General features: G+C 43.5%; 64 protein-coding genes and 1 tRNA gene (2 of these 65 running past the window's edge). 48 read left to right on the top strand and 17 right to left on the bottom strand.

The genetic code is table 11. From position 1 onward, the window contains the following. The 5 genes from BLV62_RS07870 to BLV62_RS07850 form a co-directional block, all read left to right on the top strand. Positions 1-889, top strand: partial view of a suppressor of fused domain protein gene (locus tag BLV62_RS07870; RefSeq protein WP_089760364.1) — the 3' portion only. 224 nt of this gene lie to the left of the window's left edge; the window shows 889 of its 1,113 coding nt (coding positions 225-1,113); its start codon lies off the left edge, out of view; its stop codon occupies positions 887-889. 74 nt (positions 890-963) lie between these two features. Further along, on the top strand, positions 964-1,830 hold the full coding sequence (locus BLV62_RS07865) for a TraB/GumN family protein (protein WP_089760362.1): 867 nt from the start codon (positions 964-966) through the stop codon (positions 1,828-1,830). A 12-nt stretch (positions 1,831-1,842) separates the two neighbouring features. Then, positions 1,843-2,346: an RNA polymerase sigma factor gene (locus tag BLV62_RS07860; RefSeq protein ID WP_089760360.1), complete on the top strand. Its 504-nt coding sequence runs from the start codon at positions 1,843-1,845 to the stop codon at positions 2,344-2,346. Then, entirely contained in the window at positions 2,336-2,956 is a 621-nt protein-coding gene (locus tag BLV62_RS07855) for a hypothetical protein (protein ID WP_089760358.1), read from the top strand. Before BLV62_RS07860 ends, BLV62_RS07855 begins: the two co-directional genes overlap by 11 nt. 494 nt (positions 2,957-3,450) lie before the next feature. Further along, positions 3,451-4,011: a sigma-70 family RNA polymerase sigma factor gene (locus tag BLV62_RS07850; RefSeq protein ID WP_168927824.1), complete on the top strand. Its 561-nt coding sequence runs from the start codon at positions 3,451-3,453 to the stop codon at positions 4,009-4,011. A gap of 37 nt (positions 4,012-4,048) precedes the next feature. On the opposite strand, the gene BLV62_RS07845 is transcribed toward BLV62_RS07850, so the two are convergent. From BLV62_RS07845 to BLV62_RS07825, 5 genes are all read right to left on the bottom strand, one after another. After that, positions 4,049-4,534, bottom strand: a complete 486-nt coding sequence (locus BLV62_RS07845) for a hypothetical protein (protein WP_089760354.1) — start codon at positions 4,532-4,534, stop codon at positions 4,049-4,051. A gap of 257 nt (positions 4,535-4,791) precedes the next feature. Further along, positions 4,792-5,523 carry a DUF4209 domain-containing protein gene (locus BLV62_RS07840; protein ID WP_168927823.1) on the bottom strand — a complete coding sequence of 244 codons (732 nt, stop codon included), beginning with the start codon at positions 5,521-5,523 and terminating at the stop codon, positions 4,792-4,794. Then, complete coding sequence (locus BLV62_RS07835; RefSeq protein ID WP_089760350.1) at positions 5,498-6,265, bottom strand: hypothetical protein; 768 nt, start codon at positions 6,263-6,265, stop codon at positions 5,498-5,500. Before BLV62_RS07835 ends, BLV62_RS07840 begins: the two co-directional genes overlap by 26 nt. A gap of 186 nt (positions 6,266-6,451) precedes the next feature. Further along, positions 6,452-6,525 (bottom strand) — tRNA-Met (locus tag BLV62_RS07830). An 82-nt stretch (positions 6,526-6,607) separates the two neighbouring features. Then, complete coding sequence (locus BLV62_RS07825) at positions 6,608-9,109, bottom strand: mechanosensitive ion channel family protein (RefSeq protein ID WP_089760349.1); 2,502 nt, start codon at positions 9,107-9,109, stop codon at positions 6,608-6,610. A 165-nt stretch (positions 9,110-9,274) separates the two neighbouring features. On the opposite strand from BLV62_RS07825, the gene BLV62_RS07820 reads away from it, so the two are divergent. Next, positions 9,275-10,849, top strand: coding sequence for a glycerol-3-phosphate dehydrogenase/oxidase (locus BLV62_RS07820; RefSeq protein WP_089760347.1), 1,575 nt, complete (start codon positions 9,275-9,277; stop codon positions 10,847-10,849). Between the two features lie 37 nt (positions 10,850-10,886). On the opposite strand, the gene BLV62_RS07815 is transcribed toward BLV62_RS07820, so the two are convergent. The 4 genes from BLV62_RS07815 to BLV62_RS07800 are packed head-to-tail and all read right to left on the bottom strand — an operon-like array spanning position 10,887 to position 13,006. After that, complete coding sequence (locus BLV62_RS07815) at positions 10,887-11,462, bottom strand: nitroreductase family protein (protein ID WP_089760345.1); 576 nt, start codon at positions 11,460-11,462, stop codon at positions 10,887-10,889. Continuing rightward, positions 11,462-11,908 carry an acyl-CoA thioesterase gene (locus BLV62_RS07810; protein ID WP_089760343.1) on the bottom strand — a complete coding sequence of 149 codons (447 nt, stop codon included), beginning with the start codon at positions 11,906-11,908 and terminating at the stop codon, positions 11,462-11,464. Before BLV62_RS07810 ends, BLV62_RS07815 begins: the two co-directional genes overlap by 1 nt. Next, positions 11,908-12,498, bottom strand: coding sequence for an RdgB/HAM1 family non-canonical purine NTP pyrophosphatase (gene rdgB, locus BLV62_RS07805; protein WP_089760341.1), 591 nt, complete (start codon positions 12,496-12,498; stop codon positions 11,908-11,910). Before rdgB ends, BLV62_RS07810 begins: the two co-directional genes overlap by 1 nt. Positions 12,499-12,508: 10 nt before the next feature. Continuing rightward, positions 12,509-13,006 (bottom strand): hypothetical protein, encoded by a 498-nt coding sequence (locus BLV62_RS07800; RefSeq protein WP_139170005.1) that lies wholly within the window; start codon positions 13,004-13,006, stop codon positions 12,509-12,511. Between the two features lie 132 nt (positions 13,007-13,138). Between BLV62_RS07800 and BLV62_RS07795 the strand changes: the two genes are divergently transcribed. From BLV62_RS07795 to rpsG, 3 genes are all read left to right on the top strand, one after another. Further along, positions 13,139-14,239, top strand: a complete 1,101-nt coding sequence (locus BLV62_RS07795; RefSeq protein ID WP_089760337.1) for a branched-chain amino acid aminotransferase — start codon at positions 13,139-13,141, stop codon at positions 14,237-14,239. Between the two features lie 288 nt (positions 14,240-14,527). After that, complete coding sequence (rpsL, locus tag BLV62_RS07790) at positions 14,528-14,908, top strand: 30S ribosomal protein S12 (RefSeq protein ID WP_012789278.1); 381 nt, start codon at positions 14,528-14,530, stop codon at positions 14,906-14,908. Positions 14,909-14,938: 30 nt separating this feature from the next. Then, positions 14,939-15,406: a 30S ribosomal protein S7 gene (rpsG, locus tag BLV62_RS07785; protein ID WP_089760334.1), complete on the top strand. Its 468-nt coding sequence runs from the start codon at positions 14,939-14,941 to the stop codon at positions 15,404-15,406. 375 nt (positions 15,407-15,781) lie between these two features. Here rpsG and BLV62_RS07780 read toward each other — a convergent pair whose 3' ends face one another. From BLV62_RS07780 to BLV62_RS07765, 4 genes are read right to left on the bottom strand one after another with little or no spacing between them, the layout of a single operon-like run. Then, positions 15,782-18,955, bottom strand: coding sequence for a collagen-like domain-containing protein (locus BLV62_RS07780; RefSeq protein ID WP_220096686.1), 3,174 nt, complete (start codon positions 18,953-18,955; stop codon positions 15,782-15,784). An 18-nt stretch (positions 18,956-18,973) separates the two neighbouring features. After that, positions 18,974-19,351 (bottom strand): hypothetical protein, encoded by a 378-nt coding sequence (locus BLV62_RS07775; RefSeq protein WP_089760332.1) that lies wholly within the window; start codon positions 19,349-19,351, stop codon positions 18,974-18,976. Positions 19,352-19,368: 17 nt separating this feature from the next. After that, the gene (gene porV, locus BLV62_RS07770; RefSeq protein WP_139170003.1) at positions 19,369-20,535 is read right to left on the bottom strand and encodes a type IX secretion system outer membrane channel protein PorV; all 1,167 of its coding nucleotides are present in this window, start codon (positions 20,533-20,535) and stop codon (positions 19,369-19,371) included. Between the two features lie 30 nt (positions 20,536-20,565). Then, positions 20,566-21,072, bottom strand: coding sequence for a T9SS type A sorting domain-containing protein (locus BLV62_RS07765; RefSeq protein WP_089760328.1), 507 nt, complete (start codon positions 21,070-21,072; stop codon positions 20,566-20,568). 564 nt (positions 21,073-21,636) lie between these two features. Between BLV62_RS07765 and fusA the strand changes: the two genes are divergently transcribed. From fusA to carA, 36 genes are all read left to right on the top strand, one after another. Beyond that, positions 21,637-23,781, top strand: a complete 2,145-nt coding sequence (gene fusA / locus BLV62_RS07760) for an elongation factor G (RefSeq protein ID WP_211117732.1) — start codon at positions 21,637-21,639, stop codon at positions 23,779-23,781. A gap of 267 nt (positions 23,782-24,048) precedes the next feature. Continuing rightward, complete coding sequence (locus tag BLV62_RS07755; RefSeq protein ID WP_089760324.1) at positions 24,049-24,837, top strand: glycosyltransferase; 789 nt, start codon at positions 24,049-24,051, stop codon at positions 24,835-24,837. A gap of 42 nt (positions 24,838-24,879) precedes the next feature. Continuing rightward, a complete protein-coding gene (locus BLV62_RS07750) occupies positions 24,880-25,629 on the top strand; it encodes a polysaccharide deacetylase family protein (protein WP_168927822.1) in 750 nt (249 codons plus the stop codon). A gap of 334 nt (positions 25,630-25,963) precedes the next feature. Next, positions 25,964-26,560, top strand: a complete 597-nt coding sequence (locus BLV62_RS07745) for a transporter (RefSeq protein WP_225889574.1) — start codon at positions 25,964-25,966, stop codon at positions 26,558-26,560. 1,571 nt (positions 26,561-28,131) lie between these two features. Then, positions 28,132-28,437 (top strand): 30S ribosomal protein S10, encoded by a 306-nt coding sequence (gene rpsJ, locus BLV62_RS07735; protein WP_012789286.1) that lies wholly within the window; start codon positions 28,132-28,134, stop codon positions 28,435-28,437. A gap of 192 nt (positions 28,438-28,629) precedes the next feature. Then, entirely contained in the window at positions 28,630-29,247 is a 618-nt protein-coding gene (rplC, locus tag BLV62_RS07730; RefSeq protein WP_089760319.1) for a 50S ribosomal protein L3, read from the top strand. A gap of 1 nt (position 29,248) precedes the next feature. Continuing rightward, complete coding sequence (rplD, locus tag BLV62_RS07725; protein WP_089760317.1) at positions 29,249-29,887, top strand: 50S ribosomal protein L4; 639 nt, start codon at positions 29,249-29,251, stop codon at positions 29,885-29,887. Between the two features lie 62 nt (positions 29,888-29,949). Then, positions 29,950-30,249: a 50S ribosomal protein L23 gene (gene rplW, locus BLV62_RS07720; protein ID WP_089760316.1), complete on the top strand. Its 300-nt coding sequence runs from the start codon at positions 29,950-29,952 to the stop codon at positions 30,247-30,249. Positions 30,250-30,338: 89 nt separating this feature from the next. After that, positions 30,339-31,172 carry a 50S ribosomal protein L2 gene (gene rplB / locus BLV62_RS07715; RefSeq protein WP_089760314.1) on the top strand — a complete coding sequence of 278 codons (834 nt, stop codon included), beginning with the start codon at positions 30,339-30,341 and terminating at the stop codon, positions 31,170-31,172. 60 nt (positions 31,173-31,232) lie between these two features. Further along, positions 31,233-31,499, top strand: a complete 267-nt coding sequence (gene rpsS, locus BLV62_RS07710) for a 30S ribosomal protein S19 (RefSeq protein WP_089760312.1) — start codon at positions 31,233-31,235, stop codon at positions 31,497-31,499. 94 nt (positions 31,500-31,593) lie between these two features. Next, entirely contained in the window at positions 31,594-31,941 is a 348-nt protein-coding gene (gene rplV / locus BLV62_RS07705; protein WP_089760310.1) for a 50S ribosomal protein L22, read from the top strand. Between the two features lie 64 nt (positions 31,942-32,005). Then, a complete protein-coding gene (rpsC, locus tag BLV62_RS07700; protein ID WP_089760308.1) occupies positions 32,006-32,785 on the top strand; it encodes a 30S ribosomal protein S3 in 780 nt (259 codons plus the stop codon). Positions 32,786-32,840: 55 nt separating this feature from the next. After that, positions 32,841-33,260, top strand: coding sequence for a 50S ribosomal protein L16 (rplP, locus tag BLV62_RS07695; protein WP_078666981.1), 420 nt, complete (start codon positions 32,841-32,843; stop codon positions 33,258-33,260). Positions 33,261-33,321: 61 nt separating this feature from the next. Continuing rightward, positions 33,322-33,522, top strand: coding sequence for a 50S ribosomal protein L29 (gene rpmC / locus BLV62_RS07690; protein ID WP_089760306.1), 201 nt, complete (start codon positions 33,322-33,324; stop codon positions 33,520-33,522). Positions 33,523-33,605: 83 nt separating this feature from the next. Then, a complete protein-coding gene (rpsQ, locus tag BLV62_RS07685; protein ID WP_089760304.1) occupies positions 33,606-33,866 on the top strand; it encodes a 30S ribosomal protein S17 in 261 nt (86 codons plus the stop codon). Positions 33,867-33,938: 72 nt separating this feature from the next. Beyond that, complete coding sequence (gene rplN, locus BLV62_RS07680; protein WP_089760302.1) at positions 33,939-34,307, top strand: 50S ribosomal protein L14; 369 nt, start codon at positions 33,939-33,941, stop codon at positions 34,305-34,307. 167 nt (positions 34,308-34,474) lie between these two features. Then, the gene (gene rplX, locus BLV62_RS07675) at positions 34,475-34,813 is read left to right on the top strand and encodes a 50S ribosomal protein L24 (RefSeq protein ID WP_089760300.1); all 339 of its coding nucleotides are present in this window, start codon (positions 34,475-34,477) and stop codon (positions 34,811-34,813) included. Beyond that, a complete protein-coding gene (gene rplE, locus BLV62_RS07670) occupies positions 34,813-35,388 on the top strand; it encodes a 50S ribosomal protein L5 (RefSeq protein ID WP_089760298.1) in 576 nt (191 codons plus the stop codon). The genes rplX and rplE overlap by 1 nt, the downstream gene beginning before the upstream one ends. A 20-nt stretch (positions 35,389-35,408) precedes the next feature. Then, entirely contained in the window at positions 35,409-35,678 is a 270-nt protein-coding gene (gene rpsN, locus BLV62_RS07665; protein WP_089760296.1) for a 30S ribosomal protein S14, read from the top strand. Positions 35,679-35,804: 126 nt separating this feature from the next. Then, positions 35,805-36,203 (top strand): 30S ribosomal protein S8, encoded by a 399-nt coding sequence (gene rpsH, locus BLV62_RS07660; RefSeq protein ID WP_089760294.1) that lies wholly within the window; start codon positions 35,805-35,807, stop codon positions 36,201-36,203. 130 nt (positions 36,204-36,333) lie between these two features. Beyond that, entirely contained in the window at positions 36,334-36,888 is a 555-nt protein-coding gene (rplF, locus tag BLV62_RS07655) for a 50S ribosomal protein L6 (protein WP_089760291.1), read from the top strand. Positions 36,889-36,976: 88 nt separating this feature from the next. After that, a complete protein-coding gene (rplR, locus tag BLV62_RS07650; protein WP_089760290.1) occupies positions 36,977-37,330 on the top strand; it encodes a 50S ribosomal protein L18 in 354 nt (117 codons plus the stop codon). A 52-nt stretch (positions 37,331-37,382) separates the two neighbouring features. Next, the gene (gene rpsE, locus BLV62_RS07645) at positions 37,383-37,901 is read left to right on the top strand and encodes a 30S ribosomal protein S5 (RefSeq protein ID WP_089760288.1); all 519 of its coding nucleotides are present in this window, start codon (positions 37,383-37,385) and stop codon (positions 37,899-37,901) included. A 75-nt stretch (positions 37,902-37,976) separates the two neighbouring features. Next, the gene (gene rpmD / locus BLV62_RS07640) at positions 37,977-38,162 is read left to right on the top strand and encodes a 50S ribosomal protein L30 (RefSeq protein ID WP_089760286.1); all 186 of its coding nucleotides are present in this window, start codon (positions 37,977-37,979) and stop codon (positions 38,160-38,162) included. Positions 38,163-38,285: 123 nt separating this feature from the next. Beyond that, a complete protein-coding gene (gene rplO, locus BLV62_RS07635) occupies positions 38,286-38,732 on the top strand; it encodes a 50S ribosomal protein L15 (RefSeq protein ID WP_089760284.1) in 447 nt (148 codons plus the stop codon). A 78-nt stretch (positions 38,733-38,810) separates the two neighbouring features. Next, positions 38,811-40,154: a preprotein translocase subunit SecY gene (gene secY / locus BLV62_RS07630; RefSeq protein ID WP_089760283.1), complete on the top strand. Its 1,344-nt coding sequence runs from the start codon at positions 38,811-38,813 to the stop codon at positions 40,152-40,154. A gap of 114 nt (positions 40,155-40,268) precedes the next feature. Further along, on the top strand, positions 40,269-41,069 hold the full coding sequence (gene map, locus BLV62_RS07625; RefSeq protein WP_089760281.1) for a type I methionyl aminopeptidase: 801 nt from the start codon (positions 40,269-40,271) through the stop codon (positions 41,067-41,069). 149 nt (positions 41,070-41,218) lie between these two features. Next, positions 41,219-41,437: a translation initiation factor IF-1 gene (gene infA / locus BLV62_RS07620; RefSeq protein WP_012789309.1), complete on the top strand. Its 219-nt coding sequence runs from the start codon at positions 41,219-41,221 to the stop codon at positions 41,435-41,437. A gap of 72 nt (positions 41,438-41,509) precedes the next feature. Then, positions 41,510-41,626: a 50S ribosomal protein L36 gene (rpmJ, locus tag BLV62_RS07615; RefSeq protein WP_073083232.1), complete on the top strand. Its 117-nt coding sequence runs from the start codon at positions 41,510-41,512 to the stop codon at positions 41,624-41,626. A gap of 59 nt (positions 41,627-41,685) precedes the next feature. Further along, the gene (rpsM, locus tag BLV62_RS07610) at positions 41,686-42,066 is read left to right on the top strand and encodes a 30S ribosomal protein S13 (RefSeq protein WP_073083235.1); all 381 of its coding nucleotides are present in this window, start codon (positions 41,686-41,688) and stop codon (positions 42,064-42,066) included. Positions 42,067-42,171: 105 nt separating this feature from the next. Next, a complete protein-coding gene (gene rpsK, locus BLV62_RS07605; RefSeq protein ID WP_089760279.1) occupies positions 42,172-42,573 on the top strand; it encodes a 30S ribosomal protein S11 in 402 nt (133 codons plus the stop codon). A gap of 152 nt (positions 42,574-42,725) precedes the next feature. Continuing rightward, positions 42,726-43,331: a 30S ribosomal protein S4 gene (gene rpsD, locus BLV62_RS07600; protein WP_089760277.1), complete on the top strand. Its 606-nt coding sequence runs from the start codon at positions 42,726-42,728 to the stop codon at positions 43,329-43,331. Positions 43,332-43,399: 68 nt separating this feature from the next. Next, a complete protein-coding gene (locus tag BLV62_RS07595) occupies positions 43,400-44,395 on the top strand; it encodes a DNA-directed RNA polymerase subunit alpha (RefSeq protein ID WP_089760275.1) in 996 nt (331 codons plus the stop codon). A gap of 90 nt (positions 44,396-44,485) precedes the next feature. After that, a complete protein-coding gene (rplQ, locus tag BLV62_RS07590) occupies positions 44,486-44,992 on the top strand; it encodes a 50S ribosomal protein L17 (protein WP_089760273.1) in 507 nt (168 codons plus the stop codon). A gap of 115 nt (positions 44,993-45,107) precedes the next feature. Then, positions 45,108-45,935 carry a hypothetical protein gene (locus BLV62_RS07585; protein WP_089760272.1) on the top strand — a complete coding sequence of 276 codons (828 nt, stop codon included), beginning with the start codon at positions 45,108-45,110 and terminating at the stop codon, positions 45,933-45,935. Between the two features lie 138 nt (positions 45,936-46,073). Beyond that, positions 46,074-47,186 carry a glutamine-hydrolyzing carbamoyl-phosphate synthase small subunit gene (gene carA / locus BLV62_RS07580; protein WP_089760270.1) on the top strand — a complete coding sequence of 371 codons (1,113 nt, stop codon included), beginning with the start codon at positions 46,074-46,076 and terminating at the stop codon, positions 47,184-47,186. Positions 47,187-48,181: 995 nt separating this feature from the next. On the opposite strand, the gene BLV62_RS07575 is transcribed toward carA, so the two are convergent. Both BLV62_RS07575 and BLV62_RS07570 read right to left on the bottom strand, forming a co-directional pair. Next, positions 48,182-49,381 carry a pyridoxal phosphate-dependent aminotransferase gene (locus tag BLV62_RS07575; protein ID WP_089760268.1) on the bottom strand — a complete coding sequence of 400 codons (1,200 nt, stop codon included), beginning with the start codon at positions 49,379-49,381 and terminating at the stop codon, positions 48,182-48,184. 111 nt (positions 49,382-49,492) lie between these two features. After that, the gene (locus tag BLV62_RS07570) at positions 49,493-49,897 is read right to left on the bottom strand and encodes a DUF1573 domain-containing protein (protein WP_089760378.1); all 405 of its coding nucleotides are present in this window, start codon (positions 49,895-49,897) and stop codon (positions 49,493-49,495) included. Positions 49,898-50,096: 199 nt separating this feature from the next. Here BLV62_RS07570 and BLV62_RS07565 point away from each other — a divergent pair, with 199 nt between their 5' ends. The 3 genes from BLV62_RS07565 to BLV62_RS07555 all read left to right on the top strand — a co-directional run bounded on the left by BLV62_RS07565 (position 50,097) and on the right by BLV62_RS07555 (position 54,730). After that, on the top strand, positions 50,097-52,499 hold the full coding sequence (locus BLV62_RS07565; RefSeq protein ID WP_089760265.1) for an alpha-ketoacid dehydrogenase subunit alpha/beta: 2,403 nt from the start codon (positions 50,097-50,099) through the stop codon (positions 52,497-52,499). Between the two features lie 285 nt (positions 52,500-52,784). Continuing rightward, the gene (locus BLV62_RS07560) at positions 52,785-53,738 is read left to right on the top strand and encodes a D-2-hydroxyacid dehydrogenase (RefSeq protein WP_089760264.1); all 954 of its coding nucleotides are present in this window, start codon (positions 52,785-52,787) and stop codon (positions 53,736-53,738) included. Positions 53,739-54,007: 269 nt separating this feature from the next. Then, the gene (locus tag BLV62_RS07555) at positions 54,008-54,730 is read left to right on the top strand and encodes a response regulator transcription factor (RefSeq protein ID WP_089760262.1); all 723 of its coding nucleotides are present in this window, start codon (positions 54,008-54,010) and stop codon (positions 54,728-54,730) included. 555 nt (positions 54,731-55,285) lie between these two features. On the opposite strand, the gene BLV62_RS07550 is transcribed toward BLV62_RS07555, so the two are convergent. Both BLV62_RS07550 and BLV62_RS07545 read right to left on the bottom strand, forming a co-directional pair. Beyond that, positions 55,286-55,996, bottom strand: a complete 711-nt coding sequence (locus tag BLV62_RS07550; RefSeq protein WP_089760260.1) for a YebC/PmpR family DNA-binding transcriptional regulator — start codon at positions 55,994-55,996, stop codon at positions 55,286-55,288. Positions 55,997-56,140: 144 nt separating this feature from the next. Continuing rightward, positions 56,141-56,166: the end of an amino acid permease gene (locus BLV62_RS07545; protein ID WP_089760259.1), read on the bottom strand. It continues 1,468 nt past the right edge of the window; the window shows 26 of its 1,494 coding nt (coding positions 1,469-1,494); its start codon lies beyond the right edge, outside the window; the stop codon is at positions 56,141-56,143.

Below are 56,166 nucleotides of genomic sequence, written 5' to 3'. Positions count from 1 at the left end.
CTGTAATCACCCCGCCGGCAAACCTCCTTTAAACGCTGAAAAACTCCAGGTTGTATGGACAGAAGAGGAAGACGGAGCAGCCGTCTTATATGAAGGCGAGATATTGGGAGTGATCCCCGGATGGACCCTCTACAGCGACGAACAGAACGTAGCCTATGCAGCCGATTGTATAGGCGCCGGCGAAAAAGACCAGTTGATGCCATTAGGACCCGTTGGAAAAAATGCCATGTACGGTAAAATCGCCGCAGCTAAGGAGTTCTGGGAAGAATGGAGCAGCGAAACCAGCCAGGCCTGGGGCCCGCTGCAGGAACGGTACCTGAAATCCTACGAAGCTGCGTTTGGCCCCCTGCAAAAATATTACGCTATAGATGGCGGTCAATGGCCGCCGATGGGATTGGCAAGGTTCGAGAAAGACGACGTGGTCTATTTCCTGACACTCGGCGTAGGTATACGACCAATGCCCTGGGTTGAGCTGTGGTACAACGACAGGGCCCCGAATTTCAGGAGAATGGAGCTGGCAATGGCTATAAAGAAATCTGATTTTACCGAGGCAGAGATGATGTCAATGGCCGGACTGATCTCCGGAGTAGCCGACAGACCCTGGAAATTGCTTACCTGGTTGGGAGAGGGGCATACCATCCTGTCGCAGGAGCTGCCCAAACCCTTTGAAAGTGTAATAGTTACCAAGGGCGCTGGAAACAGCCCCGCAGTAGAGATGCCGGTGGTATATGGAGATCCGGTGAACCTCTATTGGATGTTGCCCATAACCCAACTGGAAAGAGCGTATGCACACCACATGCCCGATGCCGGATCTTTGTTGATAAACAAGCTGGCAGAGAACGACATATATTATATGGCCACCAAAAGACCGGAGCTTTCTTTTGAGTAGCTGGAAAAAAGTAAAAAAAAGTTGTAACGAAATGAATAGTGCGGATACTAATACTATAAATAAAACATTTAAGGATGAAAAACATAACTTGTATTGTAGCCGCATTATTCTCTCTACTATTTGTTGGCCATTCAGGGTTTGCTCAAAAACTGCCACAGGAGAAAGCGCTTTTATGGCAGATCTCAGGTAAGGAATTAAGTAAACCTTCCTATATATATGGCACTATCCATATGATTTGCTCCGAGGATTTCTTTATGCCCGACAACCTGAAAAATGCCCTCAGGAACAGCGATCAGCTGGTAATTGAGGCGAACATTGTGGCCCCGGATTTACAGGAAAGAGCTGCAAAAATGACTGCCATTACTACCCCTTTAAGTCAACAGTTCTCGGCCGCCGACTATCATACAGTTGATTCCATTTTACAGGCTAATTTCAAAATGCCGTTGAAAGCCTTCGAATATATCCAGCCCGTTGTTTTGTTATCTTTAGCCGCTCAGAAATCATTTAACTGTGCAAACCCCGCCAGTTACGAAATAACATTAGCACAAATGGCTAATCAACAGCAGAAAAAAATTGCCTGGCTGGAAGAATTGGAAGAACAAATGGATTACCTGGTGAAATCTTATAGTAACGACCAGGTTATAGCACAGCTTAAATTGATAGATAAAGACAAAGACCAGACAGCCAGGATGGTAGCGCTTTATAAGCAACAGGACATTGGGGCGCTTTATAAGGAAATTGTATCAGCAGACCACATGGATGCTAATGCAATCCACTGGTTGCTGGAGGTAAGGAATAACAACTGGGTTAATAAGATGCCCGAAATGATGAAGAACAATAGTTGCGTTTTTGCAGTTGGAACTGCCCATTTGTTTGGAGAGCTTGGAATTATTTACCAGCTTAGGAAAAAAGGTTATACCATTACTCCTGTTTTAAACTAAACTTCCTCAGTTTTGAAAAGCAAAGAAAAAGAATTTCTTGCCTTGATAACATCTAATAAAGGGATCATCCGCAAGGTATCCAGAACCTACATGGATACCCCGGACGACCAGGCAGACCTGGAGCAGGAGATCATCTACCAGTTATGGAAATCGTTCGATTCTTTTCAGCAGCAAAGCAGCTTTTCAACCTGGATGTATAGAGTGGCACTGAACACGGCATTGGTATTTTTTAAGAAAGACCGGAGAAAGATAATTGTGCAGGAAGAACCGCCTCCGGATATGCCTTCAGACGAAAACCCCACCGCAGTAAAGGAGTTGCAATTGGCGCATTTTTATCGTGCTGTTCAAAAACTGGAAAGAATAGAAAAAGCATTGGTGTTATTGCATCTCGAAAATTATTCGCATAAGGAGATAGGAGAGAACCTGGGGATTTCCGAAGGCAACGCAAGAATTAAACTCAGTAGGGCAAAAGAAAAATTAAAAACATTAATTAAACAACAAGGCTATGAATTTTGACGATATAAAAGATGCGTGGAACAATGACGAGGAAAATGAGAAGTTGCGTGTTCCAGCCAGCATTGATCAGTTAAAAAGCGCTCAGTTGCCGGTAGAAAAACTGAGAAGAGGAATGAAGGGAGAGATGTATGTGCAGCTGTTCAGCCTGTTAATCATAGGATTAGTTCCTCAAATCATCTTTCTAAGCCCGGTGTTTGTCGTTCCGTTTTATACGCTATACGTGGCCATGTTGGGAGTATCTGCATACTACTTTTTTAAATTGTACGTGTTTTATAAAAGCAGCGGCGCAGTAACGCTAACCTCCAAAGAAAGCTTATATGAATTGTATTATGAAGCACGGCTGAGTATTGAAATGTATAAATCATACACCTATGTGCTTTGCCCGTTTGGCCTGGTTATGGGCGCGTTGTTGATCTTAAGCCATAGAGGCGCCGCTCTTACGAACCTATATGATTTTGCGGTGGCCAATGAACAAGTAGCGTTAATATTATCGGCTTCGCTGGTGACTTCATTATTTTCCGTGTTCCTGGTAACTGAATACTGGACAAAGAGCAGTTATGGTAAATACATCCGGCAGATTAAATCTGTGCTGGATGAAATAAAAGAATAATCCAAAAGGTCGGTAAATATACCGGCCTTTTTTTTACGATTTTCTTATTAAGGAGAGATTTTTTACCAGCTACAAAATTGAAAGTATCAGTAAAAATGTTTTCTTGTTTGGATGGCGGAATAAAATTTTCTGTTGATGATTCTATTTTTTTTAACCCGATAAACTGGCTCTCAAAATGCCCCTGATTAAGTAACCATATGGTTACGTTTCCTAAAAATTTTACACCCCCAATTGATTGTGAAACTAGCCATGGTATTGGTTTTTTATGTTTTGTAAAAAGCGCTGATTAACGACCTGTTAACAAAAACTCATAGCCTCAGAACTTAATTTTAAACCAGAATTCTAGGAAAAATTCATAAAAAACCGAATCAATTAGCCACCGTTTGCAAACAGTCACTAACAACAGTGAGAAATTAACAACTAACAGTTAGATAGCATAAATGTAACTCGAACAAGAACTTTTTTCCAACCACTCTCCTAAAACGGAAATGAGAATGCAACAAAACATCCAGGACTCTATCCTCTTGAAATTGTTAAAAGAGGGTAATTCAGAGGCCTTTACAACCGTGTACAAGAAATACCGCCGACTACTTATGGCAACCGCTGTAGAAATGCTTAAAGACAGGGACAAGGCGCAGGATCTGCTACAGGAATTTTTCATGGATTTTTGGCAGAAGAAATTATTCCTGAAGATTGATGCGCGATACCAGAACCGGGATGGTGATACAATTATGAAAAATTATTTGTTCATGTGTATCAGGAACCGGTGTCTGAACGTATTGGCAAGGCAGAAGATCTTCTCCAACGACATTCCTGATGAAGCATTTATTCCAAAAGATCCGCTTGAAAGCAAAGAGATCTATTTCTATGTGAATAAAGCGCTCACCGGTAAAGTGCCTCCTAAATCATCTACAGCGTTTCGATTAAGACATTACGACCAGAAAAGCCACAAGGAAATAGCCGCCGAAATGAATATCAGTATTCAAACCGTAAAGAATCAAATAGGAACCGCTGTAAAAATTTTAAGAGGTCATTTTAGTCCAGCCATCTTGTAGTCATCCATCACCCGCGTATTTTTACCTATCATCTTATTTAACCGCAGCTTATTTGTTGGTACGCCAACACAGGCTTCGCGGTCTTTCCCAATTCGGCCAATTTGCGTTTATCCTCCGGCGACAGGTAACTATCAACGTTGGGGCGATACCCGTGCAGAAAATCTATATTATACCCCACTGGATGGCGAACGGCAGTTGGCCGGGAAACGGCTGCCAGTATCTCTCTTCCTTCCTCAGACAGGGGTATTATATTTGCCTCAGCCCCATTGGCTGCTTTATCTTTTTCTTCTGTAGGTTGGGCAGGTACTTTTGCCAAACGGTAGAGCATTGCCCGCGTCCTACCCGACGTTGTAACAACCCCTTGGTGTACGAGCTTCTCCAATCGCCTCAATAATGTACGCGGCTCCAGGTCTAAACCTGTTGCTTTTTTAATAGTCTCAATGGAAGCCCCATCCTTGAATTTTTCAAGGGCTTTGCGGATCACTTCCATTTCCTGATCTATCGCTTCTTGACTAGCTCTCATTGCGACACATAATCTATAATAGTTATAACAGGAATTTAAGCGAATATACCGTTTTAATGTCGTAATGTCAATTATTGCGTCATAAAAGTGTGATTTAGTGTCCTAAAGTGTTATTTAATGTCTTAATAAACGGTTCAAGGATTTGCAATAATGATTTTCACCACCACTAAAGCTGTTGAGGGATATAGCTATAGCGTTAGATGTTAGTATTTGCGAATTGCTCATCGATCCTAAGAAGGAGAAGAAGTAGATATAATTTATGCCTCGGAATCATTAATACCTGTTAGGTCATATTTGGTTAGCCTAAAAAGTACTAGCAATAGCAGTATTGCCATTGTTTTTGTATAGTGTTTACGTTTGATGAAACTATGAGCTATGTCATTTCGTAGGTTCCAACCACAGCTTGTCAACAAGTATTTTATCAAACATATATCTTCAGGGATAATTATTGAGTTAATACGTTCCTCTCTTAATAGATCGTCCAGTAACATTTCATAGGTGCCATTATTGGTATTTTTGGTTACAGGAATTTTGGCTAATCTTGCTATTATCCTAATGATTCCTTCAATCTTTAAGGCTAGAGAATCAATGGCAAGTTGATAGGTGGGTATATGTTTTTCATCCTGAACACTGTGTTCAAACTGTATTAAGAGAAACTCTATTCCGGCGCCGACGAATTCCATCATCGAAAAACCATCTCGTTCATCTTTAGAGTCCAATTCGGCCAAAGACTTGGAAAACCAAGTGCTATTAAAATAGGAGAGAACCTCATCACAGTTCATTCTATTCTTTTTAATTCCGGCAATGAAGAGTCGCTCTATTAGTGGAATAGTGAATGACTGCAAGTGTATCGATAGAGTCCTGAATTTCTCATAAGTACTGCGTTCCCGTTTTGATAAGCTATTACCATTGGTATTCTTGTCAAATAACACAATATTGAATGGAGGAAGTAACGATTTGTTACTAGAAGACAATTGATCTGTATTCATTTTCCCCCAATAATTCATATACTTGATATGGTTTGAGGGCTTCTTTCTGTACTAGTCTGAGGCAATTTTGCAGAATCAAATTGTTTGTAAAGTAATCGTTCGTTTTCCAGTTCAGTCGACCCAATATATAGGAGGTCATACCCTTGTAATCATCTTTAGAGAACAAAGAAGAATCCAATATAATGTTGAAAGCCACGTTTAACCATACTAGCGGCACATTTGGAGCATAGAATAAATCTAAAAGGAACTGTTTGAATTCTTTGCGTTTGTCTTTCAGTGCTAAAGACAGGTTATGTACGGTTGGAAGGACTTTGATATAAGTACGGAAGCCTTCATTGGTATAATTTTTTAATAATTTATCAAGTAGAATTTTGTAGTGATCGAAGGCTGTATGTCCGTATCCAGAGTGTTTCTTTTTTAGCCACAATAAGTGGGCGTACCTAATTTTTAGAAGCGATTCAGTTGTGTTATAACGCTCTTCAATGTAGTTCCATTCCTGTTCATCAAATACTGATATGTCAGTGATAATTTTTGCATTCTGCATTTTGTCAATCACTTCCTTTACAGGATTCAATAGACCGTCTTTCAAATAGAATGTTGAACACTTGATTTCTGTTCCTAGGCTTTCACGATCTTGTTCTTGTAGGTTATCCGATTTTATACTCGCCAATTGTCTATGTAGCTCTGTATTATGCAGGTCTGCATTTTCAAGCAAATCCTTGAAAGAAAGATTTTCGCTCATTTTGGAGGTCGTTTAGCTAACGGTAAATTAAAATATTTAGGTGGGCTGGGAGAGTAGCCTTCTTAAATTGTGGATAAAAGTAGGTGGTAAGTAGGTATTAGAGTTATTCGATCAACAAACCGACCACCCTGTCAAAATGAAAAGCCGCAAACCCTTCATAGTAAAAGATTTGCGGCTTGTTTCCTGTAGCGAGATCGGGAGTTGAACCCGAGACCTTTGGGTTATGAATCCAACGCTCTAACCACCTGAGCTACCTCGCCATATTTCCCGCTGTTGTTCCAAAACGGGAGTGCAAAGATAACGGCTATTAAATGAAAATTCAAAATGTTTTTATAAAAAAATTTATGCCTCCGGCGCCGGACCCTTTTTACCTAACCGGTCAAGCAACGACTCATCCAGGGATCTGATATGCAAATCCCGCTGTGGGTAAGGGATTTCAATACCAGCTTTATTCAGGGCATCATATATAAATGCCAGTGCCTCACTTTGTTGCGACCCGGCATAGTCCAGGTCCGACACCCAAAAATATACCTTGAAATTAATGGCATTATCCCCGAAATCAGACAACTGTGCCAATGGAGCCGGTATGCTCATAATCTCCTTTTTACCCACAAAAGCAGATTGAATGATATCTATCACCTGCTTAATGTCTGAGCCATAAGCTACGCTTATCGTAAACGTTACCCGCTTGTTCCTGTTGGTCCGGGTCCAGTTTACCAATTGCTGAGAAATCAGATCTCCATTGGGAACTATCACCTCGGAACCATCGTACAAACTGATCTTGCTCGAACGGATACCCACTTCTTTCACAACACCTGATCTTGGCCCTATTTCTATTACATCTCCCACTTCTATAGGCTTCTCAAATGCCAGTATAACCCCCGAAACCAGGTTATTCACAATATTCTGTAAACCAAATCCAATACCTACGCCCAACGCCCCGATCACAATTGTTAATTTATCCATCGGGATACCCGACGCAGCAAACGCAATGAGCACGCCGCCAGCCAATACCGCCAGCCGTAAAAGCAGAAGGGCCGACCCCAGCTTGGTTTTCTTGTTGGCATTCTGCCCCGTGTTTCCAAACATATAGGCAATCAGCTGTGATGCAACCGTGGATATCCAGATAACAACTACAAAAATGATAACGCTGCTCAACGTAAAATCTGAAGTGCCGATCTTATGACGTTCCTGCAACCTTGCAGAAATGAAATCATATATACTATCATAGAGATAAAGATTCCGGGAAACTATGATCAACCAGCCAACAACCGAAAGTATACTTAAAAAGGTCTTTAGCTTTCTTTGTACGTCCTGGAAATCCATGAACGATATAAAACTGCTGGAATCCTTGTTGGCTTCTACCTGGAGAAATACAGCTTCCATAATGATCTGCACAAGCACGTACAGGCTTACCGCCATCAGCATATTTACAATAGCGCTGGTACCCATCACCTTAGCCGTACCAACGATCGATAATAAAACCAAAAGCACTGAAAGCATGCAGGTCCCTATAAACAACCGGATAAGCGGCCGTGCAAACTTAGGCTGGATATAAGTAGTAGTGCCGGATTCCTTTAACATCCGGTAACCAAGGATAATTCCCAAGATCGCAGCTATCAGTAACGCCCACTGCTCCGCATAGGTAACTTCAATGATCAGGTTGGCCAGGCAGTAAAATGCCAGCAAACAAAGAGCGAAACACCAGGAGCGATACATCGTTTTGGGCAACTGTTGCCTGAAAATCACCGTGAGCGCCAGTACATTGATCGCCCAGGTAATCTCCGTGAACAAGGTCGGGTAACGGATTGATAAAACAGCCGACAGTGTCGATATCAACACTACCGCACTGGCTATCGGGAACCGGTATACGTATTTGGAATGCTGCAATATCGTTTCCGCTTCCTGCTCCGGATGTTTGTTCTTAATCCGGCGTATGTTGTTGAAGATCCACCAGAGGAACAAAGATGCTATCAGTATCCATACAAGGAATATAGGCCATTGTATAGAAAAGAAGATGGCCAGTACCTTGGTGTTCTTATTGATAGAATTTTTTAAAACAGGAAAGAATTCAAGTGGATTGATACTGTCTTTATGCGGACGCCAAAGGTAGCGGTAATCTCTCACAAACATATGCCGGGAGTACTGGTTCAGCCTGTATTCCATGTCTTCGTACAGGTTGGATGTTTCTATATACCGGTTGGCTACCTTATTCTGCAATAACCCCATTCTGATCAGGTTAATACTGTTGGCGCTATCCACTCCCCGGTATTTAAGCACCATGTTCGTAACCTGGCCCAGGTAAAATCCATAAAGTTCATCTTCCGACGGTATATTCCGCATGGCGGTATCGCGCCGCAGGGAATGTAAGGTGTCGTTGATTGCAACAAGTTTGTTATAGTAAGAAAAAAGGGTGGATTGCCAGTTGTCCAGCTTCCGCTGAAGCTGTTCCAGCATTACTTTATTGGTGTATATATCATTGATATTGGGAGTGCGGCCCAAACTGGCGATGTTGCGTTTTACAAGCGCCAGCGAGGTGTCTGCAACCGGAATGCCTTCGCTGATCCCCAGGGTATCAAATCCTCTCCGCAATGTGCTCATTAAGTCGTTCATCAGCAGGGTATAACTCTCTATCCGGTTGATCAGGATGGCTACGGCAGTATCAGATTTTCTCACCTTGGTAGTGTCTTTTGCTAACGCGGCGATGTTTTTGCTGATAGTTGCACTATCAATAGCCACCAGGTGCAATGTGTCCTGCTTTTTTTTCCGTTGCTGGGCATTAACGGTATTACCGTGTAATAAGGGTAATAAAAAAGCAATGACTATGGTAATGTATATTTTCATAATTCCGTAAAATGTGATCCTTTCCCATTCTATAACGGGAACTCCTACTGGAACATTTTTTATGCCTAAAAGTTCCCGGTTTGAGAACTTTTGGGTCGTTTGTCCGTTAACTTTTGGGGACCAATGCCCAACTGTAATTTATACAAAGTTGATCAACGATTTTTTATGAACAGAGAAATGCTTGTCTCTTCCTTGCGGAAGGATCTGCAACCCTGGGATGTTATCGTAATAGGGGGTGGGGCTACCGGTTTGGGCGCCGCACTGGAAGCGACGACCAGGGGATACCGTACCTTGCTGCTGGAACAGGTTGATTTTGCAAAATCAACTTCCAGTAAAAGTACAAAACTGGTGCATGGCGGCGTACGTTATCTGGCGCAGGGCGACGTTTCTCTGGTCAGGGAAGCCAGTATAGAAAGAGGCCGGCTTTCTGCCAATGCTCCACACCTGGTCAGGAACCTTGCCTTTGTAATACCTACTTTCAGCTGGTGGGAGAACCTGAAATATACCATTGGTCTTAAACTCTACGATTGGCTGGCCGGTCGCCTAAGCCTGGGAAGATCTCTACATATTTCAAGAACTGAAGCGCTGAACAGGCTGTCTACCCTGCAGCAAAATAAACTCTCGGGTGGCGTACTGTATCACGACGGGCAGTTCGATGACAGCCGCCTCGCCATTAACCTTGCTCAAACAATTTCAGAGAAAGGCGGAGTAGCGCTTAATTACATGAAAGTAGTGGGCCTCAGTAAAGACGAAAATGGTAAACTAAGCGGAGTAACGGTAAGAGATATTTTAAATGGAGGAGAAGATGATATCCATCTGAATGCCACGGCTATCATAAATGCTACCGGTGTTTTTGCCGATGATATACTGGAGATGGATAACCCGGCCGCTCCCAGGTCTATAGCTGCCAGCCAGGGAGTGCACCTGGTGGTGGACCGCGAATTCCTGCCGGGACATGATGCACTCATGATCCCGCAAACAAGCGATGGACGGGTATTGTTTATGGTGCCCTGGCACGATAAGGTGGTAATAGGTACTACAGATACTCCTGTCAACCATATCAGTCTTGATCCGCATCCACTGGAAAAGGAAATTAAATTTATCCTGGATACCGCTGCCCAATACCTGGCAAAGGCCCCGAAAAGAGAAGACGTAAAAAGCCTATGGGCTGGTTTGCGGCCTTTAGCCGCAGCCAAGGCAGAAGGACATAAAACCAAAGAAATATCGCGCAGCCATAAGATCATCGTTTCCAGGTCGCAGTTACTCACTATTATCGGTGGAAAATGGACCACTTATCGTCGTATGGCCGCTGATGTGATAAATAAGATGGAAGAAGTGTTGCGCTGGAAATCGACCACCTCACCCACCGAACATTTACGGGTCCATGGTGCTATGGAGGTAGACTGGCAGGATCCCTGGTACTTTTATGGTACTGATGCAGCTCATATCCGCCGGCTCATTGAAAAGAACCCTCAAATGAACCAGGAGTTGAGCGCCAGGTACCATATTGTGAAAGCCCAGGTGGTTTGGGCTGTAAGAGAAGAAATGGCCAGGAATATTGAAGATTTTCTGGCCCGGAGAGTACGGCTCCTCTTCCTCGATGCCAGGGAAGCGATCCGTATTGCTCCCGCCGTGGCAAGAATTATGGCGGAAGAACTACATAAAGATGAGCATTGGGTTGCTACCCAGATCAGTTCATTCGAAGCAGAAGCTAAAGGATACCTGCTGGATGTAGAATAGGTCGGATGTAGCGACTGGCGCTACATCCGGAGAGTACTTACATCCATTTAAACTTTTCGGCCTGGGGTTTAAGGCGACGTCCAGCCTGAACCGGTTCGCTGGTATAACCCAGGTAAAGGAATCCCAGCACCTGGTCTTCTTCCCCTAATCCCAGGTAGTCGTGCATCGCAGGGTGATAGGTCATGCCTCCTGATCCCCAGTAGGAAGCCAGGCCCCTTGCAGTGGCCCCTAACAATATGTTCTCTGTTGCACAGGCAACAGCGGCAATTTCTTCCAGTACCGGGATTTTAGGATTGTTCCCCCTCTTTACACAAATGGCAATAACATGGGAAGCCAGGTCGCCCTGGTGTTTCAGCTTCTCATAATTGCCGCTTAAGAATTTATCCGCAGGAGTTTGAGCACGGTACAATTCTGCATGATCATTGCAAAACTGCTGCACCTTTTCCCCGCTGAAAATTACATAGTACCAGGGTTCTGTATATCCATGAGTAGGCGCCCAGTCGGCCAGTTGCAACAATTCCCCGATGGTTTCGTTGTCAATTTTCTGCCCGTTCATATTGGTAGGCTTAACCGTTCTGCGCGAAATAATTACTTCATCAATTGTTGTTGCCATTATTCTATTTTTCCGGTTTCTAATCTGTTTTTCAGGTCAGGCGATAACCTGGCCAGTTTATGGGTGTTGTAATCAAAACATAACATACCCGTCTTGGCTTCTGCTATCAGTACAACCTGTTCGTTTCTCGTGCTCGTGATCCTGTAAAAAAGGTCAAATCCGAATCCGCTGAAATCTCCTGCCGCTACTTCAATTTTAAACACATCTCCATGAAATCCTTCTCCTTTGTACGTGATCGCCACATCAGCCATGATCAGCCCTTGTCCCGTCGCTTTATCCAGTTCCATAGAGCCAATACTGGCAAGGAATTGAATACGTACTTCGTGAAGGATGCTTAAGATCGCATCGTTGCCCACATGTCCGCCATAGTTCACATCCTGGATGCGTACAGGAATAGTGGTGCTAAAAGGAAAGTTTGCCGGTAGATCTATTTTTACTCTGCCCATTATTTTTGTTGCTCGTTATATGATTGAAGGAAGGCTGCAAATGCCTGGAATGCTTTGGCTCTGTGGCTGTACTGATTCTTTTCGGCCATATCCATTTCCGCAAATGAGCGCGTTGCGCCTGTGGGAATGAAAATCGGATCATAGCCGAAGCCTTTGCTGCCATGTATGGAAGTTGAGATAGTACCTTCGCACACGCCTTCGAACTGGTATTCTTTATTATCCAGGATTAGCGAGATAACTGTGCGGAATTGAGCCTGGCGATCCGATTTGCCTTCCATTTCCCGCAGTACTTTGGCAATATTATCTGCCGGTTCTTTCTGTTCTCCTGCATACCTGGCCGACAGTACGCCTGGTGCGCCGTTGAGGGCGCTGATCTCCAGTCCTGTATCTTCTGCAAAACAATTTTCGTTGGTCATCCGGTGAATGGTGCTGGATTTTTCAGTGGCATTTGCTTCCAGCGTATCGTGAGGTTCGGGGATGTCTATGTCAATTCCCGCTTCCTGCAGGGTGATGATCTCGAACTGGTTTCCTACTAATGATCTGAATTCCTTTACTTTATTCTGGTTATTGGTAGCAAAAATTAGCTTCATAATATATTTATCAAATACCTAGTAATTGTTTTAGTCCATTCCATAACCTGGCCTTCAATGCCTTGTCTGCCCCGATCTCCACCAGGCTGTCCGAGAAGATAAGCGTTGTATTATTTACTGCAACCAGTTGATAAGTTGGGATATCTGTTAGCCCGATCTGCTCTGGAGAAATGCCGAAACAGACCGCCTGCCTGATGTTGATGGCTTTTTGCCAGTCAGAAAATTCCAGGCCGGGGTAGTGAGCAATATTAATTAATGAAACATCCTGCATGCTTAGTTTACAAGCATTTAATATATTTGTGAGCAGGTTAAATAATTCTTCATTTAAATATGCTTCGTTTTCATTTTTGATGAAGATGGCGATGTTTTTTTGATTTTCACCTAAATATTTGACCTGGGGCACTACTTTTTCCGTTGCGGCAGCAGCTGGTCTTTCGCCCGGAATGATAGGCTGAGTAAAGATTTTCGCTAAAAAGTACGGATCCAGATCTATTTGCTCCAGTGACATATTTATCATTATTTAATTTAATATAAACGATCCTTCTGGGGAAAAATCAGTTTATTTGCAGTTAGCTGTTCCACACGGAAACCAGTCGACCACGTTAATTATGTAAAAGTATTGAGATAAAATTGATTAACCATGATAGTAGATAAATCTACCGCCAAGGAAGAGGCGCTGAAGAAGATAAAGGTTACCAAAGCCACACAAAGCAAATTGAGCGAAGTAGACTTTAATAATCTGGCCTTCGGAAAAATATATGCCGACCACATGCTGGTGGCTGATTATAGTAATGGTCAATGGACTAATGCTGAGATTATACCTTTTCAGAATTTGTCTGTAAGTCCAACCAATGCTGCCTGGCATTACGGACAGGCGATCTTTGAGGGAATTAAGGCATATAAAGACCCTGCAGGTCATCCGATGATCTTCAGGCCTTACGATAATTTCAGGCGCTTTAATAAATCGGCAGAAAGAATGGGTATGCCGGATGTTCCTGAATGGCTGTTCATCGGTGGTCTTGATATGCTGATCGATGTAGACCGCGACTGGATCCCTACCACTACCGGTAGCTCATTATATTTACGTCCTTTCATGATCGCGGCGGATGAGTATATCGGCGTACGTCCTTCCGAAACGTATAAGTTCATGATCATCAACTCTCCATCTGGCCCATATTTCAATAAGCCTATTAAACTGCTGGTACAGGATAAATTTGTAAGAGCGTTTCCTGGCGGGGTAGGCTTTGCAAAGGCTGCCGGTAACTACGGCGGTACTATGTATCCTACCATGGTGGCTAAGAACAAAGGATATGATCAGATACTGTGGGTAGATGGTTTTGAGCATAAATACCTGCAGGAATGCGGTACCATGAACGTTTTTGTGGTGATCGGCAATACTGCTGTCACTCCGGACCTGGAGCAGGGCACCATCCTGGAAGGGGTTACCCGTTCCAGCGTAATGGATGTACTGTCGGATATGGGATTGAAAGTAGAAGAGAGGGAGATTTCGATAGATGAGATCATTGAAGCTAATAAAGCCGGTACCCTGAGAGAAATTTTCGGTACGGGAACTGCGGCCAGCGTTGCATATGTAGAAGAACTGGATTATAAAGATATCCAGATCCGCCTGGATTCTTCCAAATATACTGTTGGTGCAGAAGTGATCGCCCGCCTGGATGCTATCAGAACAGGAAAAGCGGAAGATCCGCGCAACTGGAACTACCAGATTGATAAACAATAGTCTATATACAATATTATATATAGGAGAAAACAAGGTCGAAAAATGGCCTTGTTTTTTTTATTGTTCTTAATCCGGGAAATCATACCTTTGCAAACCGGATTTTGGTCGCCCTGCTAGGTAGTTATTTTCTACACCCCTTTAGTAGCGGTATATTTAATACCCGTCCGGCAAAAATATTTACGAAACAATTTTGTTATTCACACATATAGTTTTACCTTTGCCGTCCCAAAATCTCTTTATGGGAATTTGGATGTCATTGTAAACCGACATAAAAAAACTAGGTAAAGAATGCCTACTATACAACAATTAGTAAGAAAAGGAAGAGAAATTATCCGGGCTAAGTCTAAGTCCAGGGCATTAGATAGCTGCCCTCAGCGTCGTGGCGTTTGTACTCGTGTATACACTACCACGCCTAAGAAACCAAACTCTGCTTTACGTAAAGTAGCGAAGGTTCGTTTAACCAATAAAGTTGAGGTGATTGCCTATATCCCTGGTGAAGGTCACAACCTGCAGGAACACTCCATCGTACTGATCCGTGGTGGTAGGGTAAAAGATTTACCAGGTGTTCGTTACCACATCGTTCGCGGTTCTTTGGATACTGCTGGTGTGAAAGACAGAAAGCAGAGCCGTTCCAAATATGGTACTAAAAAGGAAAAGGCTAAGAAATAATTAATTAAATAGTCGTAATTTTTTCAATAAATGAGAAAGCAAGCTGCAAAAAAATTACCTCTGGCTCCAGATCCAAGGTTTAATGACAAGCTGGTTACCCGCTTTGTTAATAACGTAATGGAACAAGGAAAAAAGAGCGTTGCCTATAAAATTTTCTACGATGCGGTGGATAAAGTAAGCCAAATGACCGGTGAAAACGGTTACGAGGTTTGGAAAAAAGCATTAGCTAACGTAACTCCAGGTGTAGAAGTAAGAAGCCGCCGTATCGGTGGTGCTACCTTCCAGATCCCTACTGAAGTACGTCCTGACAGAAAGATCTCCCTGAGCATCAAATGGTTAGTTCGTTACGCTGGCGATAGAAACGGTAAGAGCATGGCAGATAAGCTGGCAAACGAAATCGTTGCAGCAAGCAAAGGTGAAGGCGCAGCATTCAAGAAGAAAGAAGATACTCACCGTATGGCTGAAGCTAACAAAGCTTTCTCCCACTTCAGAGTTTAGTAGTCGCCCCCCGGGGCAAACTCAATATATTTGGCGAACAGTTCTGTTATCGGAACTGTTCGCTTTTTTGTGCCTGGAAGCGAGTGGAATACCTGGTTGCTAAAATTCTCGTTGTTTCGTTAGTTGACTAATAGTGCTCCTTTGATAATGAATAGCCTCTTGCAAGGCAAGAGCCATATGCAACCTGCGATAAAACAACAATTCGGGAAACCCCGCAATAGACTTATCAGCTGATAATAATCCCCCGCTCTTCAAATAATCCCCTGTAACTCAATCATCACCGTCAGCAATCCAGTAACAATCTTCAAACTCATTTCAATAAAAAATCCGGGCCCCATCCTGGAACCCGGATTATAAAGAAGGATAGTACTCCCGTTATTTTACATTCACCAAAACCCTGATCTTACCATCAGTCGCTTTCATCTCCTCTAATGCTTTTCCAATAGCCTGGCCTGGTTTCAGCTTATTCAGATCCGCTTTCATAGCATAACCCGGACGACTTGATGTCACCAGGATATCGCCACGGTGAATTTCTCCGCCTTCATTGCAAACTTTCGTTGGAATCACCCCAACTACCCCCATCGGTACCTGGTGAGAAATATCGTCGTCTATTCCTGATTCAGTTAATAATACGCCAGGTTTAGTAGCATATACGCCGGCAACCAGCGAAGAATAGGCTTCTTGCGATCTTTCAACGGTACGGTCGGTGGTGGTAGAGATCACCAGTACATCTCCCGCTTCATATTGACTAATATGCCCGTTTACATCAAATGATTCAGCAACGTCTGCACCACTGTTTTGAGTACCGCCATTAAAGAATCCCCGACCTGCAGAGTTAATTCTTGCTACATTCACAACACCTGGGTTGCCTGATCTGAATACCGCAATACTGCCATTGCTATGTTGTTCCACAGATAAGGCTTCCTTCGTATTGGCGGTATTAAAATTTACAAACCGGGCTGGACGGGCATTCCCAAAATTAGGAACCCAACCAAATACGGCGTTTCCATTTCCTTCGGCAGTTGCTTCTATACCATCGCCATTATTAGAGGCGCTGGCAGTAATAGCATTTCCATTCCCATCTGCAATCGCAACTACAGCCGGCCCATTACCTGCCGGATTAGATGCATGGAATAAACCTGCATATCCTCCTGTACCGCTGGAAACGCCATAAATACCGGCAGTGCCAAAATTGGCGAACATAGAGTTCACCTCTCCCCGAACCGCAGGGGAAGTACCAGTGGTCTTGTCCACAAAGAAGCTACCCGCTGTACCGTTACCAACAGTCTTAACAGTTATTACATCGCTGGTGTTACTCTCATTGAATATCTGGAACCTGCCGGCCCTTCCTGTGGCAAAACTTGGCACCCAGGCATAAAGCGCATTGCCGGCGCCATCTATATTTGTTTCCACCCCATTTCCATCTTTACTCGCATTAGCAGTGATCGCATTGCCATTACCATCAGCGATTGATACAAGAGCGGGACCATTACCGGTAGTATTCGAAGAATGGAATAATCCAGCGAATCCGCCGGTTCCTGAAGAAACGCCAAAAACACCCGCTGCACCGAAGTTGCCAAAGATTGTTTTTACCTCGCCTCGTACGGCAGCTGCCACACTGTTTGTATTATTGACAAGGAAAGAGGCGGCATTACCCTGTGTATTGTCCGGGATATTGCCGTTTCCGTTAGTTTCAACTTCCAAAGTATTGCCGGTGGTATTCGTCTGGTTGAAGTTCTCAAACCGACCTGCCCGGCCGGTACTGTTGTTAAGGCCTACCTGCCCGTATACGCCGATTCCGGTTCCGGAAGTATTGGTTGCAACAAAGCCTCTCACGCCATAACCCCCTCCATCATTTCTTCCTACCACAGCTCCTGCTATGTCGCTGGTTGTGCGCCCAACCACTGCCTCGCCGCCTCCGTTATTATCTCCTACAACTCCGGCCGATGTCACGGTTGCGGTAATTCCATGTACGCCAAATCCACTGCTGGTAGAACTACGTACCCCTGCGCCGCCTCCGGTAGTGGTCACATTAATAACAGTGCCGTTACCAACCGTATTAGCATTGAGTACAACGTTGTTATTTGCGTTATTGTAGATAGAGATACTGGCCGGAATACCATTGTTGCTGGTAGCTGTAAGCCCTGTACCGGAAGCACTATTTGCATATACTCCGGTACCGTTGGCAGATGCGTTTCCATATACTCCCAACCCGTTTGGAGTTACGCCATAAATGCCCCAGCCACTTCCTTCCTGCGAACCCCATACGCCGATTCCAAGGCCGCCGGTTCCATTGTTGATCCCCCTGACCCCGGCGGAAAATCCGCCTGGTGAAGCGCTGCTAACAATACCCCGTATAGCCGCAATAGAAGAAGTGGGGGTATTATTAACACCTTCGAGCGAGGTGCCGTCACCATTATTGGTGATAGAAAACAAAGTAGCAGCGTTATTTTCAACAGTGGCATACGGTAAAGTAAAACCGCCACCGCCAAGCGTTACAGGTACCCATTCCGCACCATTATAGCGTAAAACCTGGTTGGCTATCGGAGCCGTATTACTAACAGGGTGGCCTTGAAGCCCGGAAACCGTAGGGCCAGGATAGTTACCCGACAAGTCGCCTGACGCAGCGCCGGTTAAAGGTCCCTCAGGACCCTGCGGTCCTTGCGGACCCGCTGGGCCGACTGCTCCGGTAGGCCCTTGTGGTCCAGCAGGCCCCATTGGTCCAACTGATCCCGGATCTCCTTTATCTCCCTGTGGACCTTGTGGTCCTGCAGGTCCAATCGGCCCGGCAGGTCCAACTGGTCCCTGTAGTCCTGGATCTCCTTTGGGGCCCGCAGGTCCGATCGGTCCGGCTGGTCCTGGATCTCCTTGAGGTCCTGTAGCACCTGCTGGTCCCACTGGTCCTACTGGTCCCGCGTCTCCTTTAGGCCCTGCTGGTCCTATAGGTCCGGCGGGTCCTGGATCTCCTTTGGGCCCTGTAGCACCTGCTGGTCCCGCTGGTCCAACGTCCCCTTTTGGTCCCGGAACTCCTGCAGGTCCGGCGTCTCCCTTAGGCCCCGCTGGTCCTACCGGTCCTGGAGCCCCAGCCGGTCCTGCGTCCCCTTTCGGACCTGCAGGTCCTGCCGGCCCCTGTGGCCCTGCCTGGCTGTTAGCTGCGTACAAAGCAAATGGTACGCTTACCAGCTGGCTGGTACCCAAAACGGTAAAACCGCCGCCGTTCACGGATGCTTCTACCTGTACATACTGGTTGGCGTTTGCCCAGGGCACGCCTGCAAATGTTCCCTTAACCGGTGTTCCGTCGCCAATCTGCAGGGTAAATAATCCCAACTGGTTGGTTGTAACATCGTGTGTTTCCTGGTATTGTACAGGGCCATTGGCTGATCCGCCTAAAACGGAGATCCGTATTTTCATAGCGCTGTTAGCCAGTACATTTCCATTACTGTTCCTGGCTACCGCCTGGTAATTAAGTTTCTGAAGACTGCTCTGTGCATGGGCTACCTGGGCGATTGCCAGCACAAATAATATGAAGACTAGGTTTCGAACTAGCATATTCTCCTGTTTTAAAGTTTAATTTTTCGTTTTGGGGCCTGCTCCGCCTTGATCCGGTATGATGATCCTGGTTGTGACAGAGTCTCTTTTCTTTTCTGCCGGCTTATCAGAAGATAGAGGTTGTGAAGCCGCAGCTGCTTTCCTGGCAACAGACGCCTGTTGCGTTGCATTACCTGGTTTATAATTGGTAAATATTACTTCCCGCATTGGCCTGTTTGGTGACACGGTTTGTTTGTCGGCTGTGGTATTGGCCTTGGACCGGTCCACGATCGCCTTGGCGTCCTTGTCCTTGTTTGCAAAAATGGTAGTTCGCAAACTCACGCCTTCAGGCGCGGTTTGTCCATGTGCCAGGCAGGCCAGCAGACAGAATAATGTGAATAAGATGCTTGCTTTCATATTGGGCAGTTGAATGATTAGTGATCTTTGTTGATGTTATAAAGCAGTGAAAACATGAGCGTTTTCTTCTGATAAAGCGAACCGCCTGTAGGAAGCAGGTAAGCCATATCCAGCTGGACGTTTGAGAATTTTAATCCTATGCCGCTGGTAAACTGCTGACGATAACCCTTATTGGGATGTTCATAGAAATACCCCGTTCTCAGGAACAGGACCTGTTTATACGAGTACTCGATACCGCCGCCAAACGTAAATTCTCTTAACTCTTCCTGGAACCCGCCAGGCGCATCGCCAAACGAGGAGAATATGGAGTTTACCACGCTTCGGTTAGGGTCTTTACCTTTTAAAATGGTACCGGTCATTACGCCATTGGAATCAAGTGCATAAACAGGCGGGGTAGGCACCAGCAGTTTGTTGATCTCGATAGTGACAGTGAACGTATTGCTTTCGGTATTTACAAAGGCATATCCACCCCCAATCCTCATGTTCATAGGAAGGAAGCTTTTCCGCTCTTTGTCGTCCGTATAGGAAAGCTTGGTACCCAGGTTGGTCAGGCTGATGCCAAAGCAATAACGGTTGCCAAAATCAATGACATCTGCACTGTTTTGATAATAGAACCCGATATCGCCGGCTACCGCCGATGCAGGTTTTTGTTGAAGACCATTGAAATTGCCTTGTCCCAGCTGGCTGCGGATGTACCGCAGGGATACCGCAAGGGAGGTGCGCTGTCCCAGTTTCCTGGCGTAGGTTCCATCAATTGAATATTCACGGGGAGTATACTCCTGGATAACGGTGCCATTGTCGTCCCGGAAGGTAATACTACCATAATTGAAATATTTCATGGAAAGCCCTACTGCCTGGTTCTTGTCCTGCCCTACATTCTTGAAGGCCGATACGTAGGCCATATTGGACTGGTTGTTATTTATTCCCCACATCCAGGGTGCATAATTGGCGCTTACTCCCCAGTCGCCGGCAAATACAATCTTTGCCGCGTTGGAAAATAAAGCGTTGGCATCGGGAGTAAGGCCTGTTGGCGCATTCCCGGTGGCGCTGCCGCGGGCATCCGGATTTACTAATAGAAAACCGGCTCCAATATCAGGTGGCCGCTGCTGGTTTTTCTGCGCCAGCAGCCATAATGGAGCATGGAGGATGCACATCAGCAAAATGAATTGTAATCGTATTTGCATAATGAAGCTTTTTGCTAGGGGTACAATGAGTTACTGGATAATGACCTTTTCAAAGAAGATCTGGAGCCCTACCTGCAGTTTTAAGGTGTAAATTCCGGAAGCAAACCTGTTCACTCCGATAACCAGCGTATTCCGGCCCGCTCCCATAGAAGGTTGCGTACTGTAAAGGGTTTGCCCTGCCGTATTGATCAATTCTACCTGGACATAAGACGGCGCCAGCAGGTCCATCTGTATTTTCAGGTTGGTAGAAGCCGGGTTAGGGAAGATGAGGTACTCTTTCAGTAACCTGGTTCCGGGTTTGACCGGCGGCAGTTCTTCCGGTTGCTGGAAGCCCTGTGTTAGTGCAAAATGGCCGTCTGTGATGAAGGAAATAATGGGTTCCCCAATTGTATACGTGAGTTTAACGGCGCCTACCGTTCCTTCGCCTCCCGAGGTGGCAGTTACGTACCGGTTAAGTATAATTTGCGCCCGGGTTGCGGTACTACAGAGTATGAACAGAAAAAGGAGGCAGGTGCCTGCGCGTGTAGAATTGCTCATATTGAGGTTATTAAAATGTATATGGTTTTAAATAGAAATAAAGGTTCCGTTTAGCGCTGGAAGCCAGTGCTATCCCTTGTTTGCAATTGCAAAACGTCAGAATGGGGCAATATGGGGTCGATTGCTTATCCTATGCGGCTAAGTCCTGGTATGATTGACTAATTCCCGTGCTTAAGATTTTGGTGAGCCTTGAGGTTAATGCATTACAGTTTTTACAAGCAAGTAGTAAAGATGCATGACAGACGGTTTTTTGGTTAAAAATTTTTATTATGCTCTTAGGTGTTGCCTACCAATCGGTTAATATATAGTGCTAACTATATGCAACACGAAATAATTAAAAAATGTTTTCAAAATTAAACCCGGATTTAAGATGGGTGGAAAATATTTAATAACTGGCGTATTTTGCTGATAAACTGGTATTTGGTGACAGATAAATTACAACGCCAGAGTGTGCTTCGCTGTTAAGGAATAAATAACATGCTGACAATCTATGGTCGTTTTATTTATTGCCAGAAATAGATTACCTTTGCCCCCCAAATTGCATTATTTAGTCATTTTAATATTATGGCAGACTTAAAATTTCAAAGGAACTTTGGTATTGCGGCGCACATTGATGCGGGTAAAACCACTACCACAGAGCGTATCCTGTATTACACAGGTAAATCCCATAAGATTGGTGAAGTGCACGAAGGTGCAGCAACCATGGACTGGATGGCACAGGAGCAGGAGAGAGGTATTACCATTACATCTGCTGCTACCACTTGTTTTTGGAATTTTCCAACCTTACAAGGTAAAGCTACTCCAGATACCAAACAATATAAATTTAACATCATTGATACTCCGGGCCACGTGGACTTTACCGTTGAGGTAGAGCGTTCTCTGCGTGTATTGGATGGTCTGGTTGCGTTATTCTGCGCAGTATCAGGTGTTGAACCTCAGTCTGAAACCGTATGGCGCCAGGCTAACCGCTACCGCGTACCCCGTATCGGTTTCGTTAACAAAATGGACCGTTCAGGTGCTGACTTCTTAAACGTAGTTAAACAAGTTAAAGAAATGCTGGGTGCTAACCCCGTTCCTTTGACCCTGCCTATCGGTGCTGAAGATACTTTCAAAGGCGTGGTTGACTTGATCACCATGAAAGGTATCATCTGGGACGAAGACAGTAAAGGTGCTACTTACCAGGAAATCGAAATCCCTGCTGATATGAAGGAAGAAGCAGAAGAGTGGAGAGCTAAACTCGTTGAAGCTGTTGCAGAATACGACGATACCCTGATGGAGAAATTCTTCGAAGATCCTAACTCTATCTCTGAAACAGAAATCCACGAAGCAATCCGTAAAGCGACTATCGATATCGCTATCATCCCTATGATGTGCGGTTCTTCTTTCAAAAACAAAGGTGTTCAGAAAATGCTGGATGCGGTTTGCCGTTACCTGCCTTCTCCTCTGGATATCGAAGCTGTAAAAGGTACAAACCCTGATACCGGCGAAGAGATCGAACGTAAACCTGATGCTAAAGAACCATTCTCTGCTCTGGCGTTCAAGATCATGACCGATCCTTTCGTAGGTCGTCTGGCCTTCTTCCGCGCTTATTCCGGTCACCTGGATGCAGGTTCTTATATCCTGAACACCCGTACCGGCAAAAACGAGCGTATCAGCCGTATCATGCAGATGCACGCTAACAAGCAAAATCCTATCGATTTCATCGAAGCTGGTGATATCGGAGCTGCTGTTGGTTTTAAAGATATCAAAACCGGTGATACCCTGTGCGATGAGAACCATCCTATCGTACTGGAATCTATGACCTTCCCTGAGCCGGTGATCCACATCGCTATCGAGCCTAAAACACAGGCGGACGTTGATAAAATGGGTATGGCCATCGCTAAACTGGTAGAAGAAGATCCTACCCTGAAAGCAAAAACCGACGAAGAAACCGGTCAAACAGTTCTTTCCGGTATGGGTGAGCTGCACCTGGAAATCATCGTTGACCGTATGAAACGTGAATTCAAGGTAGAAGTTAACCAGGGCGCTCCTCAGGTAGCTTACAAAGAAGCCCTGACCGCTAAAGTAGAACACCGCGAAGTATTCAAGAAACAAACCGGTGGTAAAGGTAAATTCGCTGACATCCAGGTTGAAATCTCTCCTGCTGATGCAGAATGGCTGAAAGAAAACGAGGGTAAATCATTCCAATTCGTTAACGATATCTTCGGAGGTGCTATTCCAAAAGAATTCATCCCTGCGGTACAGAAAGGTTTCGAAGCATCTATGAACCAGGGTGTATTGGCTAACTTCCCGTTAGTTAACCTGAAAGTTCGCCTGTTTGATGGTTCTTACCACAACGTGGACTCCGATGCGATGTCTTTCGAACTTTGTGCTAAACAAGCTTTCCGTGAGGCAGCCCGCAAAGCTAAACCAGTATTGCTGGAGCCAATCATGAAAGTGGAAGTACAAACTCCTGATCAGTACATGGGTGATGTAACAGGTGACCTGAACCGTCGTCGTGGTATGCTGGAAGGTATGGACTCCAGGAATGGTGTTCAGGTGATCAAAGCTAAAGTACCTTTGAGCGAAATGTTCGGTTACGTAACCCAGTTACGTTCCCTGTCTTCCGGTCGTGCAACTTCTATCATGGAGTTCTCTCACTATTCTCCTGCTCCAAACAACGTTGCAGAAGAAGTGATCGCGAAAGTAAAGGGTAAAGTAAACGCTTAATAATCAGCATCTTAATACGAGGGGCCTCTATCTGATAGAGGCCCTTTTTGTTTTATCCCCCTCCCGCCTTCTGACATGAATATGCTATTGCCATGATAAGAATTTTCGATACTTTCATTGTAACCTACAACTGAATATTACTTTTTGCTAACTGCCAGAGGTCCCGGTCCCCGGGGCCTTTTTATTTTTCTTCTCTAGGGGGGATAAGTGATTTCCACGTCATTGTTATGGATATGTCATCCGCCTCATCTGTAGCTTAGATAAAATATGTCATTAGAGTTAATACAATTACAAGCACCTCCTACAACTGTTGTATATACTTCGGGACAGATCGGACAACTGGCTCCCGGCCTTGATTTGATTCTACCCTGCTACAATCCTTCGGGAAATTGGGTAGAATCACTCATTGGTCATTATACCGAGCTTACAGGCCTGCTGAAGGATACGGCGGTGCAGTTGATATTGGTGAACGATGGCTCTGCCAGGGGCTTTGAGCAGGAGAAGATCGACTATCTGAAAACCGCGATCCCTGACATTATCATTGTAAATTATTCCAGAAACCGGGGCAAAGGATATGCCGTCAGAGAAGGGGTAAAACATTCCAAATATGCCTTCCAGGTATGCACCGACCTGGATTTCCCGTTTGGGGTACATTCCGTGAAAGGAGTGTTCGACAGGTTGGTGCAGGGAGCTGATGTGGTGGCCGGAGAAAGGGGAGAAGCCTACCTGGATAAATTGCCTGCTAAAAGGAGAAGGATCACCCGCGTCAGCAGGTTCCTGAACAAAATGGTGCTTAACCTGAAGGTAGAAGATGCCCAGGCCGGCCTTAAAGGCTTTAATGCCTATGGCAGGAATGTGCTTTTGGAAACAAATATTGACGGCTTCCTGTACGACAGTGAATTCATGTACCAGGCGGGCAAACGTCCCCACCTGAAAATTGGAGCAGTATCCGTAGCTTGCAGGTCAGATATCCAGTTTTCATCCTTCCGTACTAAATTACTGTTGAAAGAAATGTTCAATTACTGCAAATTAGTTTGGGATTCATTGACCGTATAGGCCTGTATGAGAGAAAAGAAGCGAATATTAATAAGTGTCGATGTGGAGGAATTCGATATTCCAGAAGAATTTGGCCAGCAGGTTACACTACAAGATAAATTGGAGGTTTCGAGGAAAGGATTGCAGGCAACATTGTCATTGTTCGACAAATACGATGTTCGCGCTACTTTTTTCATCACTGCATATTGGGCGCAGCACTATCCTGAGCTGATCAGGCAAATTGCTGCAAAGCATGAGATAGCGTCTCATGCCTATTATCATAGCTCGTTTACAGATGCGGACCTGGAAGGGTCGCGACTTACATTGCAGGAGATCAGCGGGCAGGTGATACAAGGCTTCCGGATGCCCCGGCTGAAAGAAGTGAATAAAGCGGCCCTGAAAAAGGCTGGCTACCTGTACGATGCTTCCATTAACCCAACCTGGCTGCCAGGAAGATATAACAACCGGCATTTGCCAAGAACCCTGTATAAAGACCAGGATGTCTGGATTATTCCGTCCTCGGTGTCCCCATACCTCAGGTATCCTATTTTCTGGCTGAGCGTAAAGAATATGCCATTATGGGTTACGAGACATTTCAGTAACCAGGTACTGGCAAAAGATGACTATTTATCCTTTTACTTTCATCCCTGGGAACTGGCAGATATAACCGCTTATTCTCTTCCTGGTTATATCAACCGGGTGTGTGGTACCAGAATGCAGTTGAAAATGGATAGTTATTTGCGTTTTCTTCAGCAGAAAGGTATTTTCTCTACACATGCGGAATGGCTGAATTCAAAGTACTTAACGGCATGATTTATTGCAGAAACAACCACACCAATAGCATTAAATCATAATTATCGCAACAACCTTAGTATTTAAAATGTTATTCCATTTAAGGTATAATGGATAAAAAAAGTATGTGCTTGATAGTGAGGATTTTTTTTGGATATTGACATATATTATATTCATATTCAGTACTTTTGCGGAAGAATAGTAAAACCCACGTGCGTTTGTTTGTTGTGAGAAGGATCGGCCCCATTATCCCCTGCCTTTATTATTTGGCTTCAAGCCCTGTTGCAAACGAAGGTTTGCGTTTGAAAGTTCTTATTCATTCAACATGTTAATTGTTAATACTAAAAATCAGACTATGAAAAGAATGCGTCATTTAACCCTTGCATTATCAATCGTCTTATGTGGAATGGTCGCGAATGCACAGATTCAGAAAGGAAACATTATGGTTGGAGGTACCCTTGCGAATTTGGGGTTAAATTTTCAGAAAAGCAGCACCCAGTTCAGTATGGATCTGACCCCGAAAGCAGCTTGGTTCATTAAGGATGGATTTGCCTTGGGAGGTTATGTTAACCTGGGTTTATCCACAGACAACCCCGGAACGAATGTTAACTATGGTGTTGGTGCGTTAGCCCGTTATTTTGTTGAAGACAAGAATGTAAGAAAACTGGAGTTCTCAAAACGTTCCCGCTTTTTCCTGGAAGGAACAGTAGGTTTTGCAGGGTTTAACCCGGCAAACGGAGCTTCTACCAATGGCTTGGATATCGGCGTGGGTCCTGGAATTTCTTACTTTATCACACCTAATGTGGGTTTGGAAGGGTTGTTAAAGTATGATTTGACTGTTGGATTTGGTAATTCAACTACTTCAAACCGGTTGAACCTGGGAGTAGGGTTCCAGATCTATTTACCATCAGCGCGGGCTAAACAGATTTATAGAGAAGAGCGTAACAGATAGTGATGGCAGAGATTGTTAAGTTATTGAGGGCGGATATTTATATCCGCCTTTTTCTATGTTGGCATTCCTTATTGAATGAACGGAATGAATAAGATGCAGTTAAAATGCACTAATTGAACGGCTAGTTTTAAATAATAAGCGATTATTTTAGCGAAGCGCCTGCAAACCCGCAGGCTGGGGATTGCCGAAAACCCGGAATAGAGTAAGCGTCACATCTGTATTTAATTTGTTCCTGTTTATGTTAAACACAATTCTGCAGGCGATAGTTAAGTTCTTGAACACTGTAACTGGCGCTTTATAATTCCCTATTAGGATATTAACGAATGGGATTGCCGAAAACCATGTAAAAGAGTAGGCAGAAATGAAACAAATCAGCTTTATGATCCTCGATGCATTAAACACATTTCTGAAAGGATTGCTGGCATTGCTGGTTAGGGCATTAGGTGGCATTTAACCGATGCTGTAAGAGTAGTGAGATATTAGTCTCCCTATTTTATCAACTTGTTCTTGGGTATCTACTTGGTAGGTACCCTTTTCTTTTTCTGTGGGCGTACTGAACAATAATTAGGTAGGATAGCAAACTGAATAAAATGAACGATTGTATTTAAAAATATTGATAATAATTTCGGCGAGCCTTATTCAAGAAGGGGCATTGGGATTGCCGAAAACCAATATAACAGAGTAGGTGTCACTCGTAGTAAAAACTATCTTATGGATTTACTGAATCAACTGCTGGCAACAATCATTGCTTTGCTGAAATCCTTACTGGGAGGTCTGTAATGATTCCCACGTTGTAAGGGATTACAGCAAACAGAATAATGTTTTTCCCTTATGCAACACTTAATTGAAGAGGCTGGCTCAATGAGCGGCCTCTTTTTGTTTTTGCTGCTGGTGGTGTATCAGTATTTTATTTGATATAGTTTCGTGTAATCGTTTACGTTATATATGCTGAATGAATGAATAGGATGGCCTGGCGACGATATAATGAATAAAATGAACGATTGTTGAATGAAGGATAGCTTTTATTTTTAAGTCCGTTAATGAGTAACGAACTGGGAATGCCGAAAACCAGGTAATAGAGTAGGCAGTATCTTATTAAAACCTTTCTCCATGGATTTACTGAATCAGCTGTTAGCTTTGATCTTAGGCTTAGTTAAATCATTATTAGGTGGCTTAGGTGGTGGATTACCACTTTAATCATTAGGGCAGCTACGAATGCCCGGATGTATCGTCAAACCTTTAACTAATCGAAAGGCTGTTCCAGGTAAGCGGGGCAGCCTTTTTTATTTTTCCGGGTCGCCAGATTTTTTTTGTTTTGAAATTTGTTTTCCTATATTTGTCGAAACGACATGTGAAGTTACCTTAAGGCTTAACCTACACACAATGAATTAATTCTGAAGCCTTATTGTCATTTTTTCTCCATTCCGGTCAGCTTCTTCCTAAGCCAGAGCGCGGCTACTGGCAAGTTTCTTTTATTTTTTTCCGCAGAATTATTTGTCAAATAGAAAAAACGGGTTACCTTTGCCCTCCCAAATTGTATTGGGAAAAAACTAGAAGAAGTTCATTGCATTATGTCTCAGAGAATAAGAATCAAGCTGAAGTCCTACGATCACAATTTAGTAGACAAGTCTGCTGAGAAGATCGTTAAAACCGTGCGTAACACGGGTGCCGTGGTAACAGGTCCAATTCCTTTACCTACCGAGAAGAAAATATTTACAGTATTGCGTTCTCCGCACGTTAACAAGAAAGCGCGCGAGCAGTTCCAACTGTGTACTCACAAACGTTTACTGGATATTTACACCTCTTCTTCCAGAACTGTAGATGCGCTTAGTAAGCTGGATTTACCATCTGGGGTAGAAGTTGAAATTAAAGCATAAGGACAACAGCAAGGCAGGCAAAAGGCCGGCCTTTATTGATTTTATGTTTATCCGTTGATAAACAACGAATAACCGATTTTAACAAAGTAACATAGGTCGCGCCTTCTGGGCGGCCAACCAATAAATGTATTTAAACCGCCCATCCTGGGGATAGCTAGAATCCCCCCAGGCGCTGGGTATAATCATATAAACATGAAAGGTATTATTGGCAAAAAGATTGGTATGACCAGCATCTTCGAAGCTAATGGTAAGCAAACTGCTTGCACCATTATCGAAGCAGGTCCCAACGTTGTAACACAGGTAAAAAGCCTGGAATCAGATGGTTACAACGCAATTCAGGTTTCTTTCGGTGAAAAGAAAGAAAAACACACCACTAAAGCAGAAAGCAATCACTTCGCGAAAGCAAGCACCTCTCCAAAACGTTACGTTAAAGAATTCCGTAATCCGGATGTACAAAAAGCCCTCGGTGAGTCTATCACCTGCGAAATCTTCGCTGAAGGTGAATCTGTAGACGTAGTAGGCACTTCCAAAGGTAAAGGTTTCCAAGGTGTTGTAAAACGCCACGGATTCGGCGGTGTGGGTGAAGCTACCCACGGTCAGCACGATAGAAGCAGAGCTCCTGGTTCTGTTGGCGGATCTTCTTATCCTTCTCGCGTTTTCAAGGGTATGCGTATGGCTGGTCAGACAGGTAATGAAAGAGTGAAAGTGAAAGGTCTGAAAATCCTGAAAATATTCCCTGAAAAGAATTATATCCTGGTAAGTGGTTCCGTTCCCGGCCACAATGGTTCAATCGTTTTAATCCAGAAGTAACATGCAAGTAGATATCTTAAATATAGAAGGTAAGAAAACCGGAAGATCCATCGAACTCCCTGAGGAGATTTTCGGTGTGGAGCCTAACAACCACGTAATCTACCTGGCTGTAAAACAATACCTTGCTGCTCAACGTCAAGGTACCCACAAGGTAAAAACCAGGGCAGAAGTAAAAGGTGCTTCCCGTAAATTACACAAACAAAAAGGTACTGGTGGCGCCCGTAAAGGTAACATCCGTAACCCTCTCTATAAAGGCGGTGGTACCATTTTCGGACCTAAACCTCATAGCTGGAGCATTAAACTGAACAGAAAAGTGAAAGATCTCGCTAAGATCTCCGCTCTTTCTATCAAAGCTAAAGAAAACAACATCATCATCGTTGAAGATCTGAAGCTGGACGCTCCTAAAACCAAACAATTCGTTGGTATCCTGAAGAATCTGAACATTAATGTTGACGGAAGAAAAACTATGTTTATCACTCCTGAATACATTGATAATGTTTACCTGTCTTTAAGGAACATTCCTACCGTGGATGGCGCAGTTCTGAGCGATATCAATACTTACGATATCATGAACAGCAACTATATCGTATTCACTGAAAGCGCAGCTAAGATCTTCACTGAAGAGCCTGCTGAAGCATAGGATTGATAACCAATTAATTAACAAGCTAAAGCTCTAAGCTAAAAGCGATAAGCGATAAGAAGATGAAACTTTCAGATGTTTTAATCAAACCGGTGGTTACCGAAAAGGTAAATAAAGCTACCGATAAATTCAACCGCTACTACTTCATTGTTGACAAAAAAGCCAACAAACTGGAGATCAAAAAAGCAGTGGAAGAATTCTACGGCGTAACCGTTGCAGATGTAAATACTGCTGTAATGCCTGGTAAAGCTAAATTCCGCTTTACTAAAGCCGGTTTCATTGCTGGTAAAAAACCGTCTTACAAAAAGGCGATCATTACCATTGCAGAAGGCGAAACTATAGATCTGTATGCTAACATGTAGTGCCGTTCTGGCTTAACCGCCAGGATGTGGATGTATATACAGACGACAATCATAATTTTAATCAACAACATTTAACTTTTTAGGAAGTAATGGCACTGAAGAAGTACAAACCAATGACGGCCGGTACCCGCTGGAAAATTGGCAACGCATATGCCGAATTAACAGCTGATACCCCTGAAAAAAGCCTCCTGGAGCCTGCAAAAAGATCCGGTGGTAGAAACGCGCAAGGTAGAATGTCTATGCGCTATATCGGTGGCGGTCACAAAAAACAATACCGTATCATAGATTTTAAACGCGACAAGGAAAACATTCCTGCTACCGTTAAAACTATCGAATACGATCCAAACCGTAGTGCTTTCATCGCACTGGTAAGCTATGCTGATGGTGAAAAACGTTACATCATCGCTCCGCAAGGCTTACAGGTTGGCAGCACTGTTATCAGCGGTGCAGAAGTAGCGCCTGAAGTAGGTAACGCTCTCCCTCTGAAAAACATGCCCCTGGGTACTGTAGTTCACAACATTGAACTGCAACCTGGTAAAGGCGGCGCCATCGCAAGAAGCGCCGGTGCTTATGCACAATTATCCAACAAGGAAGAAAAATACGCTGTGTTGAAAATGCCTTCCGGTGAGCTGCGTAAAGTATTAAATACTTGTAAAGCTACCGTTGGTACCGTTTCTAACTCAGATCACGCCCTGCAATCTATCGGTAAAGCAGGTGCTAACCGTTGGAGAGGTATCCGTCCTCGTAACCGTGGTGTTGCAATGAACCCAGTAGATCACCCAATGGGTGGTGGTGAAGGTAAATCTTCAGGCGGCCATCCTAGATCAAGAACTGGTAAATATGCAAAAGGTCTGAAAACCAGAAAACCACATAAGAGTTCTGATAAACTGATCATTAGCAGAAAAAACGGTAAAAAATTATAATTTCTGAATCCGGTCTCCGGCAACAGAGACCGGGTTTGAAAAATCATAAATAGTAAAGACATGGCTCGTTCCATAAGAAAAGGTCCTTACGTAGACCAAAAATTAGAAAACAAGGTTGAAAAAATGAATGCTGGCACCAAACGCACTGTTATCAAAACTTGGAGCCGTCGTTCTACTATCACGCCTGATTTCGTTGGTCATACCTTCGCAGTTCACAATGGCAACAAATTTATTCCTGTTTATGTAACAGAATTCATGGTTGGTCATAAACTGGGTGAATTTGCACCTACACGTAACTTCAGAGGACACGTAAACAAGAAAATGTAATTATAGTCTGAAAGCCGAAGGTTTGAAGTAAGGTTTCAAACCAGTACGCAACCTTCAGACAACAGACACTAAATAATAAAAGAAATTAATAACAATGGAAGCAGTAGCTAAGCTGAATAATAATCCTACATCTCCCCGCAAAATGCGTTTGCTGGCAGACTTAATTCGTGGTCTGGATGTAGAAAAGGCTTTGAATATTTTGAAATTCCATCCAAAGCACCCAAGCGTACCTTTAGAAAAACTGCTGGTATCTGCTATCGCTAACTGGAAAGTGAAGAACGAAGGTGCAAGGGTAGAAGATGCTAACCTGATCGTAAAAACTATTTTTGTTGACGGTGGCCGCACCCTGAAAAGAATGCGCCCTGCTCCTCAAGGTAGAGGTTACAGAATCCGCAAGAGAAGTAACCACGTAACGATTGTTGTTGACAGTAAAGCACAATAATCTGTGCCATACCGGAAACGAAAATGAAATAAAACTATTAAACTAATAGACAAATAACCAGAACATGGGTCAGAAAACAAATCCTATTGGTAACAGGTTAGGTATCATCAGAGGATGGGACTCTAATTGGTATGGCAGCAAGAAAGATTTTGCTACCAAACTGATCGAAGATAACAAGATCAGAACTTATCTGAATGCCCGTATCAATAAAGGTGGCATTTCTAGAGTTGTGATCGAAAGAACTTTAGGTAAGTTAATCATCACTGTTCATACTTCTAAGCCTGGTATCATTATCGGTAAAGGCGGTAACGAAGTTGATCGCATCAAAGAAGAGCTGAAGAAATTGACAGGTAAGGAAGATGTTCAGATCAACATCCTGGAGATCCGCCGCCCTGAAATGGATGCCAACATCGTTGCTGAAACAATCGCTAAACAAATTGAAAGCCGTATCAACTACAAACGCGCTATCAAAATGGCGATCGCTACTGCACTGAGAATGGGTGCTGAAGGTATCAAGGTTAAGATCAGCGGCCGTTTAGGTGGTGCTGAAATTGCCCGCTCCGAAGAAATGAAACAAGGTCGCGTTCCATTACATACTTTCCGTATGGACATCGACTACGCTTCTCTCTTTGCTTTAACCGTTTATGGTAAAATCGGTATCAAAGTATGGATCTGTAAAGGTGAAGTACTGGGTAAACGCGATTTAAACCCTAACGTATTAACAGGTAAAGAAAGCGAAAACCGCGGCGGTGGCGACAGAAGAGAACATCATGGCGAACGCAGAGAAGGTGGTCGCGGTGGTGACAGAAGAGGTGGAGATAACCGTGGTGGCGGCCGCAGATAATCTCTGGCGGTAAAGCAGATATTAACAATTACTATTAACATTAACAATATAGAAGATGTTACAGCCAAAAAGAGTGAAACACAGGAAGATGCACAAAGGTCGCATCAAGGGGAACGCTAAAAGAGGCGCTACTCTTTCCTTTGGTACTTTCGGCCTTAAAGCATTAGAACCTAAGTGGATCACAGACAGGCAGATTGAAGCTGCTCGTGTTGCTTTAACAAGGCACATGAAACGTGAGGGTAACGTTTGGATCCGTATTTTCCCTGATAAACCAATCACTGCTAAACCTTTGGAAGTGAGGATGGGTAAAGGTAAAGGTGCTCCAGACCATTGGGCAGCAGTAGTAAAACCGGGTAGAATTTTATTTGAAGCAGATGGCGTTCCTTTACAAGTTGCTAAAGAAGCAATGGAACTGGCCGCTCAAAAACTGCCTATCAAAGTAAAATTCGTAACGAGCCGTGACTACGTTGCGTAATTCCTAAGCACAATAACTCAAATTCCCGGTCCGCAAACGACCGTCTCAAATTCAAATACAAATGGCAAAAGAAAAGCTGGATCTGAAAGGACTGAGCGATCAAGATCTTAAAGAGAAAATCTCTGCTGAGAAACTCCGCTTGAAAAAAATGACCTTTGGTCATGCAATTACGCCAATCGAAAATCCAATGAGCATCCGCGCCGTTAGACGCGACATCGCTCGTATGAATACCGAACTGCGTAGAAGAGAGTTGGGCTTCTAGATCTTCAGTTCCTGATCGAACTGCTGAAAAGCATTAGTATAACAAATTATGTCCTCCCCCCGGAGGGTTAAATACTTTCAACAATGACGACCGAAAGAAAATTAAGAAAAACCAGGGTTGGTGTGGTTTCCAGCAACAAAATGGATAAAACCATCACTGTGAAGGTGGAGCGTAAAGTGAAGCACCCGATCTATGGTAAATTCGTGAAAAAAACTACCAAATTCATGGCACACGATGAAAATAACGAGTGCAGCATTGGTGATACCGTGAAAATCGCGGAAACTCGCCCTCTGAGCAAAAACAAATGCTGGAGATTGGTAGAAGTAATCGAAAAAGTAAAATAATTTATCATTTGTTTCAAGCTGCTGCCAGCTTCCCTGGTACCAGCCGCTGATTAAACAACAAATCTCATTTCGATGATACAACAAGAAACAAGACTGAGCGTAGCTGATAACAGCGGTGCAAAAGAAGTACTCTGCATCCGCGTATTAGGTAACTCAGGTCAGGACTACGCTAAAGTAGGCGATAAAATCGTAGTAACCGTGAAAGACGCAATCCCTGGTGGTGGTGTAAAGAAAGGTATGGTTACTAAAGCTGTAATCGTTAGAACCAAAAACAAATTACGTCGTAAAGATGGTTCTTATATCCGGTTCGACGATAACGCAGTTGTACTGCTGAATAACTCAGACGAACCCCGCGGTACCCGTATTTTCGGTCCGGTTGCCCGTGAATTGAGAGACAAGGGATATATGAAAATTATCTCCCTCGCTCCTGAGGTATTATAAATAGTACGATTTTGAGATTTTGTTTTTTTTGAAATTTTTGTCAAAAAGGCCAAAATCTCAAAATCCCAAAATATTTCTTATCTTTGCAGCCCGTTTGCAAGAACGAGAAAAAACATTAATCAAGCGAAACTATGGTTTCGCTTGGCGTTTATAAATAAATCAAAGTAATGAAAACTAGATTTAAGCCTAAATTCAACATTAAAAAAGGCGACCTGGTTGCGGTTATTGCCGGCGAAGACAAGGACAGGACCAAGCCACGTAAAGTGCTGGAAGTGCAGCCTGATAAAGCCCGCGTTATTGTCGAAGGCGTTAACATTGTTACCAAACACACTAAGCCTACTGCTCAAAATACCAAAGGTGGTATCGTTAAGCAGGAAGCTCCTATCGCTATCTCCAACGTGATGCTGTGGGATGCTAAAACTGGTAAACCAACCAGGGTTAACAGGCAGAGAGAAAACGGTAAATTAATTCGTATCGCAAAAAAATCAGGGGAGGTAATTAAGTAATGTCAAACGCAAAATATACTCCAAGACTGCAGAAAAAATATCAGGACGAGGTTAGATCCGCCCTGATGAAGAGATTCAATTACAAAACTGTAATGCAAGTTCCTCGTCTGCAAAAGATCTGCCTGAACCAAGGTATCAATGGCGCAGTAGGTGATAAGAAACTGGTGGATATCGCGGTAGACGAAATGACCCGTATCTCCGGTCAGAAAGCAATCGCTACCTTGTCTAAAAAAGATATCTCTAACTTCAAACTCAGGAAAAACATGCCTATTGGCGCCCGCGTTACCTTACGTGGTACTAATATGTACGATTTTCTGGATCGTTTGATCTCTGTATCACTGCCTCGCGTACGTGACTTCAAAGGTATCAATGATAAAGCGTTCGATGGCCGCGGTAACTATACCCTGGGTATCACTGAACAGATCATCTTCCCTGAAATCGACATCGATAAAGTAACCAGGATCTCCGGTATGGATATCACTTTCGTTACTACCGCTCAAACCAACGAAGAAGCTTACGAGCTCCTGAAAGAACTGGGCATGCCGTTCAGGAACATTAAAAAAGATAATCAGTAAATCGAAACGATAAATTAATTATGGCAAAAGAATCCGTAAAAGCCAGACAAAGGAAAAGAGAAGCAATGGTAGCTAAATTCGCTGAAAAGCGCGCTGCCCTGAAAGCTGCTGGTGACTATGCTGCACTGGACCAGCTTCCAAAAAATGCATCTCCTGTTCGTCTGAAAAACAGGTGCCAGCTGACCGGTCGTCCTAAAGGCTACATGCGTCACTTCGGTATCTGCAGGAACATGTTCCGTGACCTGGCACTCGCAGGTAAAATCCCTGGCGTAAGAAAAGCCAGCTGGTAAGCCTTTGGATCCTGGATAGTTATCTTAACTTGTCCGGCATCTTTAAGCTTTAAATCTAGTTATTTGATTCCCATCTAATTACGATTGGATATCGCATTGTAAACATCTATCAAAACTATTTAAGCAATGGTTACTGATCCAATAGCAGACTTCCTGACACGTATCCGGAACGCGCAAATGGCCACCCACAGGATCGTGGAAATTCCAGCCTCTAAGCTGAAAAAACGTATTACCGAAATTTTGTATGATAAAGGGTATATCCTGAAATACAAATTCGAAGAAGATAACAAACAAGGCGTGATCAAAATCGCGTTGAAATACGACCCTGTAACCAAAATTCCTGCTATCCAGGAATTACAGCGTGTAAGCCGTCCAGGTCTGCGTCAATACGCTAAACCAGGCGAATTCAAACGCGTTAAAAATGGTTTGGGCATCGCTATCATCTCCACTTCTAAAGGCGTAATGACCGATAAAGAAGCAAAAGCTCAAAATGTAGGTGGCGAAGTAGTTTGCTACATCTATTAATATATTGACTGACTAGCGGTTACCGACTACGTCAGTCTTTCCTGTTATCTGACAATTAAGCTTTCTATACGGCGCTGAACACAGATAACCCCGGTAAAAAACAAGTTATAAACAACTTTAAATTAAAGTTATGTCACGTATAGGTAAGAGTCCTATCAAATTGGCCAGCGGCGTTACTGTTACAGTTTCTCCAGCCAATGAAGTAACCGTAAAAGGTCCTAAAGGCGAATTAAAAAGATCTGTTGACAGAGATATCAAAGTGGAAGTGAAAGATGGCGTTGTTAACGTTGTTCGCCCTACTGACCAGATCCGCCACAAAGCATTACACGGTTTATACCGCGCTTTGATCGCTAACATGGTTACTGGTGTAACCGAAGGATTCAAAAAACAACTGGAACTGGTGGGTGTGGGTTATAAAGCTACTAACTCCGGCCAGTTACTGGATCTGTCTTTAGGTTATTCTCACAACATCGTTTTCGAAGTTCCTAAAGAACTGAAAGTATCTACCCTGACTGAAAAAGGTCAAAACCCTAAGATCATGTTGGAAGGTACTGATAATCAACTGCTGGGTCAGGTAGCTGCTAAAATCCGCAGCCTGCGTAAACCAGAGCCTTACAAAGGTAAAGGTGTTCGCTACAGCGACGAAGTTGTACGTAAAAAAGCTGGTAAATCAGCTGGTAAATAAAATTATTAATTGGCTAATCAGGCTTGCCGCCTGGTTAGCCGGTTTTACACTTCCCGGCAGCATCGGGAGAATAAAATAAAAACTCAAAATGAGCACAAAAGTTAACAGGAGACAGAAGATCCGTTATCGCATTCGTAAGAAAGTTAGCGGTACTGCAAAGAATCCAAGATTGTCTGTGTTTCGCAGCAACAGCGATATCTATGTGCAACTGATTGATGATACCAACGGTACAACCCTGGCATCAGCTTCTTCCCGCGATAAGGATATCAAAGCCCAGCAAGGTACTAAATCTGAGAAATCTGTTTTGGTTGGTAAAGCAGTGGCAGCGAAAGCACTGGCCCTGGGTATCACCCAATGCGTTTTCGACAGAAGTGGTTATTTATACCATGGCCGCGTGAAAAGCGTTGCTGATGGAGCAAGAGAAGGCGGTCTTCAGTTTTAATCACCGGAGTCCGAATTGTATAATTCTGAACAAGTAATTCTTATAAAATAAAATGGCAAAGAATTCATTCAATAAAGTAAAGGCTGGTGATCTGGAGCTGAAAGAGAAAGTGGTGGCGATCAACCGTGTTACTAAAACCACTAAAGGCGGTCGTACTTTCAGTTTCTCCGCTTTAGTAGTTGTTGGTAACGAAAACGGCGTGGTAGGTCACGGTCTTGGTAAAGCTAAAGAAGTACAGCAGGCTATCACCAAAGGTATAGACGATGCTAAAAAGAACCTGATCAAGGTTCCTGTTATGCACGGTACTATCCCTCACGATCAATTCGCAAAAGAAGGTGCTGCTAAAGTGTTGATTAAACCAGCTGCTCACGGTACTGGTGTAATCGCCGGAGGTTCTATGCGTGCCGTATTGGAAAGTGCAGGAGTAACCGACGTACTGGCTAAATCTTTAGGTTCTGCTAACCCGCACAACGTGGTAAAAGCTACCTTTAAAGCTTTAGGCTTACTGCGCGAACCGATCAGCGTATCAAAAACCAGAGGCGTTGCCCTGAAAAAAGTTTTCAACGGTTAATCCGATAACCAGCGAAAATTTTTTGAAAATATTTCATTAACAATTAAATTACTCCGCCTACGCGGATAGGGATTTATGGCAAAGATTAAGATCACTCAAGTGAAAAGTGGTATTGACCGTCCTGAAAGGCAAAAACTGACCTTGAAGGCACTGGGCCTGACTAAACTGCAATCTTCTGTTGAAGTGGAAGCAACTCCTCAGATCCTGGGTATGGTGCGCAAAGTGAATCACCTTGTAACGGTAGAAACAGTTAACGCTTAATTAAAGTAACACTGCTGTGGGATTGTCTGTTGATAATCTTACCTTTACATTTGTGACTTTACCATTTTTATTTTAGAATAAGCGAGCGGTTGATTTCCGCGCAAGTAAAAACAATTAAGAATCATGAACTTACATTCATTGCAGCCAGCACAAGGCGCTGTACATAAAGAAAAACGTCTCGGACGTGGTGAGGCTTCCGGTAAAGGTGGTACCTCTACAAAAGGTAACAAAGGTATTCAACAACGCGCTGGTTATGCTAGCAAAAGAGGTTTCGAAGGAGGCCAGATGCCAATTCAGCGTCGTATGCCTAAACGTGGCTTCAAAAACAATAACCGCGAAGAATATACAATCTTCAACCTGGGCCAACTGGATCAATTAGTTGAAAAATACGGCCTCCAGGAGTTTAATCTGGAAAATCTGTACATGAACGGTCTGATTAACAGCACCGCTAAAGTTAAGATCCTCGCTAACGGCGAACTCAAAACTAAAGTGACTGTTAAAGTAAACGCTATCAGCGAAAAAGCTAAACAGGCCATCGAAGCTGCAGGTGGATCAGTAGAACTGGTATAAGACTTTACGACTGAGGAGACGCCTACGGAGTAGTGCGTCTTTTCATATTTAATAGCGCTATTAAACCTTTATCTTCCTGTGAAGAAATTTATCGAAACGATTAAGAATATCTGGAGTATTGAGGACCTGCGTAATCGCATTCTGACCACCCTGCTCCTGGTCCTCATTTACCGTGTAGGATCCTATATCGCTTTGCCTGGCATCGACGCTAATGCACTGGCTAACTTTGAAAAGTCATCCAACCAGGGAATTCTCGGTCTGGTGAACATGTTCGCCGGCGGATCCTTTTCAAGAGCTTCCATCTTCGCGTTAGGTATCATGCCCTACATCTCTGCTTCTATCGCCATACAATTGCTGACAATTGCGGTGCCTAGTTTCCAGAAAATGCAGAAAGAAGGCGAAAGCGGGCGTAAAAAGATCAACCAATATACCCGTTATCTCACAGTAATAGTAACAGGTTTACAGGCTAGTGCTTACGTAGCTTATTTACGTAATAACTCCGGTAACGCTATTATTCCTGAATATGGTACCTTTTTCTTCTGGCTTTCCACTACCGTTATCCTTACAGCAGGTACCCTGTTTGTAATGTGGTTAGGTGAAAAGATCACTGATAAAGGAATTGGTAATGGTACTTCTATCATTATCATGATGGGTATCTTAGCCCGTTTACCTCAGGCGCTCGTGCAAGAGTTTTCCAGCAAGGTTGCAGGTGAAGGAGGTGGCCCGATCCTGTTCCTCGTAGAAATCGCGATCTTTATTTTAATTACTATAGGCCTGATCCTGCTTGTACAAGGTACCCGCAAGATCCCGGTAAATTATGCCAAACGTATTGTAGGTAATAAACAATATGGCGGCGTACGCCAGTTCATTCCACTGAAAGTGAATGCAGCCGGTGTAATGCCTATCATCTTCGCCCAGGCGATCATGTTTATCCCTGCCACTGTAGTTGGTTTCGCTACCAACTCAGAAAGCGCTTCCGGATTTATCCGCATTTTCAGCGACCATACCAACGGTTGGTACAACCTTATCTTTGGTTTGCTCGTGATCATCTTCACCTACTTCTACACTGCGTTGATCTTCAACCCAACCCAGATGGCAGATGAAATGAAACGTAACAACGGTTTCATTCCAGGTGTAAAACCAGGTAAAGCAACTGCCGATTATATCGGTGCAGTAATGGACCGCATCACTTTACCGGGAGCTTTCTTCCTGGCTTTAGTTGGCGTACTTCCCGGAGTAGCGGCAGCATTCAAAGTTAACAGCAACTTTGCTACCTTCTTTGGTGGTACTTCCCTGCTGATCATGGTGGGCGTAATTCTGGATACCTTGCAACAGATTGAAAGCCAGCTGCTCATGCGTCACTACGATGGCTTGATGAGCACCGGCCGAATCAAAGGCAGAACTGCCCCGGCTAATGTATAAGTCATTGAACGCGTAAGTGTTCAAGCACAATAAATAGCCACAGAAGCTTACCGCTTTAGTGGCTATATTATTTTTTGATAGGGTAAGCTTTACCCGAAGAAACAAAGGATTGTTATGATTCACTATAAGACGAAGGAAGAAATAGAGCTGATCCGTAAGAGTGCACAAGTCCTGAGTGGAGCCCTGGCCGAAGTTGCTGCTAAACTGAAACCCGGGATGACTACCCTGGAAGTGGACGCAATTGCAGATAAATACATCGTTGACAATGGTGGAACTCCGTCTTTTAAGAACTATAAAGGCTTTCCTGCCGCCTGTTGTATTTCGGTAAACGAGGCGGTAGTTCACGGAATCCCCAATGATTATGTACTGAAAGATGGCGATATCCTTACCGTAGATGTTGGAGTATATATGAATGGTTTCCATTCAGACAGCGCCTACACCTTCGCTATCGGAAATGTACAGGAGAACGTACTTCGCCTGATGGGAGCTACCAAACAGGCTTTGTATAAAGGAATTGAAAAAGCGGTAGTAGGGAACAGGATAGGGGATATCTCCTATGCTATCCAGGAATATACAGAGAAGGAGAGAGGATACGGCGTGGTACGGGAACTGGTAGGACATGGACTGGGCCGTCATTTACATGAAGACCCCCAGGTGCCTAACTATGGTAAAAGAGGTAGCGGCCCTGTAATGAAAGAAGGACTGGTGATTGCTATTGAGCCGATGATCAACCTCCGTTCCAAGGATGTTGAATATTCTGAAGACGGATGGACAGTGGTAACCCGCGATGGCAGCCCATCCGTTCACTTTGAGCATACGGTAGCGGTTGCTAAAGGAAAGGCAGATATATTGTCTTCTTTTACTGAAATTGAAAAAGCAGAGAAAAACAACCCTGCGTTAAACACAAATTATTAGTCTGGTTATATTGTAATTGTTTAATATTAGGCCAAAAAGCTGAAGAAAAAAGCAGATTTCAATAAAAAAACTAGCGATATTAATAATAATCGAGGTAAATTTTTCTATTTCAAAAGATAAATGCTATCTTTGCAGTCCTAAAAATTTTTATGGCAAAACAGGCACTCATTAAACAGGATGGAATTATTTTAGAAGCCTTATCGAACGCTATGTTCCGTGTAAAACTGGAAAACGGGCATGAGATCCTGGCCACCATTTCTGGTAAAATGAGAATGCACTACATACGCATTCTGCCAGGAGATAAGGTGGGCGTAGAGATGAGCCCATACGACCTGTCTAGAGGCCGTATTATTTTCAGGTACAAATAAGGATTGGAAAAGAAGTAGCGGGGCTGGGAAAATAATTAAAAAAATATCATAACCTTTTATAAAGTAATAATCATGAAGGTAAGAGCTGCAATCAAAAAAAGAAGTGCGGATTGTAAAATAGTTCGTAGAAAAGGTGTTCTGTTGGTGATCAACAAAAAGAACCCTCGCTTCAAACAACGTCAGGGATAATCATTACTTGACGGAATTTGATTTTTTAATCAGAATCATATAAAATCTAAAATAGAAATATGGCACGTATAGCCGGTATAGATCTTCCTAAAAATAAAAGAGGAGAAATTGGCCTCACCTATATTTTCGGTATAGGCCGTTCTACCGCCCAATATATCCTGAACAAGGCGGAAATTGATGTAAATAAAAAAGTGAAGGATTGGAATGACGATGAACAAGCTGCCATCCGTAACATTATCAACGGCGAGTTTAAGGTAGAGGGTCAACTGCGTTCTGAAGTACAAATGAATATCAAGCGCTTGCTGGATATCGCTTGCTACCGTGGTCTGCGTCATAGGAAAGGCTTACCGGTGAGAGGCCAGCGCACTCGTACTAACAGCCGTACTCGTAAGGGTAAACGTAAGACAGTAGCAGGTAAGAAAAAAGCAACTAAGAAATAATAAATAAAATCCCAGATTGAAATCCCAGTCCGAATCAGCGGGGTTTCAATGACAGTGAGTCAGGAATTTGGGATGTGGAATTTCATATTTGGAATTTAAATCATTATGGCAAAAGCAAATAATACAAAAGCTGCTCCTAGTAAGAAAAGAGTAGTAAAAGTAGATATCTACGGAGATGTACATATCTCTGCTAGCTTTAACAACATCATCGTAAGCATCACCAACAAACACGGTCAGGTTATTTCCTGGTCTTCTGCTGGTAAAATGGGCTTCAGAGGTTCTAAAAAGAATACTCCGTATGCAGCTCAGTTAGCTGCTCAGGATGCTGCTAAAGTAGCTATGGACTCTGGTTTGAAAAGGGCTGACGTTTTTGTAAAAGGCCCTGGAGCTGGTCGTGAAAGCGCTATCCGTGCTATCGCAAATTCCGGTATCGAAGTGAATATGATCAAGGATGTAACTCCTCTGCCTCACAACGGTTGCCGTCCTCCTAAGAAAAGAAGAGTATAGTAAAATATATACACGACATCCAAATACCAGGCTTCTCGCGATGCTTGGTATTTGGACGTTGTAGTTTATTCTCAACTGGGTGCATGATCAGGTTTTCAGATTTTTTGAAGAGCATGCATCATTAACTAAAAAATCTAAAGTATATTTAAAACATGGCAAGGTACACTGGACCAAAGACCAAAATTTCCAGAATTTTTGGTGAACCCATTCTCGGTAATGGTAAGTATTTAGGAAAAAACAGCAACCCTCCGGGTCAGCATGGCGCAAACCGTAAACGCAAACAATTAGGCGAATACGCACTGCAATTAAGAGAAAAACAAAAAGCGAAATACACTTACGGTCTGTTAGAACGTCAGTTCCGCAATTTGTTCGATGAGGCTACCCGTAGAAAAGGTGTTGCCGGTGAAGTATTGATCAAATTACTGGAAGCCCGTCTGGATAACACTGTTTTCCGCCTGGGTATCGCTCCTTCCCGTCCGGCTGCCCGCCAGTTGGTTTCTCACAAACACATCACTGTAAACGGTATCGTAGTTAATACACCATCTTACCAACTGAAACCAGGTGATGTTATCGGTCTGAAAAACAAGACTGCAAACAATTCTGCTTTAACCAGCGTTATTCGCGGAAAAAATCCTAAATTCAGCTGGTTGGATTGGAATGAAAAAGAAATGAAAGGTGTATTCATTGCTTATCCTGAGAGAGAGAGCGTTCCTGAAAACATCAAGGAACAACTGATCGTAGAATTGTACTCTAAGTAATAATATTAGTCCATGACCTGGAAAGGTCATGGACTAGCCTAATATTCACAAATAAATCTATCATATCAATGGCAATTTTAAATTTCCAGAAACCTGATAAGATCGTATTGCAGAAGTCTACTGACTTTGAAGCTCAATTCGAATTCCGTCCATTAGAACCAGGTTATGGTGTGACTGTCGGTAATGCGTTACGTCGCGTACTGTTGTCTTCTTTGGAGGGCTATGCCATTGTGGGTATTAAAATTGAAGGCGCAGATCACGAATTCGCTACACTGAAAGGTGTAACCGAAGACGTTACAGAGATCATCCTGAACCTGAAACAAGTACGTTTCAAGAGAATCTCTGAAAACGACGTGACCAACGAAAAAATCACGCTTTCAATTAAGGGTAAAACTGAATTCCGTGCCGACATGATCGAAAAAGCTACCAGCTCTTTCCAGATCATGAACCCGGATTTGCTGATCTGCACCCTTGACCCTTCTGCTAAAATGGATATCGAATTGACCATCGGTAAAGGCCGCGGTTATGTTCCTGCAGAAGAAAACAAACCCAAAGATGCAGTATTTGGCTACATCGCAATTGACTCTATCTTTACTCCTATCAAGAATGTAAAGTATAGCATAGAAAATACCCGTGTGGAACAGAAAACTGACTATGAGAAACTCGTTATGGAGGTTGTCACAGACGGTACTATCCATCCGGAAGAAGCAGTGAAACAAGCTTCCCGCATCCTGATCCAGCACCTGATGATCATTACTGATGAAAACATCAGCTTTGATACTAAAGACACTGAGAAAGAAGATGTAGTGGACGAACAAACACTGCAACTGCGCAAGATACTGAAAACACCACTGGAAGACCTGGATCTGAGCGTGCGTGCATTCAACTGTCTGAAAGCAGCAAAAATCAACTCCCTGAGCGAACTCGTTCAATACGAACAGGAAGAACTGATGAAATTCAGAAACTTCGGTCAAAAATCTCTCAGTGAAATTGAACAGGTTTTAGGCGAAAGAGGTCTGCACTTCGGTATGGATCTTTCTAAACTGAAACTGGAAGAAGAATAGTATATCATATGTGATGAGCCAATGTTCATCACATTCTTATTAAAGTACCTTACAATTCCTGACACGGTGTAAGGGATAAATCAAAATGTCATGCGTCACGGAGTTAAATTAAACAAATTAAGCAGAACTGCTTCCCACCGCAAAGCCCTGATGTCAAACCTGGCTTGCGAACTGATCAGCCACAAACGTATCACCACTACTCTTGCTAAAGCAAAAGCACTGCGCGTATACGTTGAACCAATCCTGACCAGAAGTAAAACCGATTCTACTCACAACCGCAGGATCGTTTTCAGCTACTTACAGGATAAAGAAGCTATCAAGGAACTGTTCGGCACTATCAGTGAGAAAATCGCTAACCGTCCAGGCGGTTACACCCGTATCATTAAACTGGGTAAACGTGTTGGTGATAATGCTGAAGTAGCATTGATCGAACTGGTTGACTTCAACGAAGTTTACGGTAAAACAACTGAAAAAGCTCCTGCTAAGAAAACTCGTCGTGCAGGTGGTTCTAAAAAGAAAGCAGAAGATGCAGCAACCGCTGCTCCTGAAGCTCCAGCCGCTCCGGCAGCTGATGCTACTGAATCAAAAGCTGAGTAGTTTTACAAAACAATACTCGAAAAAAGACAAGGCGTTCGCTTTGTCTTTTTTTATGCGTATATAAATTTGGAAATTTTGTAATATTACGGCTGGAATAGCTTATAACGATCTCCCTATGAAGTACCTGCGCTGCCAACACTGCGGGCATCCCAATCCGCTGACCTCCGAATACCTGACCTTCTGCGATACCTGCAGTAAAAAGTTAACGCCAACCTTCGGCGACTGGAAGATATTACACCCCACAGGTTCGTTCGCTGAATATACCAGCGAAGTAGGAGTAGTGATCAAAGCAGAAAAGCCATCGAGGCTGAAAACCGCTTTAAGGAACGCAATGCTGCCTGCCAATAAAAGTAAACTGGTCCTGTTCCTCTCGCTGCTCCTGGTATTGATAGCCGTTACGGGGAGCCTTTTCGGTAAGAAAGCTGTTATCTCTTTCCTTTACCAGAAAGTTCCTTCCACCTATCTGTATAGCCCCTGGGCTACCGCCACCATAGGCCGCCAGGCCCTGGAGATAAGTACCCCGGTTAAATTATGGATCCACGACCAGCCATTGGATGAGGAAACTGCCAAAACTGTTGAATATGCAAAAAGCTATAGCAACGAGGAAGAGAGTGGGATACGTATTACCGTGAATATGTATAGTTATCTGCCTAGTGTAACCAATACACTGGAGCAGGCTATCACCGCATCACACCTGGGCATGCAAATGAAGGGAGCGGCCACGGATATAAATTGCAAGCCGGTTCCTGTGCTGATTTCCGGGGTTCAGGGAGTGTTGGAAGAAGGGAATTATTTATACAAAGGAGCGCTGCGCCTGGCTTTCTGCAATCTCATTATGATAAAGGGCAATAATCGATGGCAGATCCTGCTTCAGTACCGGGATGACGACCCCATCGGGCGCCAGGTTGCGCAAAGAGTGTTAAAATCTGTAAAAATTAAGTAACATATTCCTATAACGACAAAAAAAATCTGCAATTAACTGTTGCATTTCATAACTTTGCACGGTTTTTTATCCGAACCTTCAGGGCCAACAATCCCTTGAAGGTTTTTTTTAAAATATAAAACAACACAGATACCACAAATGCCTCAGACAAGAACCATCCAACCTGCCATACTGCTGTTAGACGACGGTACGGTTTTTCAGGGAAAAGCTTTTGGGAAAATTGGCACAGCTGCCGGTGAGTTAGCTTTCAATACCGGTATGACGGGTTACCAGGAAGTGTTTACAGACCCTTCTTATAAAGGACAGGTACTTATAATGAACAACTGCTACATTGGTAACTATGGTACCAAGAAGGATGATGTAGAGAGTAGTAGTGTGAAGATCAGTGGTTTAATTGCTAAAAACATCTCCTACAATTATTCCAGGAAAATGGCAGATGAGTCATTGGAAAAGTTCCTGACAGATAACGGTCTGGTAGCTATTTATGATGTAGATACCCGTGCACTGGTTTCTCATATCAGGAGCAAAGGAGCAATGAACTGTATTATTTCTTCTGAGATCCTGGATGTAGAAAAACTGAAGGCTGAGCTGGCTAAAGTTCCTTCCATGGAAGGCCTTGCGCTTTGCAAGGAAGTTTCTACCAAAGAGGCGTACAATGTAGGTGATCCGGCTGCAGATATCCGTATCGCGGTAATGGACAATGGTGTAAAAAGGAACATGCTGAAATGCCTTTCCGAAAAAGGCGCTTACCTGCAGGTTTTCCCTACCGACACTCCTTTCGAAGTGCTTGAAGAGTTCAAACCGGATGCATACTTCGTGTCAAACGGCCCTGGCGATCCTGCGCCGTTGAAATATGCAGTAGATACAGTGAAAAAGATCCTGGATGCAGAGAAACCAATGTTTGGTATCTGCCTTGGTCACCAGTTACTGGCATTGGCTAACGATATTCCTACTTACAAAATGCACCATGGTCACCGCGGTCTGAATCACCCGGTAAAGAACCTGCAAACTGGCCTTTGTGAAATCACTACCCAGAACCACGGGTTCGCAGTTGACGCCAATGCGGTTGCTGCCAATGAAAATATTGAAGTGACACACGTGAACCTGAACGATGGCACAGTAGAAGGTATCAGGATGAAGAATAAACCGGCATTCAGTGTGCAATATCACCCCGAATCAACTCCGGGACCATTCGATAGCCGCTACCTGTTCGACGACTTCTTCTCTCTGATCCGTAAGCATAAAAAGTAGCGGTTGCACGCAGAGCGGCATAAGAAAGCAAAGAAACATAAGAAATATAAAGAGGAGCGAAGAATGTAATGTACATATACATTCTTCGCTCCTCCTTTTTATATAAAAAAATCTTGCCCTCTTACTTTTTTACTTCTTCTTTCTTTAAAAGTCTTGTCCCTTACTTCTTCTTTCTTAACAATCTTGTCCCCTTACTTCTTCTTTCTTAAAGATCTTATCCCCTCACTTTCTTCTTTCTTAAAAAATCTTGCCCTCTTACTTCTTCTTTCTTAAAAAATCTTATCCCCTTACTTTTTCTTTCTTAAAAAAATCTTACGCCTCTTTGCCTCCCTTACCCCCTTTGCGTGAAACAAAACCGGTCCCGAAGAATCGGGACCGTTGCATTTTAAAATTCCACGTTATGAAAACAAACGAAATAACTATCAGGTTATTCGCCCGTTTTATTACATAACAATATTATACAAAAAAGGTAAACGGAAAGGCCAATATTTTTTCAATTTTTTTTAAAAAGGATGAAAATGTATCATTTTTTGGCGAAAATTGGCCTGCTTGGGTGGGTTTAGGGCAAAAAAATACGGCTCTGCGATCAGAGCCGTTTGCCTTTATAAATTCCACGTTATGAAAAACTGATACAAAAATACGATATTTTGCTAAAACGTTTTAGTTATTCTTTGATTTTACAGAAGATTGATAATTCTCTTCTGTATTTAATAAGTCAAAGGTCGGACCAAAACTACTTTATAAGAAAAAAAGCAGGTTAAATTTTTCTTAAACAAGTTTAGATTTTGCAGTCATCGTATATGTAAATATTTTTATAATTTGATAATTTTTGACTTTGTTGTTGTTTCTACATCAAATATACGAAGAAAAATATCAATTTTCCAACAGTGGTGCCTAAAAAATTCATGTTTTTTGGATAAAAAATAAATATAGAATTTATTTTAATGTATCTGACTGCTGTATTATATCACTTTGATATCATCTTCGCACAAAAATTATTTGGAAGTCTTGCCAGGATAAACCTTTAAAGCTTCTGCCAAACAGACGATAGCATGACGGATATCTGCCTGATTCAGCACATATGCCAGCCTGACCTCATCTTTTCCTAAGCCTGGCGTCGCATAAAAGCCCGTTCCAGGTGCCATCATGACAGTTTGACCCTCAAATTCAAAGGATTCAAGTATCCATTGGCAGAATTTATCGGAATCGTCGATCGGTAATTTGGCCATCGCATAGAATGCACCGCCGGGGTTCGGACAAAAAACACCAGGAATTTCATTCAGCATAGCTACCAGGATATCTCTACGGCTCTGGTACTCTGCTTTGATCCCGTCGAAGTAATCTAATGGCAGGTCTACAGCCGCTTCTGCCGCGATCTGTGCAAAACTTGGCGGGCTTAACCTGGCCTGCGCCAGTTTCATAGCAGCGGTTAACGCCTCCTGGTTCTTGGTAACAAAGGCGCCAATCCTGGCTCCGCATGCGCTGTAACGTTTAGAGATGGTATCCATTATGATAACATTGTTCTCCAGTCCGTCCAGGTTCATAGCGCTGAAATGCTTCCCTGTATAACAGAATTCCCGGTACGCTTCATCAGAAAAAAGGAACAGGTCATGCTTCAGGCACAACTGTTTCAATACTTCCAGCTCCTCTTTGCTATAAAGGTAACCGGTAGGATTATTAGGGTTACAGATCAGGATAGCTTTGGTTTTTGAAGTGATTGCTTTTTCAAAATCAGCCATTGCGGGTAAAGCGAAACCGCTTTCGATGCTGGAGGTGATGGTTTTTACTTTTACTTCCGCCTCCGTAGCAAACCCATTGTAGTTCGCATAGAAAGGCTCCGGAACTATGATCTCGTCTCCCGGATCCAGGCAGGCCATAAAAGCAAAGATGATGGCTTCAGACCCACCGGTAGTAACAATAATTTGTTCATGAGTCAGTGAAATGTCGAATCGGGCGTAGTATTCAACTAATTTCCGGCGATAACTCTCGTTGCCTGCACTGTGGCTGTACTCCAGGATCTTAAAATTGGATTGACGAACCGCATCAAGCATTGGTTTTGGTGTTTCAATATCGGGTTGGCCGATATTCAGGTGATAGACCTTAGTCCCTCTTTTTTTTGCAGCTTCAGCAAACGGAACCAGCTTCCTGATTGGACTAGGAGGTACTTGTTCACCTCTTTTACTAATGGTAGGCATAAAATTGTTTTGATTCTTTACGGGTGCAAAGATAGGATTACTATAAAAAACAAAAAGACCTTACAGCACTGGGCTGCAAGGTCTTTAGTTATATTTCAGTGTAGTCTGGGCTTACTTGTTGTTAGCTCCGCCTACGGTACCTGTCAGGTGTAATTCTTTATCCTGATCCACGCCTCTGAATTTAACCCAGATGGTTTTGTTCTGTTGACCTAAACCGTTAGCGCTGTAACTGGCGGTTACTTTACCTTTTTTACCGGGTGCGATTGGTTCCTGTGTCCATTTTGGAGTGGTGCAACCGCAACTGGCGCGCGCTGTTTCAATCACAACAGGCTCTTTGGATATATTAGTGAATTCGAAATCAACAGTAACAGGCTTGTTAAGATCAGTTTTTCCGAAATCAATAGTTTCTTTAACAAACTTTACTTTAGCGTCTGCCGGGTTGGAAGTAGTAGATTGAGCCCAAAGAGCAGTAGTAAACAGCAGACTTGCAAACAGGGATAAGATAAATTTTTTCATTTTCATATGATGGTTTTAATGCGACGGTTAAAAATTATTGATATCTTTCTTGCTAAGAACAAATTTACAGCCAAAAAGTATTACTTAGATTACAATTTATTAAATTCTTATTAAAAAAAATCAGATTATTTTAAATGAAAGATTTCCAGCATTTTTCAACTGTATAATTAACCTTACTTTTGTACTTTAACCATGAGGCATGATAGAAAATAACGAACTCGCTATGAATACAGAAAGCCGGTTGTCATTCGACGAATTCCGTAAGGAAGTGCTAAATGACTACAGGTTGGCTTGCGAAAGCAGGGAAGTAAGCGTGCTGGCCCGTAAGGAAGTTCTTACAGGCAAAGCAAAGTTTGGCATATTCGGGGATGGGAAAGAAGTGGCGCAGATTGCAATGTCCAAATACTTTAAGCCAGGCGACTTTCGTTCCGGTTATTATCGCGACCAAACTGTTGCGTTTGCCACAGGTATTGCCACACCTGAGCAGTTTTTCTCGCAGTTATATGCGGATCCGGATTTGGCGCATGACCCATTTTCAGGCGGGCGGCAGATGAATTCGCATTTCGCAACACCAAACATCGATAAAGATGGTAACTGGTTAAACCTTGCGGATATGAAAAACTCGGCAGCAGATATGGCGCCTACTGCCGCGCAGATGCCTCGTTCGTTGGGACTGGCCTACGCCTCTAAGTTGTTCAGGGAAGTTCCTGTTTTACATCAGTTTCCTGGTTTATCCAATAATGGTAATGAAATCTGTTTCACTACCATTGGCGATGCTTCTACCTCTGAAGGCCATTTTTGGGAAACTATCAACGCAGCCGGCGTATTACAGGTACCAATGGCTGTTTTTGTGTGGGATGATGGGTATGGCATTTCGGTTCCCCGTAAATTCCAAACCACGAAGAACTCTATCAGCGCAGCTCTTGAAGGGTTCCGCAAAACGAAGGATTCTAACGGTTTTGATATATATAATGTAAAAGGTTGGGATTATGCTGGCATGTGCGAAGTTTTTGAAACCGCCATCCAGAAGATCCGCGACACGCATGTTCCGGCACTCTTCCATGTAGAAGAGATCACCCAGCCCCAGGGCCACTCTACCAGCGGTTCTCACGAACGCTATAAGAGTAAGGAGCGCCTGGCTTGGGAAAGGGAGTTTGACTGTAATCTTAAAATGCGTTCCTGGATATTGGAAAACGCATTGGCAGACGAAGAAACACTCAATAAACTGGAAGCTGAAGCTAAAGCCAGTGTACAGGAAGCAAAGAGATCGGCCTGGGAAAAATACCTGGCTCCTATCAAAGAACATGTGCAATCATTTGCTGCTTTAGCCGCTCCTATTGCTAATCTGGAAGGCGCCGACGCTACTGCAATCAATGTAGCGATCCGCGATCTTCAAAACAACAGGGAACCGCAACGCAGGGATATCTTAAAAACAACAGCGAATATTTTACTCCGTCACCGCGCCCTTAGCCAGCACCCGCTGGTGCAGGGATTGCAACATTGGTACGATAACTACCTGAAAACAGAAAAGGAAAGCTACAATTCTTTCCTCTATGCGACAGGAGCCAACTCGGCCCTCAATGTTCCCGAAGTGCCTGTCGCCTACGATAGCGATAGCATCATGGTGAACGGGTATGAAATACTTAACAGGTACTTCGATCAGTTATTCACTCATAATCCAAAGGTTTTTGCCTTTGGAGAAGATGTGGGAAAAATCGGGGATGTTAACCAGGGCTTTGCCGGTCTGCAACAGAAACATGGAAAAGATCGTATATCCGACACCGGTATACGTGAACTAACTATCATGGGGCAGGGTATAGGCATGGCGTTGAGAGGACTCAGGCCAATTGCAGAGATTCAGTACCTGGATTACCTGCTATATGGATTGCAACCATTGAGCGATGATGTAGCTTCTTTGCAATATCGTACCAAAGGAGTGATGCATTGCCCGTTGATTGTACGCACACGCGGACACAGGCTGGAAGGCATCTGGCACAGCGGTTCGCCAATGGGGATGATCATCAACTCACTGAGAGGAATGCACGTTTGCGTACCACGGAACATGGTGCAGGCCGCAGGTATGTATAACACTTTATTGCGGGCAAACGAACCTGCAATAGTGATAGAATCGCTGAATGGCTACCGCCTGAAAGAGAAACTGCCTTCCAACCTGGAAACTTTCACCGTGCCTTTGGGCATTCCTGAAGTGCTGAAAGCCGGCGATGACATTACGATAGTTACCTATGGTTCTACTGTACGTATTGTTGAAGAAGCGGTGAATACCCTAAACGAAGTAGGCATCTCCTGCGAGATCATAGACGTACAAACATTACTGCCTTTCGATATCAACCACAGCATCGTTGAATCGCTGAAGAAGACCAGCAGGATACTGTTCGTGGATGAAGATGTACCAGGCGGAGGCACTGCCTATATGTTCCAGGAAGTGATAGAAAAGCAGGGTGGTTACCGCTGGTTAGACGTAGCGCCACGTACTTTGAGCGCACAGGCGCACAGGCCGGCTTACGGATCAGATGGCGATTACTTCTCCAAGCCCAATACAGAAGATGTTGTGAGTGTGATAATGGATATGATGAGAGAATAGGAAAAATACCTGGGAGCCTGGCCATTGCCGGGCTTCTTTTTTTATTGGCGAAGCCGCCAGACTAGCATAGATCTGCTGGTTGGCGGCTTCTTGATTTAGGTTAAGCAGTTGAAGGCTTAGAGTATTTTTCGGCTTATTATGGCAGTGCAAATGTCTGCTCTTTTACAACGTAAGAAAAGAGGAAAGAGGATAGTTAATAATTATTTCATTTGATAAACGGAAAGGATTACACCGGCAAGCTGATTATCTTTAATACTATAAACACTAAGCATCAAAATTTCAGGTATGAAAAGAATAGTTGTATTGGACGGGTACGCATTGAATCCCGGGGATCTCGACTGGCAGGCGTTGAAAGCATTGGGAGAAGTGACAGTATACGACAGAACGCCTGTAGCGGAGGTGCCGGAGCGGGCTAAGGATGCGGAGATCGTGCTTACCAACAAAGCGATCGTGAACAGTACGGCGATCAATGAGCTGAAACACCTTGAGTATGTAGGCGTGATGGCTACAGGATACAATGTAGTGGATATCCCTGCAGCAAAGGCAAAAGGGATCACAGTTACCAATGTGCCTGCATACAGTTCCGATTCGGTAGCGCAGTTAACTTTTGCGCTGATACTGGAATTATGTCATCATGTGGGGTTGCATGCAGAGAGCGTAAGAGCCGGAGAATGGAGCAGGAGTGCGGATTTCAGTTACTGGAAAACACCCTTGCGTGAATTGGCCGGGAGTACTTTAGGCATTGTAGGTTTGGGGCAGATAGGAAGGGCTGTAGCTAAAATCGCGCTGGCCTTCAATATGAAGGTGATTGCCAGCCATAAGCATCCGGAGAGAGATGCGATGCAAGGCGTTACCTTCACAGACCTGGCTAGCTGTTTTAAGGAAGCGGATATTGTTTCATTGCATTGCCCGCTAACTGCAGATAATAAAGAATTTGTGAATGCTGCATTGCTGAAAACAATGAAACCAGGCGCGTTCTTAATTAATACCAGCCGTGGCCCGCTGATCAATGAAACTGATCTGGCCAGGGCTTTGGAAGAAGGAGTGATTGCCGGTGCGGCGCTGGATGTATTAAGTACGGAACCGCCGGCAGCAGATAATCCATTGCCAGCGGCGCCTAACACTGTTATTACGCCTCATATTGCCTGGGCTACCAGGTCGGCCCGTGAAAGGTTACTGAATGGAGTAGTGAACAATTTAAAGGCATACCTGGAGGGCAAACCTGTGAACGTGATTTAAGCTTTTTTTGAAAATATTTTAGTTGGGAATACCCCGGTGGATTTTTTCTCCTGTTTTATATATAGTACACTCTTTTAACAGGAAAAATTATCAACCGGGGTATTTCATTTGAGCGATTGACTGAAATGAATATTGGTTGGAAAGTGAATGATAATGAACGTTTTACGTTCTTTTTTCTTGTTTATTTTTGAATAAACGTAAGAATTACACCTAATACTTATAGGTACCAACTAAAATCTGATTATTCGCTTAAAAACCAACGTTACAACATGCAGCCTAGCATTCTTTTAGTAGAAGATGATATCTTCTTCGGTAAAGTAGTTAAAAGACAGTTAGAACGGGCAGGATATAATGTAAGCCTGTGCGAGAATGGTGAAGAAGGATGGGAACGATTCCAGACCCATATTTTTGATCTTTGCTTACTCGATGTGGTGATGCCCAAAAAAGACGGATTCGCTTTAGCAGCGGACATCAGGTCTATGGACGTAAACGTGCCGATCATTTTTACTTCCTCCCGGTATATGGAGCAGGACAAGTTACAGGGCTTTGAAGCCGGTGCAGATGATTACGTTACAAAGCCGTTCAACATCCAGGAACTGCTATGCAGGATCAGCGTATACCTTAAACGCAGCAAACTATTGCTGAGCGAACGAAGAGTGGTATACACTGTCAGTAACCTGATTTTCGATTATTCTCAATATCACATCAGACACAAAGATGCTGATACCCATGTTAGGATGGCCCCAAAAGAAGCGGAGTTACTTCGCTTTCTATGTGAAAATTCAAACAAAAAACTAAGAAAGGATGACATCCTTGCCTGCATCTGGGGCCAGGACGACTTGTATGCTTCCCGGGTGATGGATGTATACCTGACACGGTTGCGCAAGCACATTGCAAAGGACCCATCGATTAAACTGGAAACCTACCATGGCAAAGGGTTAAAGTTTGTTACGAGTTCCTTGCACCGGTCGCACATCATCGCTAAAGTTTAGCTGTTTTTGGTTCAGGAAAGTTAACCTTAATCAAGGCGTCTGTCGGGCAAGGCAGACGCTTTTTTTCACGCAAAGGTTGGAAGGGGGCAGAGGGGCGTAAGTTTTTTTAAGGGAAGAAGAGTGATGAGTATTTTGTTGAAGAAGTTTGCGATGAAACATGGCTACAAAAAACGGAGATCATATATCTCTATACAATCTCCGCTAAAAAAATCCTTATGCCTCTTTAAAAATACTCAGCGGCTTTGCATGCAAAAAAAAACGCTAAAAAAACGGAGATCATATATTTCTATACAATCTCCGCTTATTAAAATCCTTATGTCTCTTTAAAAAACTCAGCGACTCTGCGTGCAATAATACCACACAATCTCCGCTAAAAAATCCTTATGCCTCTTTAAAAAACTCAGCGCCTCTGCGTGCAATAATACCACACAATCTCCGCTAAAAAATCCTTATGCCTCTTTAAAAAACTTAGCAACTCTGCGTGCAATAATCTACACAATCTCCGCTAAAAAAATCCTTATGCCCCTTAAAAAAACTTAGCGGCTCTGCGTGCAACTACCGCAAGTTGTGGAAGACCTGCTGAACGTCGTCATCCTGCTCTAACTTATCGATCAGTTCTAACACTTCCTTGGCCTGTTCTTCGTTTAATTCAACGGTAGTAGTAGGAATACGTTTCAATTCAGCGCTGATAACTTCCATACCCTTGCTTTCCAGGGCTTTCGACATGTTGCCGAATTCGTTGAATGCCGCACGGATAATGATGTTGCCTTCACTATCTTCCCCAATCTCTTCCAAACCAAAATCGATCAATTCCAATTCCAGCTCTTCCAGGTCCTGACCTGCATTCTTTACTTTGAATTCACCTACACGGTTGAAAAGGAAACCCACGGAACCGCTATTACCCAAACTGCCGCCACCTTTTGTAAAGTGCATACGCAGGTTGGCCACCGTACGGGTAGTATTGTCTGTAGCCGTATCGATCATTACAGCAACACCGTGAGGAGCATATCCTTCATATACAACTTCTTCATAATCAGTTTTGTCTTTACCCATTGCACGTTTGATAGCAGCATCAACACGGTCTTTAGGCATATTAACTCCCTTGGCGTTCTGGATACAACGACGCAGGGCAGGGTTATTATCGGGATCCGGACCGCCAGCTTTTACAGCAATTGCAATCTCTTTTCCTATTCTTGTAAATGCTTTCGCCATCCTGTCCCAACGAGCAAACATGGTCGATTTTCTTACTTCAAATATTCTTCCCATTTGAGTGGTATATCTTTTTAAAATTAGAACGCAAAAATAGTGTTTTTTACCAGAGGAAAGGGCCTTTTTCGTGTTAAAGAAAAAGAAAACCGGACAATTCCCGTTAGGTATTTGCCCGGTTTACGTCTATTATTATCAAAAATATTATAACATTTTTCTGGCTTTACTGT

Source organism: Chitinophaga terrae (ex Kim and Jung 2007) (assembly GCF_900107795.1).
Taxonomy (GTDB): domain Bacteria; phylum Bacteroidota; class Bacteroidia; order Chitinophagales; family Chitinophagaceae; genus Chitinophaga; species Chitinophaga terrae.
Note: the sequence above shows the minus strand (reverse complement) of the source record. Positions and strands in the feature narration are given on the sequence as shown.

Excerpts from the sequence above, each read along its gene's own strand:
- BLV62_RS07865 (WP_089760362.1), top strand. The coding sequence starts at position 964 with ATGAAAAACATAACTTGTATTGTAGCCGCATTATTCTCTCTACTATTT.
- BLV62_RS07855 (WP_089760358.1), top strand. The coding sequence starts at position 2,336 with ATGAATTTTGACGATATAAAAGATGCGTGGAACAATGACGAGGAAAAT.
- BLV62_RS07850 (WP_168927824.1), top strand. The coding sequence starts at position 3,451 with ATGCAACAAAACATCCAGGACTCTATCCTCTTGAAATTGTTAAAAGAG.
- BLV62_RS07845 (WP_089760354.1), bottom strand. The coding sequence starts at position 4,534 with ATGAGAGCTAGTCAAGAAGCGATAGATCAGGAAATGGAAGTGATCCGC.
- BLV62_RS07840 (WP_168927823.1), bottom strand. The coding sequence starts at position 5,523 with ATGAATACAGATCAATTGTCTTCTAGTAACAAATCGTTACTTCCTCCA.
- BLV62_RS07835 (WP_089760350.1), bottom strand. The coding sequence starts at position 6,265 with ATGAGCGAAAATCTTTCTTTCAAGGATTTGCTTGAAAATGCAGACCTG.
- BLV62_RS07825 (WP_089760349.1), bottom strand. The coding sequence starts at position 9,109 with ATGAAAATATACATTACCATAGTCATTGCTTTTTTATTACCCTTATTA.
- BLV62_RS07820 (WP_089760347.1), top strand. The coding sequence starts at position 9,275 with ATGAACAGAGAAATGCTTGTCTCTTCCTTGCGGAAGGATCTGCAACCC.
- BLV62_RS07815 (WP_089760345.1), bottom strand. The coding sequence starts at position 11,462 with ATGGCAACAACAATTGATGAAGTAATTATTTCGCGCAGAACGGTTAAG.
- BLV62_RS07810 (WP_089760343.1), bottom strand. The coding sequence starts at position 11,908 with ATGGGCAGAGTAAAAATAGATCTACCGGCAAACTTTCCTTTTAGCACC.
- rdgB (WP_089760341.1), bottom strand. The coding sequence starts at position 12,498 with ATGAAGCTAATTTTTGCTACCAATAACCAGAATAAAGTAAAGGAATTC.
- BLV62_RS07800 (WP_139170005.1), bottom strand. The coding sequence starts at position 13,006 with ATGTCACTGGAGCAAATAGATCTGGATCCGTACTTTTTAGCGAAAATC.
- BLV62_RS07795 (WP_089760337.1), top strand. The coding sequence starts at position 13,139 with ATGATAGTAGATAAATCTACCGCCAAGGAAGAGGCGCTGAAGAAGATA.
- rpsL (WP_012789278.1), top strand. The coding sequence starts at position 14,528 with ATGCCTACTATACAACAATTAGTAAGAAAAGGAAGAGAAATTATCCGG.
- rpsG (WP_089760334.1), top strand. The coding sequence starts at position 14,939 with ATGAGAAAGCAAGCTGCAAAAAAATTACCTCTGGCTCCAGATCCAAGG.
- BLV62_RS07780 (WP_220096686.1), bottom strand. The coding sequence starts at position 18,955 with ATGCTAGTTCGAAACCTAGTCTTCATATTATTTGTGCTGGCAATCGCC.
- BLV62_RS07775 (WP_089760332.1), bottom strand. The coding sequence starts at position 19,351 with ATGAAAGCAAGCATCTTATTCACATTATTCTGTCTGCTGGCCTGCCTG.
- porV (WP_139170003.1), bottom strand. The coding sequence starts at position 20,535 with ATGCAAATACGATTACAATTCATTTTGCTGATGTGCATCCTCCATGCT.
- BLV62_RS07765 (WP_089760328.1), bottom strand. The coding sequence starts at position 21,072 with ATGAGCAATTCTACACGCGCAGGCACCTGCCTCCTTTTTCTGTTCATA.
- fusA (WP_211117732.1), top strand. The coding sequence starts at position 21,637 with ATGGCAGACTTAAAATTTCAAAGGAACTTTGGTATTGCGGCGCACATT.
- BLV62_RS07755 (WP_089760324.1), top strand. The coding sequence starts at position 24,049 with ATGTCATTAGAGTTAATACAATTACAAGCACCTCCTACAACTGTTGTA.
- BLV62_RS07745 (WP_225889574.1), top strand. The coding sequence starts at position 25,964 with ATGAAAAGAATGCGTCATTTAACCCTTGCATTATCAATCGTCTTATGT.
- rpsJ (WP_012789286.1), top strand. The coding sequence starts at position 28,132 with ATGTCTCAGAGAATAAGAATCAAGCTGAAGTCCTACGATCACAATTTA.
- rplC (WP_089760319.1), top strand. The coding sequence starts at position 28,630 with ATGAAAGGTATTATTGGCAAAAAGATTGGTATGACCAGCATCTTCGAA.
- rplD (WP_089760317.1), top strand. The coding sequence starts at position 29,249 with ATGCAAGTAGATATCTTAAATATAGAAGGTAAGAAAACCGGAAGATCC.
- rplW (WP_089760316.1), top strand. The coding sequence starts at position 29,950 with ATGAAACTTTCAGATGTTTTAATCAAACCGGTGGTTACCGAAAAGGTA.
- rplB (WP_089760314.1), top strand. The coding sequence starts at position 30,339 with ATGGCACTGAAGAAGTACAAACCAATGACGGCCGGTACCCGCTGGAAA.
- rpsS (WP_089760312.1), top strand. The coding sequence starts at position 31,233 with ATGGCTCGTTCCATAAGAAAAGGTCCTTACGTAGACCAAAAATTAGAA.
- rplV (WP_089760310.1), top strand. The coding sequence starts at position 31,594 with ATGGAAGCAGTAGCTAAGCTGAATAATAATCCTACATCTCCCCGCAAA.
- rpsC (WP_089760308.1), top strand. The coding sequence starts at position 32,006 with ATGGGTCAGAAAACAAATCCTATTGGTAACAGGTTAGGTATCATCAGA.
- rplP (WP_078666981.1), top strand. The coding sequence starts at position 32,841 with ATGTTACAGCCAAAAAGAGTGAAACACAGGAAGATGCACAAAGGTCGC.
- rpmC (WP_089760306.1), top strand. The coding sequence starts at position 33,322 with ATGGCAAAAGAAAAGCTGGATCTGAAAGGACTGAGCGATCAAGATCTT.
- rpsQ (WP_089760304.1), top strand. The coding sequence starts at position 33,606 with ATGACGACCGAAAGAAAATTAAGAAAAACCAGGGTTGGTGTGGTTTCC.
- rplN (WP_089760302.1), top strand. The coding sequence starts at position 33,939 with ATGATACAACAAGAAACAAGACTGAGCGTAGCTGATAACAGCGGTGCA.
- rplX (WP_089760300.1), top strand. The coding sequence starts at position 34,475 with ATGAAAACTAGATTTAAGCCTAAATTCAACATTAAAAAAGGCGACCTG.
- rplE (WP_089760298.1), top strand. The coding sequence starts at position 34,813 with ATGTCAAACGCAAAATATACTCCAAGACTGCAGAAAAAATATCAGGAC.
- rpsN (WP_089760296.1), top strand. The coding sequence starts at position 35,409 with ATGGCAAAAGAATCCGTAAAAGCCAGACAAAGGAAAAGAGAAGCAATG.
- rpsH (WP_089760294.1), top strand. The coding sequence starts at position 35,805 with ATGGTTACTGATCCAATAGCAGACTTCCTGACACGTATCCGGAACGCG.
- rplF (WP_089760291.1), top strand. The coding sequence starts at position 36,334 with ATGTCACGTATAGGTAAGAGTCCTATCAAATTGGCCAGCGGCGTTACT.
- rplR (WP_089760290.1), top strand. The coding sequence starts at position 36,977 with ATGAGCACAAAAGTTAACAGGAGACAGAAGATCCGTTATCGCATTCGT.
- rpsE (WP_089760288.1), top strand. The coding sequence starts at position 37,383 with ATGGCAAAGAATTCATTCAATAAAGTAAAGGCTGGTGATCTGGAGCTG.
- rpmD (WP_089760286.1), top strand. The coding sequence starts at position 37,977 with ATGGCAAAGATTAAGATCACTCAAGTGAAAAGTGGTATTGACCGTCCT.
- rplO (WP_089760284.1), top strand. The coding sequence starts at position 38,286 with ATGAACTTACATTCATTGCAGCCAGCACAAGGCGCTGTACATAAAGAA.
- map (WP_089760281.1), top strand. The coding sequence starts at position 40,269 with ATGATTCACTATAAGACGAAGGAAGAAATAGAGCTGATCCGTAAGAGT.
- infA (WP_012789309.1), top strand. The coding sequence starts at position 41,219 with ATGGCAAAACAGGCACTCATTAAACAGGATGGAATTATTTTAGAAGCC.
- rpmJ (WP_073083232.1), top strand. The coding sequence starts at position 41,510 with ATGAAGGTAAGAGCTGCAATCAAAAAAAGAAGTGCGGATTGTAAAATA.
- rpsM (WP_073083235.1), top strand. The coding sequence starts at position 41,686 with ATGGCACGTATAGCCGGTATAGATCTTCCTAAAAATAAAAGAGGAGAA.
- rpsK (WP_089760279.1), top strand. The coding sequence starts at position 42,172 with ATGGCAAAAGCAAATAATACAAAAGCTGCTCCTAGTAAGAAAAGAGTA.
- rpsD (WP_089760277.1), top strand. The coding sequence starts at position 42,726 with ATGGCAAGGTACACTGGACCAAAGACCAAAATTTCCAGAATTTTTGGT.
- BLV62_RS07595 (WP_089760275.1), top strand. The coding sequence starts at position 43,400 with ATGGCAATTTTAAATTTCCAGAAACCTGATAAGATCGTATTGCAGAAG.
- rplQ (WP_089760273.1), top strand. The coding sequence starts at position 44,486 with ATGCGTCACGGAGTTAAATTAAACAAATTAAGCAGAACTGCTTCCCAC.
- BLV62_RS07585 (WP_089760272.1), top strand. The coding sequence starts at position 45,108 with ATGAAGTACCTGCGCTGCCAACACTGCGGGCATCCCAATCCGCTGACC.
- carA (WP_089760270.1), top strand. The coding sequence starts at position 46,074 with ATGCCTCAGACAAGAACCATCCAACCTGCCATACTGCTGTTAGACGAC.
- BLV62_RS07575 (WP_089760268.1), bottom strand. The coding sequence starts at position 49,381 with ATGCCTACCATTAGTAAAAGAGGTGAACAAGTACCTCCTAGTCCAATC.
- BLV62_RS07570 (WP_089760378.1), bottom strand. The coding sequence starts at position 49,897 with ATGAAAAAATTTATCTTATCCCTGTTTGCAAGTCTGCTGTTTACTACT.
- BLV62_RS07565 (WP_089760265.1), top strand. The coding sequence starts at position 50,097 with ATGATAGAAAATAACGAACTCGCTATGAATACAGAAAGCCGGTTGTCA.
- BLV62_RS07560 (WP_089760264.1), top strand. The coding sequence starts at position 52,785 with ATGAAAAGAATAGTTGTATTGGACGGGTACGCATTGAATCCCGGGGAT.
- BLV62_RS07555 (WP_089760262.1), top strand. The coding sequence starts at position 54,008 with ATGCAGCCTAGCATTCTTTTAGTAGAAGATGATATCTTCTTCGGTAAA.
- BLV62_RS07550 (WP_089760260.1), bottom strand. The coding sequence starts at position 55,996 with ATGGGAAGAATATTTGAAGTAAGAAAATCGACCATGTTTGCTCGTTGG.